43 protein-coding genes and 7 pseudogenes (1 of these 50 running past the window's edge) are annotated in these 57,671 nt (G+C 55.9%); 22 read left to right on the top strand and 28 right to left on the bottom strand.

Annotated elements, in window-relative coordinates; genetic code table 11:
• Together EQW76_RS25255 and EQW76_RS25250 are read right to left on the bottom strand one after the other, a co-directional pair.
• Positions 1-711, bottom strand: partial view of a sugar ABC transporter ATP-binding protein gene (locus EQW76_RS25255; protein WP_142832043.1) — the start only. The gene continues 783 nt to the left of window position 1, outside the view; 711 of the gene's 1,494 nt are visible here — the first part of the coding sequence; the start codon lies at positions 709-711; its stop codon lies off the left edge, out of view.
• A 92-nt stretch (positions 712-803) separates the two neighbouring features.
• On the bottom strand, positions 804-1,784 hold the full coding sequence (locus EQW76_RS25250; protein ID WP_244617019.1) for a substrate-binding domain-containing protein: 981 nt from the start codon (positions 1,782-1,784) through the stop codon (positions 804-806).
• A gap of 172 nt (positions 1,785-1,956) precedes the next feature.
• On the opposite strand from EQW76_RS25250, the pseudogene EQW76_RS25245 reads away from it, so the two are divergent.
• From EQW76_RS25245 to EQW76_RS29480, 3 genes and pseudogenes are all read left to right on the top strand, one after another.
• Positions 1,957-2,136, top strand: a pseudogene (locus EQW76_RS25245) (transposase); the annotation flags it as partial.
• Between the two features lie 839 nt (positions 2,137-2,975).
• A complete protein-coding gene (locus tag EQW76_RS25240) occupies positions 2,976-3,713 on the top strand; it encodes a LuxR family transcriptional regulator (protein ID WP_244615541.1) in 738 nt (245 codons plus the stop codon).
• Positions 3,714-3,756: 43 nt separating this feature from the next.
• Positions 3,757-3,893 (top strand): annotated as a pseudogene (locus tag EQW76_RS29480) (IS3 family transposase); the annotation flags it as partial.
• Between the two features lie 528 nt (positions 3,894-4,421).
• On the opposite strand, the gene EQW76_RS25230 reads toward EQW76_RS29480, so the two are convergent.
• The 3 genes from EQW76_RS25230 to EQW76_RS25220 form a co-directional block, all read right to left on the bottom strand.
• Complete coding sequence (locus EQW76_RS25230; protein ID WP_142832037.1) at positions 4,422-4,883, bottom strand: protein rhiC; 462 nt, start codon at positions 4,881-4,883, stop codon at positions 4,422-4,424.
• Positions 4,884-4,966: 83 nt separating this feature from the next.
• Complete coding sequence (locus tag EQW76_RS29960; RefSeq protein WP_244615539.1) at positions 4,967-5,371, bottom strand: phage tail protein; 405 nt, start codon at positions 5,369-5,371, stop codon at positions 4,967-4,969.
• Between the two features lie 325 nt (positions 5,372-5,696).
• Positions 5,697-6,392 carry a protein rhiA gene (locus EQW76_RS25220; protein ID WP_142832035.1) on the bottom strand — a complete coding sequence of 232 codons (696 nt, stop codon included), beginning with the start codon at positions 6,390-6,392 and terminating at the stop codon, positions 5,697-5,699.
• 329 nt (positions 6,393-6,721) lie between these two features.
• Between EQW76_RS25220 and EQW76_RS25215 the strand changes: the two genes are divergently transcribed.
• Positions 6,722-7,378, top strand: a complete 657-nt coding sequence (locus EQW76_RS25215) for an acyl-homoserine-lactone synthase (protein ID WP_348539985.1) — start codon at positions 6,722-6,724, stop codon at positions 7,376-7,378.
• Here the strand turns inward: EQW76_RS25215 and EQW76_RS25210 are convergent.
• Together EQW76_RS25210 and EQW76_RS25205 are read right to left on the bottom strand one after the other, a co-directional pair.
• Positions 7,351-7,848, bottom strand: a pseudogene (locus tag EQW76_RS25210) (IS630 family transposase); the annotation flags it as partial. The gene EQW76_RS25215 and the pseudogene EQW76_RS25210 sit on opposite strands and share 28 nt — an antisense overlap.
• A 271-nt stretch (positions 7,849-8,119) precedes the next feature.
• Positions 8,120-8,524 (bottom strand): annotated as a pseudogene (locus EQW76_RS25205) (transposase); the annotation flags it as partial.
• Positions 8,525-8,913: 389 nt separating this feature from the next.
• Here EQW76_RS25205 and EQW76_RS29955 point away from each other — a divergent pair.
• From EQW76_RS29955 to repC, 5 genes and pseudogenes are all read left to right on the top strand, one after another.
• A pseudogene (locus tag EQW76_RS29955) lies at positions 8,914-9,311 on the top strand (integrase); the annotation flags it as partial.
• Between the two features lie 1,160 nt (positions 9,312-10,471).
• On the top strand, positions 10,472-10,717 hold the full coding sequence (locus EQW76_RS25190) for a hypothetical protein (protein ID WP_142832030.1): 246 nt from the start codon (positions 10,472-10,474) through the stop codon (positions 10,715-10,717).
• Between the two features lie 2,002 nt (positions 10,718-12,719).
• Positions 12,720-13,934 (top strand): plasmid partitioning protein RepA, encoded by a 1,215-nt coding sequence (gene repA, locus EQW76_RS25180; protein WP_142832027.1) that lies wholly within the window; start codon positions 12,720-12,722, stop codon positions 13,932-13,934.
• Positions 13,931-14,935: a plasmid partitioning protein RepB gene (gene repB / locus EQW76_RS25175; protein WP_142832025.1), complete on the top strand. Its 1,005-nt coding sequence runs from the start codon at positions 13,931-13,933 to the stop codon at positions 14,933-14,935. Before repA ends, repB begins: the two co-directional genes overlap by 4 nt.
• A gap of 202 nt (positions 14,936-15,137) precedes the next feature.
• Entirely contained in the window at positions 15,138-16,460 is a 1,323-nt protein-coding gene (repC, locus tag EQW76_RS25170; RefSeq protein ID WP_143123338.1) for a plasmid replication protein RepC, read from the top strand.
• Positions 16,461-17,087: 627 nt separating this feature from the next.
• Here repC and EQW76_RS29950 read toward each other — a convergent pair.
• Positions 17,088-17,183, bottom strand: a pseudogene (locus EQW76_RS29950) (acyloxyacyl hydrolase); the annotation flags it as partial.
• A gap of 126 nt (positions 17,184-17,309) precedes the next feature.
• Between EQW76_RS29950 and EQW76_RS25160 the strand changes: the two are divergent.
• Entirely contained in the window at positions 17,310-18,446 is a 1,137-nt protein-coding gene (locus EQW76_RS25160; protein WP_307877652.1) for an ROK family transcriptional regulator, read from the top strand.
• A 79-nt stretch (positions 18,447-18,525) separates the two neighbouring features.
• Here EQW76_RS25160 and EQW76_RS29150 read toward each other — a convergent pair whose 3' ends face one another.
• Together EQW76_RS29150 and EQW76_RS25150 are read right to left on the bottom strand one after the other, a co-directional pair.
• Positions 18,526-21,252 (bottom strand): pectinesterase family protein, encoded by a 2,727-nt coding sequence (locus tag EQW76_RS29150; protein WP_143134258.1) that lies wholly within the window; start codon positions 21,250-21,252, stop codon positions 18,526-18,528.
• A 34-nt stretch (positions 21,253-21,286) separates the two neighbouring features.
• Positions 21,287-22,414 carry a glycerophosphodiester phosphodiesterase family protein gene (locus EQW76_RS25150; protein WP_142832020.1) on the bottom strand — a complete coding sequence of 376 codons (1,128 nt, stop codon included), beginning with the start codon at positions 22,412-22,414 and terminating at the stop codon, positions 21,287-21,289.
• Positions 22,415-22,880: 466 nt separating this feature from the next.
• Between EQW76_RS25150 and EQW76_RS25145 the strand changes: the two are divergent.
• Positions 22,881-23,252 (top strand): annotated as a pseudogene (locus tag EQW76_RS25145) (transposase); the annotation flags it as partial.
• A 336-nt stretch (positions 23,253-23,588) separates the two neighbouring features.
• Here the strand turns inward: EQW76_RS25145 and EQW76_RS25140 are convergent.
• Positions 23,589-24,866 (bottom strand): ROK family protein, encoded by a 1,278-nt coding sequence (locus EQW76_RS25140; protein ID WP_161991013.1) that lies wholly within the window; start codon positions 24,864-24,866, stop codon positions 23,589-23,591.
• Here EQW76_RS25140 and EQW76_RS25135 point away from each other — a divergent pair.
• From EQW76_RS25135 to EQW76_RS25110, 6 genes are all read left to right on the top strand, one after another.
• On the top strand, positions 24,856-25,863 hold the full coding sequence (locus tag EQW76_RS25135) for an extracellular solute-binding protein (protein WP_161991012.1): 1,008 nt from the start codon (positions 24,856-24,858) through the stop codon (positions 25,861-25,863). The genes EQW76_RS25140 and EQW76_RS25135 overlap by 11 nt on opposite strands.
• 58 nt (positions 25,864-25,921) lie before the next feature.
• Entirely contained in the window at positions 25,922-26,923 is a 1,002-nt protein-coding gene (locus EQW76_RS25130; RefSeq protein WP_161991011.1) for an ABC transporter ATP-binding protein, read from the top strand.
• On the top strand, positions 26,920-28,623 hold the full coding sequence (locus tag EQW76_RS25125; RefSeq protein ID WP_142832014.1) for an ABC transporter permease subunit: 1,704 nt from the start codon (positions 26,920-26,922) through the stop codon (positions 28,621-28,623). Before EQW76_RS25130 ends, EQW76_RS25125 begins: the two co-directional genes overlap by 4 nt.
• Positions 28,624-28,653: 30 nt before the next feature.
• Positions 28,654-29,574: a sugar phosphate isomerase/epimerase family protein gene (locus EQW76_RS25120; RefSeq protein ID WP_244617016.1), complete on the top strand. Its 921-nt coding sequence runs from the start codon at positions 28,654-28,656 to the stop codon at positions 29,572-29,574.
• On the top strand, positions 29,571-29,867 hold the full coding sequence (locus tag EQW76_RS25115) for an inositol monophosphatase family protein (protein ID WP_142832010.1): 297 nt from the start codon (positions 29,571-29,573) through the stop codon (positions 29,865-29,867). The genes EQW76_RS25120 and EQW76_RS25115 overlap by 4 nt, the downstream gene beginning before the upstream one ends.
• Before the next feature lie 609 nt (positions 29,868-30,476).
• Complete coding sequence (locus tag EQW76_RS25110; RefSeq protein ID WP_142832008.1) at positions 30,477-31,256, top strand: Sua5/YciO/YrdC/YwlC family protein; 780 nt, start codon at positions 30,477-30,479, stop codon at positions 31,254-31,256.
• 183 nt (positions 31,257-31,439) lie between these two features.
• Here the strand turns inward: EQW76_RS25110 and EQW76_RS25100 are convergent, their stop codons facing one another.
• The 7 genes from EQW76_RS25100 to EQW76_RS25070 are packed head-to-tail and all read right to left on the bottom strand — an operon-like array spanning position 31,440 to position 39,478.
• Positions 31,440-32,609: a M20 aminoacylase family protein gene (locus tag EQW76_RS25100; RefSeq protein ID WP_142832005.1), complete on the bottom strand. Its 1,170-nt coding sequence runs from the start codon at positions 32,607-32,609 to the stop codon at positions 31,440-31,442.
• 58 nt (positions 32,610-32,667) lie between these two features.
• Positions 32,668-34,047 (bottom strand): serine hydrolase domain-containing protein, encoded by a 1,380-nt coding sequence (locus EQW76_RS25095; protein WP_142832003.1) that lies wholly within the window; start codon positions 34,045-34,047, stop codon positions 32,668-32,670.
• Between the two features lie 29 nt (positions 34,048-34,076).
• Positions 34,077-35,054, bottom strand: a complete 978-nt coding sequence (locus EQW76_RS25090) for an ABC transporter ATP-binding protein (protein WP_143123336.1) — start codon at positions 35,052-35,054, stop codon at positions 34,077-34,079.
• Positions 35,051-36,088, bottom strand: coding sequence for an ABC transporter ATP-binding protein (locus EQW76_RS25085; protein WP_142831999.1), 1,038 nt, complete (start codon positions 36,086-36,088; stop codon positions 35,051-35,053). Before EQW76_RS25085 ends, EQW76_RS25090 begins: the two co-directional genes overlap by 4 nt.
• A gap of 4 nt (positions 36,089-36,092) precedes the next feature.
• On the bottom strand, positions 36,093-36,965 hold the full coding sequence (locus EQW76_RS25080) for an ABC transporter permease (protein WP_202617213.1): 873 nt from the start codon (positions 36,963-36,965) through the stop codon (positions 36,093-36,095).
• Positions 36,962-37,894, bottom strand: a complete 933-nt coding sequence (locus EQW76_RS25075; protein ID WP_142831997.1) for an ABC transporter permease — start codon at positions 37,892-37,894, stop codon at positions 36,962-36,964. Before EQW76_RS25075 ends, EQW76_RS25080 begins: the two co-directional genes overlap by 4 nt.
• A gap of 6 nt (positions 37,895-37,900) precedes the next feature.
• Positions 37,901-39,478 (bottom strand): ABC transporter substrate-binding protein, encoded by a 1,578-nt coding sequence (locus tag EQW76_RS25070; RefSeq protein ID WP_142831995.1) that lies wholly within the window; start codon positions 39,476-39,478, stop codon positions 37,901-37,903.
• A 176-nt stretch (positions 39,479-39,654) separates the two neighbouring features.
• Here EQW76_RS25070 and EQW76_RS25065 point away from each other — a divergent pair, with 176 nt between their 5' ends.
• Positions 39,655-40,290, top strand: coding sequence for a TetR/AcrR family transcriptional regulator (locus tag EQW76_RS25065; protein ID WP_142831993.1), 636 nt, complete (start codon positions 39,655-39,657; stop codon positions 40,288-40,290).
• Positions 40,291-40,770: 480 nt separating this feature from the next.
• On the opposite strand, the gene EQW76_RS29580 is transcribed toward EQW76_RS25065, so the two are convergent.
• Complete coding sequence (locus tag EQW76_RS29580; RefSeq protein ID WP_210245258.1) at positions 40,771-41,328, bottom strand: arginase family protein; 558 nt, start codon at positions 41,326-41,328, stop codon at positions 40,771-40,773.
• 756 nt (positions 41,329-42,084) lie between these two features.
• Between EQW76_RS29580 and EQW76_RS29265 the strand changes: the two genes are divergently transcribed.
• Both EQW76_RS29265 and EQW76_RS25050 read left to right on the top strand, forming a co-directional pair.
• Positions 42,085-42,414, top strand: a complete 330-nt coding sequence (locus EQW76_RS29265) for a hypothetical protein (protein ID WP_162556543.1) — start codon at positions 42,085-42,087, stop codon at positions 42,412-42,414.
• 138 nt (positions 42,415-42,552) lie between these two features.
• On the top strand, positions 42,553-44,325 hold the full coding sequence (locus EQW76_RS25050; protein ID WP_161991118.1) for an SWIM zinc finger family protein: 1,773 nt from the start codon (positions 42,553-42,555) through the stop codon (positions 44,323-44,325).
• 1,086 nt (positions 44,326-45,411) lie between these two features.
• Here the strand turns inward: EQW76_RS25050 and EQW76_RS25035 are convergent.
• The 3 genes from EQW76_RS25035 to EQW76_RS25025 all read right to left on the bottom strand — a co-directional run bounded on the left by EQW76_RS25035 (position 45,412) and on the right by EQW76_RS25025 (position 48,123).
• Complete coding sequence (locus EQW76_RS25035) at positions 45,412-45,882, bottom strand: hypothetical protein (RefSeq protein WP_142831986.1); 471 nt, start codon at positions 45,880-45,882, stop codon at positions 45,412-45,414.
• Between the two features lie 288 nt (positions 45,883-46,170).
• Positions 46,171-46,503, bottom strand: coding sequence for an AcvB/VirJ family lysyl-phosphatidylglycerol hydrolase (locus EQW76_RS25030; RefSeq protein ID WP_142831984.1), 333 nt, complete (start codon positions 46,501-46,503; stop codon positions 46,171-46,173).
• 540 nt (positions 46,504-47,043) lie between these two features.
• On the bottom strand, positions 47,044-48,123 hold the full coding sequence (locus EQW76_RS25025; RefSeq protein WP_111223089.1) for an IS630 family transposase: 1,080 nt from the start codon (positions 48,121-48,123) through the stop codon (positions 47,044-47,046).
• A gap of 770 nt (positions 48,124-48,893) precedes the next feature.
• Between EQW76_RS25025 and EQW76_RS25020 the strand changes: the two genes are divergently transcribed.
• On the top strand, positions 48,894-50,165 hold the full coding sequence (locus tag EQW76_RS25020) for a cytochrome P450 (protein WP_142832518.1): 1,272 nt from the start codon (positions 48,894-48,896) through the stop codon (positions 50,163-50,165).
• Between the two features lie 19 nt (positions 50,166-50,184).
• Here the strand turns inward: EQW76_RS25020 and EQW76_RS25015 are convergent, their stop codons facing one another.
• A complete protein-coding gene (locus EQW76_RS25015) occupies positions 50,185-51,255 on the bottom strand; it encodes an ATP-binding protein (protein WP_143123335.1) in 1,071 nt (356 codons plus the stop codon).
• A 180-nt stretch (positions 51,256-51,435) separates the two neighbouring features.
• On the opposite strand from EQW76_RS25015, the gene EQW76_RS25010 reads away from it, so the two are divergent.
• Positions 51,436-51,993 (top strand): hypothetical protein, encoded by a 558-nt coding sequence (locus tag EQW76_RS25010; RefSeq protein WP_143123334.1) that lies wholly within the window; start codon positions 51,436-51,438, stop codon positions 51,991-51,993.
• Between the two features lie 549 nt (positions 51,994-52,542).
• On the opposite strand, the gene EQW76_RS25005 is transcribed toward EQW76_RS25010, so the two are convergent.
• The 5 genes from EQW76_RS25005 to EQW76_RS29475 form a co-directional block, all read right to left on the bottom strand.
• Positions 52,543-53,424, bottom strand: coding sequence for a PIN-like domain-containing protein (locus EQW76_RS25005; protein WP_143123333.1), 882 nt, complete (start codon positions 53,422-53,424; stop codon positions 52,543-52,545).
• Positions 53,417-55,072 (bottom strand): DUF262 domain-containing protein, encoded by a 1,656-nt coding sequence (locus tag EQW76_RS25000; protein WP_142832523.1) that lies wholly within the window; start codon positions 55,070-55,072, stop codon positions 53,417-53,419. Before EQW76_RS25000 ends, EQW76_RS25005 begins: the two co-directional genes overlap by 8 nt.
• Positions 55,073-55,294: 222 nt before the next feature.
• Complete coding sequence (locus EQW76_RS24995; RefSeq protein WP_142832524.1) at positions 55,295-56,137, bottom strand: DpnII family type II restriction endonuclease; 843 nt, start codon at positions 56,135-56,137, stop codon at positions 55,295-55,297.
• Positions 56,137-57,288: a DNA adenine methylase gene (locus tag EQW76_RS24990; protein WP_244615594.1), complete on the bottom strand. Its 1,152-nt coding sequence runs from the start codon at positions 57,286-57,288 to the stop codon at positions 56,137-56,139. The genes EQW76_RS24995 and EQW76_RS24990 overlap by 1 nt, the downstream gene beginning before the upstream one ends.
• Positions 57,289-57,472: 184 nt before the next feature.
• On the bottom strand, positions 57,473-57,671 hold a 199-nt coding region (locus tag EQW76_RS29475; protein ID WP_203452801.1), incomplete at its 5' end, for a hypothetical protein.

The raw sequence follows: 57,671 nt of genomic DNA, 5'->3' as shown, positions 1-57,671 counted from the left end.
AACCACTGCTTCGCGGCTGGTTTCGGCAATTGCCCGTTCAGCGGTTGTTGCGCCATTGCGCATGACTGTGACCTGATCGCAGACGGCAAACACCTCGTCGAGCCGGTGCGAGATCATGATCGTCGAAACGCCCTCCGCCTTCTTTTCCTGGAGAATGTCGAAGAGACGCTGCGACTGCCGGCCATCTAGCGCTGCCGTCGCCTCGTCCATGATCATCAGGCGTGCGTCTTGGGCAAACACCTTGAGGATCTCGACGATCTGGCGCTGGTCTGGCGGCAGGTTTCCTACAATGGCGGCCGGGGTCAGGCCCTCGCCCACAACACCATCGAAAAGCGCGATGAGCGCATCGGCAAGGCGCTGCATTTCCTTGCCATCGACGAAGGGGCCGGCCTTTATCTCGCGACCGAGAAAGATGTTGTCGGTAACCGAAAGCTGCGGCACCAGACTGAGCTCCTGGTAGAACAGCGCGATGCCGGCTTTTTCCGCGTCCCGCGGATTTCTGAAACTGACGGACGCACCGCCAAACTCAAGCGAGCCGCCGCTCGGCGCGACGGCACCCGCTATGATCTTGCAAAGCGTGCTCTTACCGCAGCCGTTGGCGCCAAGAAGCGCATGGATCTCGCCCTCACCGACCGTCAGTCGGCCATCGGTGAGCGCCCGTACGGCGCCAAAATTCTTCTGTATGCCGTCCGCTTTCAAAGCGTTCGTCATTCCACTCGCTCCCATGTCGTGCAATCGTCGCGGGCGCCTAGGCGGCCCGTCGGAGAAACAGGGCCGGCGTCGGTTCGCCGGCCCCTGGCGCATTACTTGAAGAACTGCGCAGCTTGGTCTGGCGTGACCTCTGCGGTCACCGACCAATAGCCCGGCTTGCCGTCCGCGCTCTTGATATTGTCGCCCAGGTTGGCCGCATCGACAAACGGGATCGGGATGTAGATCGCATTGCCATAAGTGCCACCGAAAACGCCATCCTTGAATTCCTTGCCTTGCAGCTTTAGGACAGCCACATTCAGTGCACTGGCCATCACGCCGGGCGGGTTGGCGGACGCACCGGAATTGTATTTCTTGTCGGCCCAGCGCTCCATGAAGTCCTTGCGGACCTCACCGGTCGCCGCGATGGATGCCGCCTTGCCGGCACCCTCGATAGCACGCCATGCGCCATCCGCCATGCCGTCCTGCACCCAGACGCCATTGATGTCTGGATAGTTTGCAAGCAAATTCTGCATTGCCTGTTGGCCCTGCGCCTGGTCCCAGTTGGCATTCGCCTGATTCAGGAGCTTGATGTCCGGGTATTTGGCAAAGATTTCCTTGTAGCCTGCGACCCTGCTTTCGTTGGCAGGATTGCCGGCTATGCCGTTAATGGCAACGACATTGCCCTTACCCTTCAGCGCGTCTGCGAGCCATTGGGCCGACTTGCGAGCCCAGTCCTTCTGGTCGATGCCAACATAGATCGCATCCTTAGAGGAGGCCTCCGCATCGGTGGCGACCACCAGAATATTGCGCGCCTTGGCCTGCGCGAAGATAGGATTGAATGCAGTTGGGCTGCCGGGATCGATGATGATCGCATTGACGCCCTGGTTCATGAAGTTACGAACATGACCAATCTGTCCTTGCACGTCGACATTGCCGCTCTGGACAACGACCTCGACCTTCACGCCCTTTTGGGCCCAAGCCGCCGCGGCGGCCTTGGCTTCCTCAATCATCTGAGTTCGCCATTCGCTGCCGACGAACGCGTTCGAAATCCCGATTTTGTATGCGCCGTCCTGAGCAAAGGACACAGTTGAGATGCCGACAAGAGTTGCTGCGGCAAGAGCAAACAATTTAATCACAGAAACCTCCTCCAACCGAATGTTACCGGTTACATTCTGAAATGTAACCGGTAACACATTTCGGTCAAGCAATTTTTGAAACTATAATCAGTATTACCGGTGCGTTCGTGCCGATGCGGAGCAGGAGAGGATGAAAAGCCAACCCAACGCGATCGGCATCCTGCAGGCCGATTGCTATAATGGCTTCAATCCTCTCTTCGACCGAACCAAGAAACAAACCCCGGTGACGCCAGCCTTCTGGTTTGCCCATACGCGGCGAAAGTTCTTCGAGCTGGCCGATGTCTCGCGCAATGCCCGGTGGGGCAAGCGGGCGCGGATACTTTCCCTGCCCGACGGCGAAAGAGGGCGGGGCGCACCTGATGCAGGCGCAATCGTCGAAAGCCCTGTCTCCACCTTCGTATATCAGCTTTATCTACATGGCTTCATCACAACCGATGGAAGGAGCATAATGACGCCTAGACCACTTGAAAACGAACATAAGAGGGATTTGAGCAGCAAAATTATCGCCGATCGTTTGCGCTGGCGGCGCAATGACATTGTTTAGTCGATATTCCGGGGAATTGCGTTCTGTAGATCATCAGACAGCGGCTAAAGATTAGGTGAGATCGATTCGCCAGATTGTCGGGTCGTCTGCCAGGACCAGGACGAATTTCGAGACAGACGCTCTATGATTTCGGCCTCAATCTGCTAGAAATTACGAAGCAAATTTTTTCGAAAAACTGCAACTCGAGCGTTTGAATTGATGAGACGAAATCCTATGCTAGCGGAGTGCAATATCTGTTAGATCAAGAAACGCTTGTATATTAGGCAGTAACCTTTACCGTCATCGTTTGCAACATTGAGAGCCGATGTTGCTTCGACGCGAGCTTTGTTAATGATGTAATTTTCGGTTGCATAACCGATCGGATCAGGTTAGCGTCACCATTGATATTAATCGAACGATGAAAGTCGTTCAAGCACAGCATACTCGCCAAGCTTGCATTTTTCTACGGCTTCGGCCGCGTGAAATGTGCACAGCATGCCGGCTCTATAGCCTTCCTGTGTCACGGAGCATTCATTCCTAACTTATGCAAGATTGGCATGAAATAAATTACTGCCCAATATTCAAGAGGCCAATATCCGATCAACGTGACGGAGCTGACGGTGGACATGGAGTTCTCAGCAATATCGAACGTCATGTTGGATTTTATAACAGAGACATCCCGTGCTCAAGACAGGGATGAAGTGTTTTCATCGTTAGGCAAAGTATCCCGACATTTCGGCTTCAGCTGCTTTGTCGTTTCCGGAATACCATTACCAATCGAACGCCTTGAGCCCTATCTTATCTTAAGCGGCTGGCCGATAGAATGGTATAATCGCTATCTGGAAAACAATTACGTGCATACCGACCCTGTAATACTCTTGAGTAAAACCCGTGACAGAGAATTTATCTGGTCAGATTTGCTGAACGATCACAAGCTCGACCGGCAAAGCCGTCGCGTCATGAGCGAGGCGAGTGAATTCAAGATGCTCGATGGTCTGTGCGTTCCATTGCATGCCGCGACCGGGCTTCAGTCGATAATCAGCTTCGGAGCAGAAAAGGTCGATCTCTGCGTATCGGCTCGAAGAGCTCTGTATGTCCTATCGGCCTACGCGCTTAGCTTGCTGCGTGAGCAGAACGCGAAAGAAGCAAAGCAGACGACTAAGAATCTGCCAAACATAACACCGCGAGAACGCGAGATTATTCAGTGGTGCGCCGCTGGCAAGACAGCGACCGAGATCGCGGATATTCTAGGACGATCGCATCGGACAATTCAAAATGAAATATTCAATCTTCAGCGGAAACTCGATGTCGTAAATGCGCCTCAGATGGTTGCCGAAAGCTTTCGGCTTCGAATTTTACGTTGAGGTCGCTCGTGTAGATTTCAGTGACGGTTGATGTTTCTTCCCTATGGCCCGGAAAGCAGTGGCGTTGCGCGGGGTGAGCATTACACTCGCCTGCCGCACCTTCTAGGTCAGTGAGACCTGCTACCGTCCAGCGCCAAGCTGGACGACGAGAACGAGCAGATTGCCGATCTCCTGATCGGCCGAGGGAAATGAACCGCTTCGTGACGGTCAACGAACCCGAGCTAGCCCAGCGTAAAAATGCGATCAACCGGTGGCTTTCCATGGTCTTCACATGCACTGCGGAATATCAGCCGCTCGCCAGCATCTCGACGAGTGCCTGCGCATCCGCCTTGTCAGTCTTCTCTGGCCGCGCCTTCTTAGCATCTGAGGCACGCCGCGCATCCATGCAGATATAGGAAAGCCAAGATTCTTCAGCCCATGGTAAAGCCAGGGCGTAAGCGATCCTCTCTCAAGCCCGACCTTCACGAGATGATCTTTCCATCTCTTCAGTCGCTAGGCGATCTTTGACGGTTGCTATCCACAGTCCCACGCCACACTACCTTGCATTCCTGATCAATAATGCAAATGTGGGTGCACTTGAGACTGACGTCCAATACAACATATATTTGCATCGCTGCTCTCCGTAAGGTCTTCGACAAACCAAGGCGGATGTTCTCATCAGCCGAGGGTGGCAGCAACCTCATATATGGAATGTATTATCAGCTTTTCTCAGCGCCAGACAGCACCGCCGAATTGGGCGGTGGCGTCTTTCGGCGTGATGCCCGAAAGGTCACAATGATTGGGGTTGTCCGGAACCGGCGCTTGCAGCAATCGCGCGCTCTTGACCGGCGCCTTGATCACGCAATAAGCGTCGAAGCGTTGTGGCAGTCCCGGCAGCGTAGTGGCGAAATTTCCATTTGGCTTACAATTGACACTCGCTCCCTCCATACGACCGGATTGATTGACCGCCTCACCACTGAAGTCACACGTCTTCCCTGTTGAGGATCCCGGTTGGCCTTTAGGCCCAGTCAATGTTACCCCTCGTATGACCACGCCAGTCTCGACTGGCGTGACACCGGCAGTAGCGTTGTTTTTGACCTTCATGGTCTCCCCGGCTATGCCCGGCTCCACCATAGTGAACATCAGTGCGACAGCAAGGACGAATTTGAAAGCTCGTGTTGTCGTAATCATCACATTTCTCCTCCTCTAGATGAACCGATAAAAATTAGCTGCCAATTCCGCAGAACTCCTTTGACGAATGGACCGAGAAGTGTCTATGGCCTTTCATCGAAATCTGATGAGATAGTTGACAGCGACATTTCGTGGGCGAGTTTCGGTAGATCTGCGGGTTGGCTTTTTGGCGAACCCGTCTGTGTTCTCGAGATGGACGTTCCCGCAGCAGTAGCCTGCTGCGAAATGCCTGCGGGCTGCGTCACGTCATAGGAATGCGAGTGAACCTGAATGGCCTCATATTGAAGCGAGCGGACAACATTGGCAACGTTATTGCCGGTTGGATCTTGTCGCTGCATCGCATCTGGGTCCATCCCGGCACCAGCATCGAATCCGCGTAAAAATAGCCCGCGATAGTCTGGAATCCGAAATTCCGGACTGACACCGTAGTTTCGCTCGCCGTACAATCCTCCCAGAACGGCATAGAGCTCAGGGTAAGCGACGACCAAAATATACCGTCCATCGCAGAGCATCCCACTTTGGGCCTCGACGCGAGTACGAGGGAACTCAGCCGCGGTGCCGGCTACCGAGCTCGAACCAGCGCAAGCCGCATTTGCCCAGACCTTGTTGGGCGAGCCAGAGACAGGACCGACCTGGCCGGCAAAGGAGCATACTGCGCCAATGGGAGGTCCTGCGAACAATATCGGCTTCCTCCAATGAGATTGAATCCTAGGGCTGCGCGCGAAGCCCGGGTTCGAAGGTTTAGCGCGCCAGGCCGCTCCGTTGTATCGGCTCCGGCTACCAGCGCCGAAGCCAGTATAAGCCTTTGAGCTCTCAGGCAGGATTGATGACCCAGCTATTATCTTCCTGCAAAGTGCCGACGAGATTGTAGACGGCCGATGGGAATTTAGCCTCGCTGGTCTGCGTGATAGTGTCGATGCTGAGAACCGATCCAATTCTCATGTTCGCTCCTGCAGCGATCCAGTAGCTCGGCGTCGGGGTAAATGTGTGCGTCAGGTTCGTGCCTGCCTGGACGACATAGGTTCCCGTTCCGGACATCCCAATTCCAACTGAGAAACGGTTGTTTGGGACCGACGGGGCGTCCTTGATTACGAGTGAACCAGCTGGATCGCCCTTGACCGGAACACTTAAGCCAGGACCACCATCAAGAGAAAACGTGGTCGTATTGGCGCCGGCAGGGCTGCAATCTTGATCACCGGACGCAAGAAAGTCTACGCCGGGGATCAGTTGACCAGTGTCGCTCCAAACAAAATTATAGTCGATTTCCCAGGTAAACTTTATCTGGTTGCCGACCCGAATTTGATACGGTGAGCAGAACCAAGCCAGTGAAAAGACGTCTGCCACCGGCTGCGGCATCTTCTGATAGACATAAAACGTCCATGCCTGGGCTGACTGATTCTTGAGAAGCAGTGAGTATTGAGTTCCCTGTGTAAGCGCCTGGCTCGCAGGCTGCGAAGCACGTGCCTGATCGGTGATTTCCTTCTTCGCGTAGCTTATATGCAAAGTCATGGTAGTTCTCCCCTTAGTACATTTTGATCGTAGATTGACTCACGCAAATGCAGCCGCTTGACCCTCTTAGAGATCACTTGAATGGTGTGAAGAGTGGTTATCGCTAGCTGCGATCTACTCGTTATAGTTTTTGATGAAACCGGTAAATGAGTAGATTTACTCTGTCGGGATAAGCGGAAGTTACCTATAATCGACGTCATTTGCATATCGTCTCTCTCCATGCAGGCGTCACATTAGAGGAAGCTACGCCACTAGAAATTCGCTCAATCGTTCGAAATAAGTATTTCTACTCATTTTTTGCAAGAACAAGATCGTGCATAGTGATCCAAATGGGGGCTGGACCTATGATAAGGATTTTCGTCGGACATAAGAATGTAGACAGCGCTATCATGGAGAAAATCTGGCGCTTCCGACACCAGCAATTCGTGGAAGGTCGCGGCTGGGAGGCTATTCGCAAAAGTGATGGAAGGGAAAGTGATGAATTTGATCACGAGACCGCCATACATTTCGTTGTACTCAAGAGTGGGGCGATAGTTGGATATTCCCGACTGCTACCAACTACGCAGCCACATCTTCTTTCGCATGTATACCCACAAATCATGCAGGGTCATGAGTTGCGTCGATCGCACGACATTTTCGAGTGGACACGGTGTGCCGTCGGAAGACGTGACGAGGTGATCGGTGGCGTTCCCGTTTCGCGTGTTCTCATGGTCGGTGTTCTAGAATTTTGCCGTGCTGCTGGCATTAGCTCTCTAATTGTTCAGACGCATCCAAAGCTGATCAATTCATTGCTGTCCAATGGATGGGAAATATCGTTGCTCGCACAGGTAACTCTCTACGACGATCAACCGATCGTACCTCTTGAAGTTAGACCTTCTTCGCGACCTACCAATATTTTCGCCAGCTCAAGTTCCATAGTAGACGATGAGCGTGATCGCCTAATACGGATCTTCACTGATCAAAACCCATTCTCCCATCCTCTGTGACCGATGGACATGATCCGCCATGGCTGTCTTTCGAGCTTTCGCCAGGCATCACAGCAGTGATTGACAATGTCGTCGTATCATTTGAAGACTCGGTTCGAAAGGCAGTTTTCGCGCATGAAGTGCCAGAGGTTTTCGACCGGGTTTAGCTCCGGCGATTTCGGCGGGAGTGGTAGGATGGTAATGTTTTCAGGCACGACGAGATGATTGGAAGTGTGCCAGCCTGCCTGATCCATGATGAGGATGGCGTGCGCATCCTCATCAACATGGCGGGCGATTTCCGGCAGGTGCAGCGTCATCGCGTAGGTGTCACACCACGGCATGACGAGAGCTGCCGCTTTGCCAAGCTTCGGGCATATTGCACCGAAGATGTAGGTGGATCGAGTTCGCTTGTCGTGCGGCGCGGACGGCCTTGAGCCGCGCTTGGCCCAGCGGCGCGTGATCTTGTTCTTCTGACCGATCCGGGCCTCGTCTTACATGAGGGTTCATGTGCCAACGTCATCGTGCCATATTTTTCTCCTTTAAAATTCCAGACAATCATTGCGAGTTTGGGGCGGCGCTGTGCGGCAGCCTTGGCTGCGTAACCTTACATGCGGTCGGGTTCAACTTGGAACCCATAACCATAATGCCTCATGCACGAGGCAAGCCCCAATGAGCACGACCAACCTGGAACGCGGTTCTTGGTTGACCATTGACGAAGACGGTCGTGCTCCTCGCACAGCCAGAAAATGCTGGCTGTGATTTCTATGCTGCTCGGAGAACGGCTCCGGCCGGGATTTCGCCGTTTTCGGTATAGCGCCAGAGCGCGATCAGAAGCTTGCGTGCCATCGCGACGATCGCGATACGTCGTGCCCGCCCTTTCAAATCGCCAACCCTCTGGTAGAACCAGGCAGCGAGTTCGCTTTTCGGCTGATATCGTAGCCAAAGCCAAGCTGCCTGGACCAATGTCTTTCGCGCTCGAGCGTTGCCTGCTCGACCGATGCGCCGGTCTTTATCGACATTGCCACTTTGGTGCGGCATGGGCGCAAGGCCGACGTAACTCGCCAACTGTTTTCTATTACCAAAATGGCGGTAGAAGACCTCGCGTGTCAGCACCGCTGCGAAGTTGTCACCAATGCCGTAAATTTCGCTGAGTGCTGTCAATCCACGTCAGAATTCTGGACGGTTGCCGTCATGGGCACTGACGAGCACTTTGACCTCGCCGCCTTCGAGTCCCCTCCCCGCCGCTCGCAGACGTAAGCCGTCCGAATTTGTACGTGGCCGCCAGATCGGGCTCGCGCCAATTAGACCATTGATATTTAGGAGCTATATCGGGATAGGCGTAGTTAATCTGGCCCTTATTTCCGTAACCAAATATTAACCATAACGGCCCCCTATCACCTCTGGTAAGTATCCCTTATCGATGGAGGTGGCTGACTTGAATCGCAAAACAACGAATTAGATACGTGCACTATCGATCGGCGGTCAAGACCATTGATCTGCAGGTTTTATGACCATGCGGTCACCCTCAAATGCTGTCGTCGATCGCCGCGCCTACGAAACTGGACGAACTGTTGACCCACCAGGACATCGAAAAGCTGCGCCACTTGGTCAACGGAGCGTCGGGCATATCAGCTGCGCGCGCTTACCTCCGACCTTGCCTACGGGCCTAGTCGCTGGCCGCGACCGGCGCCTCCCTCCCCTAGTCCGCAACCGACCGAGGCGCTGCTGCTGAAATTCGTCGTCCACCATCTCTGGCTACCCGAACAGCGCGACATCGATCCTCACCTCGCGGTATGCCAGCCGATGACCAGCAAAACCCGCGCTACCAACGGTTCCTTCGATCGTCGGGTCCGACACGGTGCGCCGGCGGCTTGCCAGTTTGTTGACACTGACGAAATGGCGCGTCTTCTCTCCTCCGTCGCAGAAGGCCGCGATACGCCCTGCTGTCCAGGCGACGCCGTGACCAAGGAAACGCAGCCCGGCGTCTTATAGCCAAGCGGTGAAGGCGGCCGGGGGCGCCTTAGTATCGGGCATTGCGACGACTGACCCGGCTTCGGGCAAATTGTCGATTCTCGATCGGAACGAGAGTCACGTCTAGATGAGATCTCAGCCCGATTGCAGTCCGACCGCGCGTAGTGGGCCGCCACCGAAGAGGCGGCGCTGTGACGGTCAGATGCCCAAGCTGGCCGAGATCACCTGCAGGAAATCAGACGGCGTTTCGATATCATACGCCTCTCACGCGAGCGCTGACAGATCGGCTATTAAGATCTTCTTACATTGGCACATCTCGATACATGGCCTGTTCGTCGTCCCAGTGCCGGTGATGATACCAATACACAGGCCTGTTACAGGCGGGCCCGAATTGACGAATTTCTGAAGCCCGGAGAAATCGACGGAAAGGTTGTCGCCACACTTAAGGGGCGCGTGCTGCTAGAAATCTGACCCGCGCCGAGTTGGCCCATTTTTTGGGCTCCGCCCCAGCCGCGTATGGTCAGTGTGAAAATGGCAAAACGGAACTGACCGCAACGCCCATAATACAGATTTACGAAGTTCTTGGTATTTTGCCCGACTACCTACTTTTCAATGCCGCTTCGGACCTATGGCGCGACGATCCAGGCCAGATGCATAGGTGCCGTCACATGCGCAGCTGGCGCAGCCGTTGCCCCGCCTGAAAGCCTCGAGACCCGTCGCCACTGCGCTGGAGGTGTCAAGCGCGCTCTATGCCCGGTAGGCCTCGCGCGTTCCCGCTCTACGCGGTCGCGCCGCTCGCGAAGCTCAAGAAATAGGTCTCTAGCAGAATATTTGCCGCGTCCCTATTTCTCTGGTCATTTTGACGCTCAAGAGCCAGGAAGCGCTGATCGTAGCCAGAGAAAACGCGATCGAGCTCCGCACGCGTCACCTCGGCAGTTGGGTAGATAAGACCAAGCCGTCGGGCGCCTGCGGTTCTCATAGCTACGCTAGGTACGCCACTTAAGCGCCTGCTGGGGGACCATGGACGTGACGACCGTCGATAGGCTTTGCTTGGTATTGGATGCTTCAATGCAAGCGACTCCGCGAACAGGGGTTGGGTTGTCCTTGATCGGCTGCAGCGCGAGATAGGCTAGGACGTCAGGAATGGTGATTGCCACGGCGCTGAATCCGATGAGCAGCGGCCATTGCGTTCGAGAGCCGCCCCTGAAGTCATCGGTTGGGCCGCGCAGCTATGACGCGATGTCGATGAAACTTTCGCCGCATCTGCACATCGATACCGGCAATCGCCCTCGGGTGGTTATCAACCCGCTCCGAGATCTGGACATAACGAGCGTCTTCGTTCATTCCCGCCATCTGACTGCTTCCTGCCGATGTTTTAATTTCCGATGAATGAACTTCTGCTGTGCCAGTCTATTGCTAGACGTAGATATGAAACGAAAACCATGCTGCATAGTTGGCGACTAGGGATCAGATTTTTAGTGCGCCAGCGGATTTCTACGACATTTTACGAATACCGAGAGCTCAGCGCCTAAGGCATCATCTCCACGCGTCTATCACGGCTTCGGGGTCGCGGCGCAGGCTCAGGCCTCGGCCGGTGTAAGTTGGAAACAGCGCCGGCCGGAAACCCGTAGAACCTCACTCATAACTTGGTACGGATTGAAGTTTATTCGCCAGGCCATCAGCCACCAGTTCGATCGGATGTCGTTGGCGACTGTGAACCTAATCGACCTTCCGTGAGCATGCCGGCCGACTTGAGCAACGACTTACGCCGTCAGGCCGAACGGGCTTCTAGATAAGATTGCTTATCATTTGTCACTGGCGACTCACGTTTCGACTTACTCAACTGTCAGCGGAGTTTATTGCACCTTTCCTATCATTTGTATGGATGTGCGGCGGGCGACCGATGCCCCGAAGGCGCGGCCTGAGAAGTCCGACAAGGCGGACGCGCAAGCACTGGCCGAGATGCTGGCGAGCGGCGGGTATTCTGCAGTATATGGAAGACCATGGAAAGTCATCGGCTAAAGGCCTTGTTGGGCGCGCGAGCGACTCGTCAACGTCAAGCGCCAGCTTTATAGGCAAGTTCGTGGGCTGCTGCGACCGTTCGGCATCAAAAATTCGGCTTGAGCCGGAGGTAAGCAATTCGATGGGAGGTGCGATCTTCCTGCACCGACATGATGGTCTTTATATCGGGATTGCGGCACTTTTTGATACGCTCGCAGGGCTTCGGTGGAATTGGCCCGCCTGGATAAGAAGGTGCGGCAAATATCGGCCGCATCAAAGCGTGCTGGCATCTGATGTCGGCGCCTGGCGTCGGACCGCTGACCTCCCTACGCTTGGTGGCGCCGGCGGAAAATCCGCGGCGCTTTGGGAAAAGCCGATCCACGGTTCTTACGTTGGCGTGACACCCAAAAGGTACCAGTCGGGCGATCGAGATGTGACAGACTCGATCTCCAGCCGGGGACGATATCTTACGGTATTATCTCTATGAGGCAACAGGCTGCCTCCTAGCAGCGGTGACCGCGCCGTGCGCCTTGCGAAGCTGGGAGTTAAATTTGGCGAAATGATTGGGTCCAAAGCGGGCGCGATCGGCGGTGGTACGCAAATTGGCCGTCCTGCTGTTTGGGCTTTGGAAAAGTGAGGATCATCTCCAAGCCGTGCCGGGCGGCAAAGCCTTTTGCAACCGTTTTTTTTGAAGTTCACTCGCGGATATAGTTTTCAATGGCCATGAGGGACGTGACCGGACCGGGTCTGACGAATATGAGACAGTTGGATGCGGATCGAAGACCGCGTAAGTACACTGCATCGGCCCTGGATATGAGGCGAAAGGCCCCGGGTAGTGGTGGCGGAGATGCATAGACCGCACTACGAAGAGAACAATGGGACGCTTGTTATGCTTCAACCGGATTGGGGATAAGCGAAAGCACCCTGACTCAGCAACCAAATGTATATAACTGACTTTGACCAGATGCGAGAGATCAATCAATGCGGCGCTCATTTCCAAGACCTAGTTCGTTCTTTCTGCATTGCTTCGGTTCTTGGCGGAGGGCCCGGCGAGGTTCACTCAAGAAGTTGTCGCTTGAACTGGCCCTGGCGGAGATGCAGTAATGCGGAAGCATCCAGGGCATCTCTCATAGAGCGCGGGGCCATACCCGGCGCGCCTCTTTCCAAGCCGCATCCATTGGCTTAGGCTTAGGCGATGGGGTTCATCCGGCCCCTAACATCCCTTCTATGACGTATTGGCGGGTCCCCGAACTTTACAATTGTAAAGTCCTTGTGCGAGTTACGCTCGTTAATTTCTGCTTAGCGAAAAATCCCTTGAAGAATCGGACTCTCTCTGTCATCCGTGACGGTAATGATCTCGTTTAGTGATCGTAACCGTCAAGAGGACAGAATGCTTCAACCGGCTTCTCAGAACGTCAGAGATACGGCATCGAAAATCGGAGTTTACACTTCGAAGCTCTCTGCAGAACTCAACGACATGCGTGAAGCCGTCTATCCGCCTTCGGCGCAGAAGACATTCGCTCGGACATTTTCCACACTTGATCTTGTTCGGCTGTTAAATGTTCCTGAAAGCACTCTTCGACAAATGACAATCGAAGGGAAGGGGCCCGTGCCGGAAAGAGCGGACAACAACCGCCGCACCTATACCGTGAACCAGGTTAAGGAGCTGCGTTCGTTTCTCGCTAAACTCCGCCCTGACGATGCCGGTGAACTGTTGCCTCATCGCCGCATGGGCGAAAAGCTGCAGGTCATTGCCACAGCCAATTTCAAAGGCGGCAGTTCAAAGACGACGACGTCCATTCACCTGGCCCACTTTCTTGGCCTCCAAGGTTACCGTGTTCTTTGCCTTGACCTTGATCCACAGGCGTCAATGACAGCACTCTTTGGTATTCAGCCAGAATTCGATCTCGGCGAGAACGAAACTACATATGCGTCCATAAGATATGACAATGAGCGCCGGTCCCTAGTGGATATTATCAGACCGACCTATTTCCCGGGCGTTGATCTCGTGCCCGGAAATCTCGAGCTGATGGATTTCGAGTTTGACACTCCGTCTTATCTGACCTCGAAAAACAGGGATGATCTCGGCCTCTTTTTCGAGCGCCTGAGCAATGCTCTGGCTCGTGTCGATGATCGCTACGATATCGTAATCATCGATACACCCCCGTCGCTTGGATACTCGACGCTGGCAGCGCTCTACGCGGCAACATCTTTGATCATCACGGTTCATCCCGCAATGCTTGATGTTGCCTCGTGCAACCAGTTCCTCATCATGATCTCTGACCTCTCTGAGGTACTCGCGCAGTTCGGCGCGAAGTTCGAACATGATTTCTTTCGGTTCTTGCTGACACGTGTAAATCCAAACGATGGTCCGCAAAAATACATGTCCGGTGTCATGCGCCGGCTTTTTGGCGACGACGTGCTGGTTTCGGAAGCGCTTGAGTCTACTGCCATCGCCGGGGCAGCGGTTGCTAAGAAGACCCTTTACGAACTGGAAGCCGGGGAAGTTGGACGAGAGGCACTGAAACGGGCCATCGAAAGTGCCGATCGCGTCAACTTCGAGATTCTTGATCTGATCCACAAGGTTTGGGGACGTATCCCATGAAAAAGAGCATCCTTCAAAAAATGGCTGACGCCGAGAGCCGCGGCGGTTCCATCTCCAGTGCCGAAACGTCAGAAAAGTCCCTGCCGTCGCGGCGCCATTCGTCGCCCGTGATTTCGAATGTTGGCCGAGCACTGACCCAACTGAGCGAAGACAGCATCATCTCTCTCGATCCCAATAAATTGGAGCGTTCTCCATACAAGGATCGTTTCGACAGCGATGAAGAGGTGGAAAAGGAGCTGGACGCTCTCAAGATGTCGATAGTCACTGAAGGGCAGAAGATCCCTGTGCTAGTCCGGCCGCATCCCACCAAAAGCGATCACTATCAGCTTGCATATGGTTACCGTCGTTGGGCAGCGATCAAGGCGATAATGGCGGAAACTGAGCGGCCAGAGAGCATCAGGATCAAAGCCTACGTCCGCGAGTTGACGGACCGCCAGTTAGTTGAGGAACAGTCCCTCGAAAATGGTGTCAGGGAAAACCTTACCTGGATTGAGCAAGCTATGTGGGCCGTCCAGCTGAAAAGTGCCGGGCTGTCCCATCGCGCGATATGCCCAATCCTTGGTCTCTCAGAGGCAGCAGTGTCTCACCTCTTTCGTGTCACGGATGTGATCCCGGAAGACATCGTTTTCGCGATCGGGAGAGCCAAGGGCGTCGGACGGCCGAAATGGACGACCTTTGCGGACCTATTGAGAGATACAAGCAAAGTGGAGCCTGTTCGCAGGTTTATAGAAACGACCGCCTTTCAACAGGCGCACAGTTCAGAACGTGTCGCACTTGCAATTCGCGCTGCCAGCGGTGCGCCCGAAAAGTTAAGCGAGGCAAGCCAGGAAGAGATGCGCGATTTTGCCGTCGGCGATAGGCTGTTTGGCCGCATGAAACGCACATCGTCTGGAACCACCGTGACCATCCCTAAGGAGGAACACGCTTTCGCGCGCTGGCTAGCACAGCGAATGCCGGATTTGCTGCGCGAGTACAATCACCAGGACAGCTCCATTCACTGAACGGTGTGGCTGCCATAAGATCAACCGGTCGAGAAGGAGAGACCGTTACAAAAGAAAAAGGCCCCCTAAACGTTTCCGTCGTGGAAGCCTCTCTCAATTCCTTAAGCAAGATCGAGAATCGCATTTCCATGAATCCCAGTCAAGTGTCTTTGGCATCGTTTTGGTGAGCGGATTTCTTTTGCCTCAAGAAAGGTGAAGAAAAATGCAATGTGTAAGTGTGACGACGCCCTTTGGGCGGCGGCCGATGACGCTTAGCATGCTGGCAAGCCAGTACAAGGCCAACGACATCGCGCCGGAACAGTCCGTCGACAAGTGGAAGATCTTTCGTGCGCTCTGCGAAGCAAAGCCGCTGCTCGGCCTGTCCGACAGGGCGCTGGCGGTGCTGAACGCGCTGCTGAGCTTCTATCCGGGCAATGAGCTCAGCGCAAAGCACGGCCTCGTGGTCTTTCCCTCCAACGCCCAGCTGTCGATCCGCGCCCACGGCATTGCGCCGGCAACGCTGCGCCGCCATCTGGCTGCCCTGGTCGAGGCCGGATTGCTGGTTCGCAAGGATAGCCCGAACGGCAAGCGCTTTGCGCGCCGTGACGGGGAGGGGGAGGTCGACCAGGCGTATGGCTTCAATATCGCTCCGCTGATTGCTCGTGCCGATGAGATCCAGGCATTGGCAGCGCAGGTCACCGTCGACCGCGCCCTGTTCAGGGCGATGCGCGAGCGCCTGTCGCTCTGCCGGCGTGACATTGCCAAGCTGATCGAGACGGCTCTGGAAGAGGGTGTGCCGGGTGACTGGACGATGGTGCATGGCCATTTCCGCGATCTCGTGGCTCGGATCCCGCGCTCTCCCGACATCCATGACATCACGCCTATTGTCGAGGAGATGGAGATGCTGCGCGAGGAAGTCCTCAACCTGTTGGAAATTCGCATAAATGTTCAAAATATGCACGGCAATGAGTCCCAAGCTGAGCGCCACATACAGAATTCAAATCCCGACTCTAAATCTGATCTTGAACCAGCTTCGGACAAGAAGCAGGGCGAAACATCGGTAATCCAACCACAGGCGTCGGATATGCCGATGGGACACACCGCTGCAGCGGATGAGAGCAGCGAGCGCAAAAGCGTGACGGATGCCCGTTCGGTAAAACCGCGAAGGCTGGCTGTGGCCGGCGGAGATCAACCGGGCCTGAAGGCGTTTCCGCTCGGGCTTGTGTTGCAGGCCTGCCCGGAAATCCTGTCCTACGGCCCGGGCGGCAGTATCGGCAGCTGGCGAGACCTGATGGCGGCAGCCGTCGTCGTCCGCTCGATGCTGGGGGTCAGCCCCAGCGCCTACGAGGAGGCCTGCGCCATCATGGGGCCCGAGAATGCGGCGACGGTCATGGCTTGCGTGTTGGAACGAGCCGGCAGCATCACGTCGGCGGGCGGATATATGCGCGACCTCACCCGCAGGACGGAGCGCGGCGAGTTCGCCATCGGTCCGATGCTGATGTCGCTCGCAAGGGCCAATGGCGGCAGACGCCAGCGGACAGGGTGAGGTGACATTAGGGTGACGGAGAGCCCCGATTCGGTCGAGGGCGGACAGGCCAGCTATCACCAGGGTGTGAGAACGCCCCCGCAGATTTACTTTCGGTAGTTATGCATTTCGCCAGGTAGCCTATCAGACGTTTTGGGGCCGGCGGCGGATTGGCGGCGTGCCGTTTTGCCATGGTTTTCTCGCACAGTATTCCGATGCTTTGTACAAATAATGAATGCGTGAGAAAATGACCTGTTGCAAGCGTGTTTTATGGTTGAAATGCGGCCCCGCCAGACTCGTAGCGTCACCTCGCACAAGCAATGGGTAGTCCACAAGCCTAACGCGCTCTGGTGGCCATTCGTGGCGGAAATCCTGAAAGCCACGGAATTCGGAGGAGGGGAGGGGCGAGAGGGGGCGCCAGAGAAAAAGACTATGGAAAAATTCGCATTCGCTCGGCAAGTGTGGCGTTTAGCTCCCCGTCACGTTCTGGATGTGACGGCTCACCGATGGAAACCCATGAGGTCTACTCAGAGGCGAAGATACCCGGCGTGGCCAGCCATGCTCCAACCACACTTGGCTCGAGAGGAACGCTTGATTGCCCACGAGACAAGCCAACGGCTGGGCCAACTTGATGTGGATCACTTCAGATCAGAACTTGTAACCGACCAGCAACCCGGCGCGTGTAATCCTAGGATTTGGGCCGTCGCAGAGATTGCCGTGCGAGGAGTGATTGATCTGGGCCATCCCAAGCCTAATCACAGATACCCCCCTCGATTAAATCTGTGTTTTCCCGCTTCTCATGCCTAGACCTAAACCTTTACAACAATAAGTCTATTGAACTTAATCGTGCACTTGCCCTTGCATGCAGCGATGGTACGGTTGGCCATGCCTCAATTTTTACCCACCTTTTCGACACTATCTCCATCAGATCGACGGATCGTATCGCTGCTCCTTGACTCGGGACCAATGTCTCGGGCTGAATTAGCTGATCGAACCGGCGTGACTCGTCCTGCCGTCACCCAAATGGTAGCCAGCCTCGATCGCTTTGGCCTAGTGGAGGAAGGTCCGAGCCGCAGAGGACTACGTGGTCAACCAGCGCGCCCAATCAGTATCCGTGGTGCTGCGGGGTATTCGGGAGGCATCAGTTTTTCACAAACGTACCTCGATGCCGCAATCATAGACATGACCGGGCGTCCAATCGGTCAGAAGCGCTTGCCCCTTACATCGCCCGATCCCGAGACTGTCGCAAAAGTCGCTCAAACAGCCTTACTTGCTATCAAAGCCGAAGCGTCAGTCAAGAACATGAGCCTATTGGGGATCGGCTTCGCGATGCCTGGTGATTTCTGGATTGGGAAAGCGCTCTTGGCGGCCCACGTTTACTTTCCCGGCTTCGATAAGCTCGACGCACAGTCATTCTTCCAGGCACGGTTCGAAGAACGTATTTTCGTGGAGAATGATGGGCGGACATGCATCATGGGCGAGCGGCTCGCGGGGGTTGGCCGTGGGCATAGCGATTTCATGCTGGTTCATATTGGCCACGGCGTGGGTGGCGGCCTGTTCCTTGACAACCGTCTCTATAGAGGGGCCCATCTAAACGCCGGTCCGCTGTACACCTTTTTCCCGATCGATCAGCCTCGCCCCTCGGGTCAGGACTTGCTAGAGACCTTACGCAGGGCGGGCTTTTCGGCGAAGGATTTCGACACGCTCGAGGAAGCAGGATCGGACGAAGCCGCGGTAATCGCAGAATGGACCACGCGCGCTGGAACCCAGCTCGCTCCTTATTTACATCATGTCGCCAACGTTCTCGACCCGGAATTCATCATCGTTGGAGGGCGGCTGCCAGCGTCGATCCTTTCGGCGATCGTAGAAGCTACCGGTCTGCCATTGGAAGCGCTGGAGAATCAGATCGCGGGGTCCCCCCCAGTCGTTCGCGCTTCGTCGCTCGGCGCAGAAGCCGGCGCGATCGGCGCAGCGTCAGTCCCTATATTCGATCTATTGCATGCATGATCCGCCAATCATGCATGCAATGACGTTATCGAAGTCAATATATAAATTACATGCGGCATGGCGCTCAGTTGGTACTCTATTACGGATTTGTCTTGAAGGACTTGATAACAGTCGGGCTGTTGAAGCCGTTATAGACTCGGAGAGACATCCAGTAGGTAGTGTTGGGTCTGAGGTTGGTGAAATTCCAGGACTTGGCCGTGAACCCGTGGCTGGTGCCGGCGATAGCCTTGCCCTGATAGGCGTCGAGTTCGCTGGCATAGAGCGCCGTGTACGCTCCCGCATGCGGCACTGCACCGCCAAAGACAGGCTGGACACCTTCGTTGTCCACCGTGAAGCTCAGAGCGGCCGTCTTGGATGCCGGATTGATGACGATATCTGTTGGCACGCTGGGGTCATGGCTGGTGGGTGTCACATGAACCGCGTCCGAAGGTGCGCTCGACCCCTGAGCGTTGAACGCGCTGACTTGAACAGTTACCGGCTCGTCATTGCGAGCCACCTCGACATAGGCCGTGTAGGCATAGGCCGGAAAGTTGAAAGGACCGTAGTCCCGGCCGTGCTGACGCGCTGTCACCGAATAGCCCTGTTCTGCCGGCTGTGCTGGCTGCCCAGCCCATGTCACCTGGACGTTTCCATTTCCGCCGACGTCGGCGGTGATAACCGGCGCCTTAGGTGCACCGATCCCGGGCACTTCTACCGGCACGTTCTGCTCGTTGAGCTTCGAACCGTCGCTGACCAGCGTAGGTTGCCATCCATCGCTTCCCGCGAGATAAATTCCCGGTGCCAGTGCCGCCACCTCACTCGCCGTCAAGGGCACGTTGCTCTTGGGAGACGCGGATTCACGTTGGGAAATATCGAACGGCGAAGATCCCTGCCCATTCATATCACCGTATTTCGTGTTGTATTCGCGATAGGTAGAAGTGGGCAGATTGTTCGTCCCCGGCTGCCCATTCATAGGCGGTACAAACTCAATCCACCCATCATCGGTGATCTGTGGCCCCATTGTCGAGTTGAGGAAGTAGACCGTCGAACGACTACCCCATGGGCGACCCAGCCAAGCGTTGGTCATATATGGGCTGTCAAACAGAAACCGTGTATTATTGAAAACAAACCCGCTATCTTCGCTTTCGGTCTCACGCTTTTGAGCGGTAATGGTATTTTCACCGATAAGACTGCCGTGAAGCTTGGTCTTCAACGTGCAACCATCGAAAACCGCCTTTCCATTCCCAAAAATGTAGTCGACATATCCTTCGACGTAGCAGTTGCTGAAATAGGCCCTTTTCAGGCCAGATAGGTACAGGGTATCCTGGCCTCCAAGGACCCGAACGGCACGATAAACTGCCCGATCGCCATTCGAAAGAAGCGCTACCGCCTGCGCATTATTTTGATATCCAGGTCTTTCATAATCAGCGGTGTTCTGGATAGTCAGATTGCTGACATAGGCGTCATCACCATTAATCGCGACGGTATAACTGCCGGAAGTCCCGTAAGGTTGGCCAGTCGCTTGATTGGTCGCGCCCGCCGAATGATTACCGGTAATAACGACCTTGGTCGCGTCGGTCCCCGTTCCGATGAGCTTGACGTTCGGCTGCGTAATATTGATCGTTTCTGAGTAGACGCCCGGTGGAATCCGGATCGTTCCGCCTGTGGCAGGAAGTGCGTTGATTGCAGCTTGGATGGTCGAGAAACTACCTCCATTACCATCTTCGCCCTGCAAAATGACGCCGTTCGGATCGACGTTGGCAGTAAACCCCGTCCGTGCCGCGGTTGCGACGTCAGAAGGCGGATTTCCTGGACTTGCTGTGCCACATGGTGTCTTTATCGTGCTGTCGAGAAATTTCCCGGAATTGCATGGCTGCATGTCGACATCGAGGAAATAGCTCCCCTTCAACGTGTTCTGATATGCCACGACTTCACGCGGCGACAGCGGCGAGGAGAAGATCGTCGCGGTCTCGTAACCGGGCAGGGCCTTAATGGGGTTAATCGTCGGCGATCCCTGCCCTGGTGCGCTTGCGGCTCCGAGGACCCACGGCCCCACGCCACCGAACGTCAAAGGGTTGGGCCTTCCGGTTGGCGTTCCGGTGGGGAACGGGACATGCGGGAAGCCCGAATCTAAAAGCGCCTGATCCCATTGATAGGCAGTGAAGGCGAGGAAGTATGTGTATGGGGCAAACCGGTCGACACGGACTTTGCCGTCTGGCGTGAACGTGTAATAAACCCATTCAACACCCCAGAATGTGCCGGTGGGTCCCAGCAAATCCATATCCCAGGACTGCTGCCAAAATGCGGTGGTAGGCTTTCCGGTCTGAAGCATGCTCTTCCCGAAGGCCCACTTTTGACCTGAAGCTGCGGGCTGGGCGCCTAGCATGAACGACAAATAGCCATCGTTGCCGGATGAACTCAGGAGTGACAGCGTTGATCCACCCGTCGGCGCAGTGTTGTCGCGGGTTTTCTGGACGAGCATCACGGTAAAGCCCGTATTCGGATCAACCTGTGCAAGGGTAGTCGTTTCGAGTGACGAGTTCGCAGGAAAATTGAAACCGGTTCGCCCTGTCGATGCATCATAGAACGTCTCCGTATCCTTCGGCGCAGGATAATCGACGTTTGCAAGGGAGTCATGGATAAAAAATTTTGGATAGTCGCCGAATACAGGCGCAAGCTTGGGGGTAAGGGCTTGCGATACCTTATCGGTCGCCTTTTTTGTGCAATCCGCTTGATCCGTGCATGATTGGGCGTGGGCAGGGGCCGAGACAGCGATCAAAATGGCCAGCGTCGAGCACCGTGCGACTAATGATTTCCACATCTTCATCACAATTTCCTATTGATCCGAGTTATGTTGATTTCTAGTTTCCGAGCTTGCTTGTGTTACGACGCCCGATCTGCTTCAACATATCGCCCACGACATCGGGATAGTCGGTGGTGATAAGGTTCGTACGGTTGATGATGGCCATCTCTGGATCACCGCGGTAATCCGGGATGATGCCATCAGCGGACGAAGACCTCGGGTCCGTTATGTGCTGATGGCAGCATTTGCTTGAGCCAATAGGCACGCCTTCTGGAAAGGTGTTGCTTTCATGGTACGTGGAGAATGATTGCTTCTGATCAACATAGTCAAAATATTTCTGAAGGCCATCGCCCCGGTAATATTGGTTCATCTCAAACTGAACCGGAAATGGCGCTGTGTTCCACTGAGTGTACGCCACGTCTTGGTGCGGGTCGTAGCTCGAGTCTTTCACGTTTACATCGTCGGGATTTGTCGTCAGCACGAGACCTCCAAGTGACGTGGGATCGTAGGTCGTGCGATTCAAAAAGGTAGCAAGATCGACGGCGTCTCTGGCCTTCGTTTTGATCACCACCGCTTTCGATAGTTTTGGGTTGTTCTTTGCGGAGAGAATATCGAGACACCGCTGGATCAATTCGATCGCGTCGGTCGAACCTGTACCCGTCGCACGGCTTTTGACGTCCACGATCATCACATAACCATACCCGTCAGTGCTGATATACTGGGCCAAGAGATCCAGTGCGTCGGAAAAGGTCAGAAATTTGGCATTTTTTCCGCTCGGATCCTTGAACACTCTACCGTGTCGATCGCGAAGGTTCGTATTCTTCAACTGGGTATACGTCTGATCGTATATTGCGCCGCTTCCCGTTGATTCACGCTCGATCGTGAAGTCATGAGAAAGCACAACCTCTTTATCCGAGGTAAATCTGACATCGATCTCGACGCTTTCTATTCCGGCGTTCCACGCCTCCTGAAGGGCGTACGCGGAATTTTCGGGATAGGTTTCCCAGAGTCCACGATGCGCCGAGAGAAGAACTAGATCCGATGCTGGATCAGGGGGGCCGAACATCGCTCCTGTAATCGAACTAACCAGATAGGGCGATATTTTCACTGGCAGGACGGTTTGGCTCTGCGCGACCATGGGCGCCGTCAGAGCGGTGATCGAGATCAATATACCGATAATGCGCATCAGACTTCCTCCTTCACAAGATTTCCTCTTGCTAGGGCGCAGGTAAGCAAGAGTCTAAAGTAAATGCAACTTAATTTAATTGGGTCAGTCGGCCGGAAGCTCCGATTTTTGCCTAATCAAAGAACAGACGGTGAACCCGTGATCACACAGCATTTGACTGCGAGCCTTGCCCCTCCACGGCTCGGTAGACAGTCATTCTGGAAACATACAGATCACGGGCGGCTGCGGCTTTCGTTGCGCCAACAGCGATCCGCCTGCGGATTTCCGCGTTATCGAGATTTTCGCGCGCTTAAATCGTTGTTGCATAGCTGATCCTCCGATTGAACCAGCAGAAGCGTCGTCCGTAACAGCAGCAAATATGAGTCAGAGCCCAGAAATGACTCTATCAATTCGAGAAATGACGAGGGTTTATCATGCGTATCGGCATCATGACCCCCTCGCCGATTTACACCTTTAATGATGGGGTGGTGTGGGGCCGATAACAGCGACGGCATTGATAGCTTTGGCTCCCGCGGCATCGACATCCAAGAGAGGACAGGATTTTGCCGCCTGGCTTGGCCCGACGCCACTTTAACGGGCAACGGGCGGAAAGCAGAAGCTTGGTGCGACATCCAAAATGGGCGAGCGAACACTGCGACGGCTGCTCATTCTCGAAGCTAGCTCCGTGGTCCGGCAAGCCGCTCATCGTGGTGTGCCAGAGGGCTCGTGGCTCAGACGTATGCTGGCGCGGAAGCCACGTATGTTGGTGATCGTTGCCCTTGCCAACAAGCTCGCCCGCATCGTTTGGGCGCTGTTGGCGAAAGGCGGAGTCTACGGGATTCCAGCCGCGGCCAAGTAATCTGGTCGCGAAGGGGCGTCGAAGGTGTAGGAGGGTCGAAAGGACGGTATGGCGCACGGTCGATAGAGACGGGATTGGAAAACGAGGCGTGAACGGAGTGCCTCAAAGCACGCTTCAATGATTTGGCACCGATCTGCGAACTGCCATGCGGGCCCGCGCGACATCTTGAAGGTCGCATCAGAGGCCGGACAGATGTCAGCACCAGACTACGCGCAAAGTACCTGCCTGAAAAATTCTCTTGCACTTATGGGGGTGTCCACAGATGTTAAGGGGCCGCATAATGCTGCTCTTTAAGACACGCAGGCGGCAGCCAATTCGGGCTGATAACGTCGGTCCTTACCGATTCACTCGCCAGCCGTTTTTATAGTTACTGAACGTGTCGTTGACTGCTCCCGCAAAATATCTGGCGAAAAGCGGAAGGCTTGCGGCCCCCACGGAGCCAGAGGATTGGCCGAGTTTGCTTGCAATAAGACCGATCGTTTTAAGGCCACGAGACGGCCCGGGATTTTGGGTGATGAACTCTCCCGCGCGACCAGCGAGTGCCTCATTGATCCATGTGGGCAGGCGACCGCCAACTAGGATCGCGGCTGGATCGAATAAGCCTGATATGATCTGGGCGGATCGGCCAAGTTGTTCACCTGCGCGAGTGATCCAATCATCAATCAGCGGGGTTGTCACAGCGTCTTCAAGAGTATCGTCGGTTAGTTCGAGATCCGAAAAACCATTCCTGGCTAGGTGATCGAGTAGATCTTGGCCAGATGGGCGGGGACTTCCTACCGGGTATATCGCGCCCGGCAGGCAGGCATTACCATTCGCTCCTCTGAAGAGCCTGCCTTCGGCGATGCCGCCGCCGCCCAAACCGTGGCCGACATGAAGCAGGAATACGTGACTTATACCGCGCCCTGCACCGAACATATATTCGCCAAGCACCGCGCAGGCACCGTCGTTTTCGAAGAACACTGGCGCTTCGAAAAGAGCCGCGAGATCGTCGCCAAAGCTTAACCCTTCAATTTGAGGGAAAAGTTCGTGTGCACGGAAATCTCGTGAGTTTCGTCCAAAATTTCCGGGAACAGAAACGCCGAAGCCGACAAGATCGGCTCGGGTCAGTGCATTCTGGTCCAAGAGTTTTGCCAGCCCGCGTTTTGTCGCGGAGACTATTTGCTTTGCCTCGGGTTCTGCGATTGGGGAATTCTCAACTCCGATGACGTGGCCCGCAAGATCAATGAGCGCGACCTGAACCTGTTTTCGCGAGAAGTTCACTCCTGCGCTAAGGCGTTGGCCAGCAACGATGGACAGAATGCGGCGCGGCTGTCCCTGTTGCCCCGTCTTTTCAGCTTTTTCCTCCACGATCCCTTCGTCCATAAGGCGCGAAACGATACGAGTTATCGAGGCGCCTGTAAGACTGAGTGTATAGGCCATCTCGACGCGAGATGCCACGGTTCCAAGGAAAACTAATTCGAGCACTTGCCGCTCGTTGAGTGAGAGATTCATATCCGTCTCCGCTTTGCAGAAAACTAATCTTTCTATTAAATTACGCAATGTAATATAACCGTCGCGAACTAACGCTACTGGGATGGTCATCAATTCAACACGGAGCATATTAATGTCGATCAAGTCTGTGGTTGCTGCTCTCATACTCACAGCCATTCCATTTGCTTTGAATGCCAAATCTCTTACGATCTACTCCCCACAGGGGGGCGATGAGCGCGGCACGTTCATCTCCCAGAAGGCCAAGGAAGCCGGTCTGGACATCCGGTTCCTAGGCGGCGGCGGCGGCGAGCTTTTTGACCGACTCATAGCCGAGAAAAGTAACCCGCAGGCAGATATCGTGCTTGGCCTTGTGCAGCCTTCGATGTACAATCTTAAAACGCAGGGCATGTTCGAAAAGTTCGTCCCGACATGGGCTGCTGCGCTCGGCCCTGACTTCAAGGACGCCGACGGCAGTTTCCATATGTTCTGGCAGACGCCAATTGTTCTTGCTTACAAGACCGATGGTCTTGCAGGAATGGAGGCTCCGAAATCCTGGTTGGATCTTGGCAAACCGGAATACAAGGACAAATTCACAGTCGGGGCGATAACTGGCCAGACCACGCGGATGATCCTTGCCGGACTTCTGTGGCGCTTCGCCGACCCGAAAACGGGCGAAGTCTCAAGTGAAGGCTGGGACCTTCTCAGGCGGATCTATTCGAACTCGCGCGTTCTTCCCGAAGGAGCGGACTACTGGCAGGCGGTCGCCAGCGGTCAAATCCCAATCGTACTGTCGTGGTTCGGTGGCGTCGTCAACAATGCCGCGAAAAACAATGTTTCTGTGACCTTCGTTGATACGGAAGGCGGGACGCCGATGGTTGCTGAGTCCATTGGCATAATCAAGGGCACCGACGATCTGAAGCAGGCCAAAAAATTCGTCGAATGGTTTGGATCGCCGAAGTTCATGGCGGAGTATGGCGCCAGGTTCAATCAGGCCCCGGCCCATCCGGAAGCTCTGGCAAACTCGCCCGAAGCGATCCGTGCCGGAGTTTCACAGTTCCATCCGCAGCCCATCAACTGGGCGGTTGCGGCTGGCAAGCTCAACGGCTGGTTGGAAAACATTCAACTAAACATCATGCCCTGAGGCTCGGGTGGCGGTTGGGTGGACGTTCCGCTCTGCGGCCTTCCGTTGGAGACCTATGATGATCCGCTTTGAACAAGTCGATATCGCGTATGACGGCAAGCTGGTCGTCCCGAACTTAAATCTCTCGATCAAAGAGGGGGAGTTCTTCACCCTTCTTGGGCCTTCCGGCTGCGGTAAATCCACCATCCTGCGATGCCTCGCCGGCTTCGTACCGATTACGAAAGGTCGCATCATGCTCGGCGACAGTGATATCTCCCGGATTGAAGCCGAGAGGCGCGGGGTCGGAATAGTTTTTCAAAACTATGCCCTGTTTCCCCATCTCACCATAGCCGAGAACGTTGCATTCGGTCTGCGGGCAAGCGGCGCTTCCAAGGCTGATGTGGCTGGCAAGGTCGCCCACATGCTGGAACGCACCGGGATTTCCGAGCTCGCGAAAGAGCGGCCTGCGGAATTGTCTGGTGGCCAGCAGCAGCGTGTCGCCATTTCCCGATCATTGGTCATGGGGCCGAAGATTTTGTTGATGGACGAGCCTTTGTCCAATCTTGATGTCAAGCTGCGAGTCTCAATGCGCGACGAGATCAAGCGCCTGCAGCAGCATATAGGCTTTACCACGATCTATGTGACACACGACCAGGAAGAGGCCCTTTCGCTTTCGGACCGTATCGCAGTCCTCAACAGTGGTAGCGTCGAACAGATAGGCTCGCCGGAAGCTATCTACAATAAGCCGGAGACTGAGTTTGTCTGCCATTTCATCGGCGAAGCCAATCGTATGACACCAGCGATGCTGGCCGAAATCCGTGCAGACGGCGGCGATGCCCCCGCTTTCGTCCGGCCTGAGGATATGTCGATCGGCAGTGAAAACCCCAACAATTATCGCATCATTGCAACCGTCGCAAACTCGGTGTTCCTTGGTGCTCTTGTACGCTACCGAATGCAGGCTGCCGATGGTCATTTCGACCTTGTCATGTCTGGCACGGAGGAAAGGCTCCCGGTCGGTAGTCAGCACGCGGTCTCCTTCCAGCAAAACGCACTGCTGCGTCCTGCCCGGAGGGCGTCGTGATAATCGCGTCAAAAGCCTCCGTCGGGAAAATTGCCGACGCGATTGGTCTGTTAGCCATCGCATGGATGGTCGTTACGTTTCTCTTCTACCCAGTGATCTACGTCCTAGTTGAGGCTTTCTTTCCCGGCGGACAGTTCTCGTCGGATGCGGTCGAGCGTCTCGCCGGGTCTGCCCGCGTGACACGCAGCATCTGGAGCACCGTCCTGGTCACGGTCGTGACAGTCATCACCGTCAACATCGTCGGCATCTTCCAGGTGGCGGTGCTCGAGTTCTTCAAGGTGAGACTAGCCCCATTTCTGCTCGTGGCATTCTCGACGCCGCTGGTCTTCTCAAGCGTCGCGGCTGTGTCCGGATACAACTTCGTCTACTCGTCGCATGGCTTCATCACGAAGGTCCTGCTGACGATTTTCCCGAATATCAACCCGAACTGGTTCACCGGTGCCTTCGCGGTCATCTTCGTCCACACCTTCACTATGACAGGCTATCATATTCTGTTCGTGCGTGCCGCCTTGCGACGCATCGACTTCTCCACTGTGGAGGCGGCTCAAAGTCTCGGAGTTTCGCCCGCTCGCGCCTTCGTCAAAATCGTCCTGCCGATGCTTGCGCCGGTTCTGCTCGCAACCAGCCTGCTCGTCCTACTGGGCTCGCTCAATTCCTTTGCCGCTCCCGCCATGCTGGGCGGACGCGACTTCTACATGATTAGTTCGATGATCCAGTCTTTGGTCAGTCTCGGCCGTACGGACATGGCTGCCCTCTTGTCCCTGCTCCTGGGCGCGATTTCGCTAGTGATCTTCCTCTGGATGAAGCGTGTGGAACGGCGCGGCGGCAAGATATCAACGTCAAAAACCCAGTCGCCCTTGCGAAAGACTGAAATTCGCAATGGTTACGTGAACGTCGCGGTCCATGCCATCGCCTATCTTTTGTTCGTGATTTACATGGCCCCCATTCTGATCACCGTCGCATTTTCCTTCGCCCCAACGGAGAGCATCCTAAAAGACCCATTTCCATCGAGCTTCACGCTCCAGCATTATGTAACTGTATTTTCTGATCCGCGCGCTTTCGGTCCTCTGGGCAACAGCCTCGTTTTGTCCTTCATGGCTGTTGGTGCGGCTCTGGCGATCAGCGTCTTCGCGGCCGTTCGGATCCGATCCTCAAAAGGCATTGTGAGCGACGGTCTGGAGTTCTCACTTTTTATTCCCTGGGTTCTGCCGGGAATGATCCTGGCTATGGGGCTGATCGCGGCATACAGCAAGCCGTCCATGCTGATTTTTGGCGGATCTCTTGTCGGTAGCTACTGGCTCCTGCCGATTGGCTATGTGATCGTCATCATTCCGATGATGGTTCGCATGCTCGGCGCGGCACTGGCCGGGATCGATCCGAACATAGACGACGCGGGCCGTTCGCTTGGGGCTTCGGGCCTATATCGCTTCACCCGCCTGACGGCACCGCTCCTCGCGCCGGTCATCGCCCTTGTCGCTGCCATGTCCTTCAATGAATCGTTGTCGGAATACACGCTTTCCGTGTTTTTATATAATATCAACAACACGCCGCTCGGCGTGGCGCTCCAGAATGCGGCACGCGCGGATGGACCGGACCAGATCGCCATCTCGATGGTCTACGTGGTCCTGCTCCTTACCTTTTCCCTCACTATCATCCTCGCAGCCGACCGCCTTGGCTCGGAACGCGTGAGCCGAGCCTGAACCTTAAGCCTGATTTCAAGGAGAATAGATATGTATTGCATGACCGTGTGGCATCCCGATCACGGCGACCGCTGGTATGACGAGGGCGTTCGCAACAGCCTCCGTCTGATCAAGGATGCCGGTTTCACTCATATCAACTGGAACCCGGACTCCGGATCATCTTATGTCTATGCACCGTCCGAAATCCGCTTTATCACCGAAATCGTTGCGAATGCAGGCCTGAAGACGCACACCATTCACGCTTCGAACGGGCACAACAAAGGAACCGAATGGGGTTACGCCGCGGCGCTGGAAACACGCAAGGACATCGCGTCTGCGCACAAATGGCAGCGTGAAGCCGGTATCGATCTGCTAATCAACCGCGTCGATCTTGCTGCCGCCATGAACGCGCCGAACATGGTCCTTCATGTTGACATCGATGCGTTTGATCCTAGCGGACGCGGGGCGAACGAGGAGTTTTACGGCTATTTTTTCGAATCCCTCGACACTGTTCGGCCATACTGCCTGGAAAAGAACGTTGCGATTGCTGTAGAAAATATCTTCGGCGGTGGCATTAACCAGTTCGTTGACCTCTTTGAGAACCTGTTTTCGCGATATGAACCTGATTTCGTGGGCCTTTGTTATGACTCTGGACATTCCCGCGTTATCGATCCCGACGGTTTCACGTTGCTCGAACGTTTTCGGTCTCGCTTAATCGCCACGCATTTGCACGACAACCGAGGTGCGAAAGATGACCATCTGCTACCGTTCGACGGAGTGATCGATTGGCAGAAGACGATGAGTTTGATTGCGGATTCCCCTTACGAGCTGCCGCTGAACTTCGAGACGCCATTCGATCGCTACAGCCTCAAGGAGTACCCCTTCTACGAAAAGGCGATGAAAGCCGCGGTGCAGTTGCATGACATGGTTCTCGATGCCCGCGGCTCGAATTCGCGGATGGTAGCGGAATGAGTGACCTTGAACGACGGCTACTGGATGCAGAGAGAATCTTCGCAACCTGCGCGGAGGTGGCCCTTGGCTATTTCCGCGCACGGAAGGACTTGGCGGTGGACTTTAAAGGGCTTAGGGACTTTGTGTCAGAGGCGGATCATCAGGTCGAAACTTTGGCAATCAAATTGTTGGCGGAGTACTACCCCGGAGAGCCGTTAATCGGCGAAGAGTTTTGTGGGGATGCGACAGGAAATCACAGGATCATCGGCCCTATTGATGGCACGACCAATTTCCTGAACGGCCGTCCTTTATGAGGCGTCTCGCTGGCTTCTATCGAAAAAGTTGAGCCCATAATCGGTGTCATTTCGCTGCCGGCGCTGGGGCATGTCATATCGGCAGCCAAAAACTTGGGATTGCGGTCGAACAACGGTACGTTGAAAGGCTTGAACACCGACGATTGCTGCCTCGTCGGTGTTGGCAAGGAACGGGACATGGCACCGCTCTTCTGGAGCGGATGGAAGAGCTCGCAAGAATCGAGGAGCTTCTGGTCCACGCACTTCCCGCCGCATCAGGATTTATCTGAAGTTAGGGTACGCGCCTGTCACCTTCGATGGTGACGGTCATGAGAGTATCCAGCTTCGCAAGATGATCACTTAAATGACGGTTTTTGGCGCAAAGCTGCCGAGCGCCTGGCCCAATTAATTAATACTCTAACGGGAAGAGCGCTCATTGCCGGCTAAACCTAAGACGCCGCAGGCGCCTGAATTAAGGCAGTCCAATTTTTTCAGCCGAGGTCCTGCAACATTTCTTAACAAAACGAGACCCAACCCAACACGCAGATCTGACATGTCTGTGCCTGCACCGTCGCAAACGCGTCTCACCTACGCCTGCAAATCAGGTTCCTTAGACGAAAGAGATACTCTATGGCCGACAAGACCATTGCCTGGAATGGCGCAATTCAAGACGAAGCTGTCAAACTCCTAGCTGTCGGAGGCGGCATGATCGTGAGTCCGACAAAGGTAGGCTACATCCTGATGACGAGCGACGGTCAGGGTCTGAAACGAAAGTTTTCCGCAAAACAGCGCAGCTTGAACAAGCCTGGTGTCGTCCTGTGCAGTTCAATCGAACAACTTCGAAATCTGGCCGCGATGACGGATGAAATCGATGCGTTCTATTGCCGTCATTGGGATGACAATATCCTTCTTGGCTGCATCCTCCCTTGGAAAAAGGACGCGACGAGATATCTCCCTGACGAGGAGACAGCGAATTTGGCCATGGACACCCGACAAACAAGCTGCTTCGTCATAAAGTTTGGCACTCCGTCTGAACTCATTGCCCAGGCGCTATGGGAAAGACATGGCAAGCTGACCTTTGCAAGCTCGGCAAATCCGTCCGGCCAGGGCAACAGAGGGCTTGTTGAAGGGATAGGCGAGCGGATTTATAATGAGGCCGATCTTATAATTTCCGCCAATGATTATGTCGCCTCGATCCAACCTGAAAAAGCACCCGGCACACGCTATGAACAAGGCGTTATGATATCCATGGTCGATCCGGACGGAAAGCTTGTCCCTGAACAGCGGGGACAACGCTCTGTGCAGCCTGCTCCCACACTGATCCGCAAGGGCTTGGATGTTGATCGGATCATGTCTAACCTCGCATCGCAGTTCGAAAGCTGGAACTATCGTCACGGCGAATATTACTGAGCGAATTAGGCTTGCCGGATGTCATTCTCGCTCTTCTGTATCCCGTTGTCGTCGTTTTGACGCGGCGTGGCGACAATCAACTTGTGGACGGCGTAGCGCATCGGGAACGATGCGCGGGAATTCCGCTAGATCGTGTCCCAGGGAGTGGGCGGACCGCGGCCTTTGTGCCTTCTAAAAGTCCGTTCAGGCGTCTGCTGATCGCAGCCGCCGCTCGACGATGCGTGCCAGCAGGCTTGCACCGACCGGCAGGATGCCGTCGTCCAGGATGAACGCCGGATTGTGAACCGGCACCGTGCCGGCATGCCCGATGGTGCAGTACACCCCAGGGCAGACATGCAGCATATCTGCGAAGTCCTCGCTCCCCATCACAGGGGCCGTTTTCAGATAGACCTGGTCGTCGCCGACGATGTCGCGTGCCGCTGCCATAAATCCTTCGACCAGATCTTCGGTATTCATCAGAACATCGAAGACATTGCGGATGTCCACATCGATTTCGACGCCGAAGGACAGAGCAATGCCGGTCGAAATCTCTCGTATGCGCTTGCGCATGAGATCGTTAACGTCACGGTCCAGAAAGCGCACTGTCCCCGAGATCACGGCATCCTCCGGCACCACGTTATAGGCACTGCCCGAGTGAACCTGAGTGACGGAAAGAACCGCCTGCTTTAGGGGGCTCACATTACGGCTGACAATCGATTGCAGCGCTTGGACGAGTGCAGTTGCGACAATGATGGGGTCGCGCGAGGATTCAGGGTGGGCGCCGTGGCTTCCCCGCCCGCGCACGCGGATGTCGAAGAAATCGGCACCGGCCATCGCCGGGCCGGGCTTGATTCCGATGCGGTAGGGATCGTCCTGCGGAGAATTGTGAAGAGCGTAGATCTCAGCGCATGGGAAGCGTCTGAATAGTCCGTCTGCAAGCATGGCGCGCGCGCCGCCGCAGCCCTCTTCGCCTGGCTGAAAGATCAGCACCGCCGTGCCGGCGAAAGCGCGGGTCTCTGCGAGGTAGCGGGCAGCCCCCAGGAGCATGGTGGTATGGCCGTCATGGCCGCAGCCATGGAAGCGACCGGGGTTCCTGGAGGCATAGGCGAGGTTGGTACGCTCCTCCATGGGCAGCGCATCCATGTCGGCACGTAAACCGATCGTCCTGCCTTCGCCCTTGAGCCCCCTGACAATCCCCACCACCCCGGTTTTGCCGATGCCCCGATGGACCTCAATACCGTAGCTTTCGAGCTTTTCCGCAACGATCCCCGACGTTCGGATCTCTTCGAAGCCAATTTCTGGGTGCTGGTGAAGATCGCGTCGGATGGCGGTGAGTTCGTCGGCGCTCGCCGCAATACTTTCCATGACAGGCATATCGGATGACTCTTTCGAAGAGGGATGATGGCAATGGCAGAGTGAGGTGACGGCACGTCTATCTTGGGGAAGGTGCTTGCCTTGGCGGCTGCCGTTTAATCGCCAAATCGGCGGGTTCCTTGACCAGTTCGCTACTGCCAAGATACAGGCGTTGAACGCTTCCGTCGGCTGCCAAGGTGCGCCTGATGCCTTCGCCGTGGCTTGCGAAACCGCTTGCTTCTACAATCCGTCCGCTGTCCGGCGTATCGATGGCAAGCATGGTCGCATCGTTGAACGGCTGCAAAGCAGCGGGATCTGCAAGGAGGACACTGTCGCCCACCGGCACAAGGTCGACTGCCCCCCAGAGGGTCCACCAGCGTCCTGCCCAGCCGGTATTTGTCGGATCCGGCGCCCCATAACTTGCAAAGGTATCGAAGATAGAGACGATCCCTTCCACCCACGCATTTGCCGGCCCGTCGATCGCATTGGTAACGATGGACAGGCTCAGACCCCATTCCGGCACCACCGAGGTCCGGCTGATGAAGCCGGGAAAGGCGCCGGCATGGCCGAACAACGCATGGCCCTTGATGTCCATGGAGATTGTGCCGAGACCGTAATGGCGGGCATCCGCCTGTTGCGGGACACGCCAGTGACGCCGTGTCATTTCGCGCCGGCTGGCCACCGAAAGCACGCTTGTCTCGGCCTCCGGATCGAGGCTGGCAAAGAACCGGGAGAGATCGCCAGCAGTGCTGACAAAGCCGGTGGCCGCCGCCAGAGCGAACGTCGGATTGTCGCCCCGGATGCTGCCGCGTCCGAACGGCACGCGGCCGCTGTGACCGCTCGAAACGGGAACGCCCTCTGCCAGCGGCATGTCCGGCACGGTCTGCTCAAGACCGCTCGGCACGACGATCTCACGGGCGATCCAGTCTATATAAGTCTCCCCGGTGATCGCCTCGATCACCGATCCGAGGAGCCCGAAGCCCAGGTTGGAATATTTGAACCGCGTATTGGCGTCGATTGCGAGGGGATGCGCCAGCTGGATGCCGAGTTCTTCCGCATCGAAGAACGGCTGGCGAACCTGCCAGTGCGGAGCCTCTGTTCCGTCCCGCATCAGGCCCGAAGCATGGCTGAGAAGCTGGCCAATAGTGACGTCCGCGACGCTTTGGTGCAGGCCCGGCACATAGGTGCCGACCAGATCGTCGAGATGCAGCCGACGTTCCTCATGCAGTTTCATGATGCCAGCGGCGGTAAAAGTCTTCGAATGGGACGCGACGCGGAACCGGTGCGACGTTGTAAGCGGCGTACCGGTTGCAAGGTTTGCGACGCCGAAGGCCCGCTCGAGCACCAGCACGCCATCCTTGGCCACTGCAAGCTGGCATCCCGGAAGCTCGGTTGCCGTCATCTGATACTCCATCCAGCGCTCGACATAGGCGAGTGCGGCATTCAACCATGGGGTCATGGCTCGTCCTCCAGTCTTATCGGGATCGTTCATCGGTGCACCACGGCATGACACGCAACCGAATGGCCGGAGCTCACCTCGATGTCTTCCGGATCGATCGCGGCGCATGTCTCGAAGGCGAGCGGACACCGGGTGCGGAAACGGCAGCCACTCGGCAATTGCGCCGGATCGGGCGGATCACCGAGCTTCGGCATGGGCTCGTCGCGGCGGGAAATATCGGGTGAAGGCACGGCGGAAAGCAGTGCGCGGGTATAGGGGTGCTGCGGATTACTGAACAGGTCCCGGGTTCGCGCTGTCTCGACGATCCGGCCGTAGTACATGACGGCGACGCGGTCGGCGATGTATTCGACAACCGCAAGATTGTGGGAGACGAACAGCAGGGCGAGATCGAGTTCGGTCTTGAGGTCACGCAGCAGGTTGAGTATCTGCGCCTGTACGGAAACATCGAGCGCCGAGACTGGCTCGTCGCAGACGATCAGGTGGGGCTGCAGGATCAGCGCCCGTGCAATCCCGATGCGCTGGAGCTGACCGCCCGAGAGCTCGTGCGGGTAGCGCGACCGGTGTTCCGGGCGAAGGCCGACCTTCGCGAACATGTCCGCCACAGCTGCGTCACGGTCCGCAGGGTCAAGCAATTGCTGGACGTCGAGCGCCATGCGCACCGACGCGCCGACAGTGCGGCGCGGATCGAAGCAGGAGCGCGGGTTCTGGAAGACGATCTGGGCAAAACGGCGCTGTTGTTTCAGTTCACCCGGTGTCAGCGCGAACAGATCCTGATTACGAAACAGCACCGTGCCGGCCGTGGGTGTCTGAAGCGCTATGAGTGCCCGGCCAAGCGTGCTCTTGCCACACCCGGACTCGCCCACCAAACCCAGCGTCTCGCCGCGGTCGAGCGTGAGGCTGACCTTATCGACCGCATGGATGTGGCTGACCACCCGGCCGAATGGCCCCTTGCGCACGGGGTAGCGCACCTCCAGACCATCGACCTTGAGAAGCGGTGGGACATTCATGGTCTGGTCTCCAGGCCATGGAGAGGATCGACGTGATTTAACGTCGTCCGTGGCGCCCAGCATCGGGCATGATGCGCAGCGTCCAGCTGAGCCGAAGGTGGCGCCTCGCTAAGACAGCGCGTGAGCGCGAGTTCCAGCCGCCTTTCACAGCGTGGCGCAAATGCACAGCCCGAAATCGGGCGACTGAGATCGGGTATGCCGCCTGGAATATCCCTCAGCCGGCCGATCTGTCCGAGCCGTGGCGCGGCATCGATCAGACCGCTCGCATAGGGATGGCCAGCAGCGGTCAACATTGGCAGGACCGGCCCTTCCTCGACAATGCGGCCGGCGTACATGACCGCGACACGGTCAGCAAGCCGGGCGACGACCCCGAGATCATGGGTGACGAGCAGCAGCGATGTACCGAGCATGCGGCAGCTGTCGCGCAGAAGGTCGAGGATCTGGGCTTGAATGGTGACGTCGAGGGCCGTGGTTGGTTCGTCGGCAATGAGCAGCCGGGGTTTCAGCGCCAGCGCGATGGCAATCATGACCCGCTGCGCCTGCCCGCCGGACAGCTGGTGCGGATAGGCCATTGCCTTTTCCGCCGGCGCCGGGATACCGACGGAGCGCAGCAGATCGATCGCTGCCGACCAGGCCGCCCTTCGGCTGATCTTTTCCTGGAGTAGAAACGGTTCCGCCACCTGCCAGCCGACGCGGCGCACTGGGTTCAGGCAGCTGTGCGGCTGCTGGAAGATCATGCCGACATCGCGCCCGCGCCACCGGGACAGATCCTTGCGCGACATCTGCATGACATCTCGGCCGTCGAAGCGTATATCGCCGCCGGTGATGATGCCGGGCGACTGGACAAGCCGCATGATCGACTGGGCCAGCACGGACTTACCTGAGCCGGATTCGCCCACAAGGCCGACGATCTCTCCCGGCGCTATAGTCAAATCGACTCCTTGGACGGCGGCAACAGTACCGCGACCAGTGCGGAATTCCGTCCGCAGGTCTCGGATCGCGAGCAGGGGTGGTGGAAGAAAGATCGCGCTCATCCTGTCAGCTCCTCGGATCCAGCACGTCACGCAAACCGTTGCCCAGAATATTCAGGCCAAAGATCGACACGAACAGGGCCATTCCCGGCGCCGCGACCGCCCACCAGGCGGAAAAAAGGTAGGTGCGCGAATTGACCAGCATGGCGCCCCACTCGGGTGCAGGCGGCTGGGTACCGAGGCCGACGAATGACAGTGAGGACGTGAGAAGCGCTGCAAGCGGCATGGAAAAAGACAGGTAGACGATGAGCGGAGACAGCACATTGGGAAGCACAGTGCCGAACAGAATGTCGGCTTCGCCGGCGCCGAGCGCGCGGGCGCTGACCACGTAGTCTTCACGTCGGACGGTGAGCACTGCGCTGCGTACCAGCCGCGCATAGCCGGGAATGCCCGCAATGCCGATCGATACCATGCCGGTCCAGAGGCTCGGCCCCAGAACGGCAACGACGACCAGCACCATGAGGATGTACGGGAAAGCGAGCAGGACATCGATAAAGCGCATGATGATACTGTCCGTCAGGCTGGAGCCTGCACCTGCCACAAGCCCCAGCAGCGTTCCGATGGAGGCGGAGATCGAAGCGGTGACGACACAGATCAGCACGAAGTAGCGTGTGCCGAACAGGATCCGGCTGAACAGGTCACGGCCTACCTCGTCTGTGCCCATCCAGTTATGCACGCTCGGTGGTTTCAGCCGCTGGATCGGATTAACCTTCAGCGGATCAAACGGCGCGACCAGGGGTGCGAGAACAGCGGTAAGCAACAGCAGCAAAACAATCCCTCCACCGATCATCGCCGAGCGGTTGCGCACCAGCTTGCAGCAAAATTGGCGCCATCGCGGGGTCGCAACGAACATCGGCTCATCGACGGCAACAAGGCTCATGACGTCAACTCCACGCGGGGATCCAGCCAGGCATAGAGAATGTCGGCCGCTAGGTTTATGACGAGATAGGTGGCGGCACTGACGAGGATGACGGCCTGCGTCAGGGTGAAATCGCGCCATTGGATTGCGTTGACGGCTAGTTCGCCGATGCCATGCCAACCGAAGATGGTTTCGATGATGAAGGCGCCGCCGAGCAGATTTCCGATCTGCAGCCCGACCAGTGTCAGAACCACGATCAGCGCGTTGGGAAGCGCGTGACGGAAGATCAGCCCCATCTCACTAGCCCCGCGGGCTCGTGCGGCCTGTATATAGTCACGGCCCAACACATCGATCATGCTGGTACGGGCGACCTGCGACAGCGGAGCCGCTTCTATCAGGCCAAGCGCCAGCGCCGGCAGGAGCAGCGCCATCGGGCCGCGCGGCACGACCGGCAGCCAGCGAAGCCAGACCGAGAAGAACAGGATGAGCAGAAGGCCGAAAAAGAAGGCCGGCATCGAGATCCCGAACAGGCCGACCGTGGTCGCCGTGACATCCAGCCAGCTATTACGTTTGACGGCGGCCAGAACGCCCGCCGTCAAACCCACCACCAGCGCGATCGCCAGCGACGCGCCGGTAAGGATGATCGTGTTGACATAGCGATAGCCGATCTCGTCGATCACCGGCTTGCGCAACCGGATGGATTCCCCGAGATTGCCTCCCAGGAGATCCCGTACGTAGACATAGAATTGCTGGTACCAGGGAAGGTCCAGATGATATTTTGCACGCATCACGGCGATGGCCTCGGCGGCATCCTTCTCCGAAAGCTGCCCGGAATACATGGCTGTCACTGCATCCGTCGGGATCAGCGCCTTCATCAGGAACGTGATCATGAGGATACCGGCGATCACGGGGACGAGCAGTAGCAGCCGTCGCACAATATACTGGAGCATCCGAGGTCAACCGACCATTTTCAGATCGGCAGCATAAAGATTGCCGAGGTAGTCCACGCGGTACCCCTCCAGGGCAGTCCGCACGACGGTAATCGGCCAGTCGGTCAGAATCGGCAGGATCAGCCTGTCCTCGAGGAGGGCTTTCTGGGCATCGCTCACAAACTGCAGGCGCTTGACGGGATCAAGCGCGGTATCGGCCCCGTCCAGTGCCTGGTCGATCGCGGCATTGGCCGGTAGCAACTGGCGATGCCCGGGCGAACGGAACAGCTGCGACAACACGCTGGGGTCCGACCACGTCCAACGGTTGAGATCCATATCCCAGTCAGGCTTCAGGAGACCCGGATAGAACGTGCCCCAATCCGCCGTGCTGACTTCCACGGCGATCCCGACATCGGCCAGATTGGCTTGAATGACGGCAAGGGCACTCTCTGTATTGCTCGAGGCATAACTGCGGATGGTGAATTTGGCCGGCATGCCAGCCTTTGAGCGGGTAGATCCCGACAGAACCCAACCGGCCGCGTCCAGCAATTGTTTTGCTTTTTCAGCATTGTAAGGCGTTCCATGGGCCTGCGCAACGGCATCGTCGTAGCCCGGAATGCCGCGCGAAAGGGGCCCAAGCGCAATCTTGCCATTGCCGCCGAAGGCTGCTGCCAGAACCGATTCCCGGTCGATGGCGTAACTCAGCGCTTCGCGGAATGCCCGATCACCAAATGGCTGCTTCTTGTAGTTGAATTCCATGAACATCAGGTTCTTGGCGTTCTGGTCGCTGATGACTTTGTAAAGCGGATCGCTGGCAAAAGGCTTTGTGGCATCGGCTGTCAGAAGAGCCGCGTCCAGCTCTTCCGTCTGCAATGCGGAGCTGACAACGCCTTCTTCCGGCATGACGTTCAGGATTACCCGGTCCAAATGGGGCAATCCCTGGTTCGCTGCATCCGGGCGGAACTGCTTGAAATTGGGGTTTCTGACAAGTTCGATACTGGAGCCAGGGCGCCAGGTATCGAACATGAAGGGCCCCGTGCCGACCGGATGGCGCGCATAGGCAGCGCCTGCTGCCTTGACCGCGGCCGGTGAATTGAAGCCGAAAAAAGATTGGCCGAGCAAGTTTATGAACGGCGCAAATGGCTTTGCGAAGGTGAAGACAACCGTCATGCTGTCTGGCGTCTCGACTTTCGAGAGCGGCCCGATGATGCCGTTGCTGGGTGACGCGTTTGCAGGGTCCAGGATGGTGTCGAAGAGAAACTTCACGGCCTGCGCATCGAAGGGCGTGCCGTCGTGAAAAGTCTTGCCGCCCTTCAGCTTGAATGTGACGACCTTTCCGTCGTCGCTCGCCTGCCAGCTTTCGGCAAGCCAAGGCTGAGGCTTTCCCGTTTCATCCATGTAGATCAGCGTTTCCAAGAGGTAGTTTCCGAGAACACTACTGACGACGAGCGATATGCTTTGCACATTATATAGGCCTTCCGGATCGATCGGGAGGCGAAAACGTGCCACTTGAGGCACTGCTGCCCAGGTCTTGGGCGACGCGCCAAGCATCAGCGCTCCGGTGGACAAGGCAGTAAACAACGAAAATTGGCGGCGGCTAAGCATGGAAGTTCCCCTTTTTTGAGAGGGAATTCTATCCGTGACACCCAATAAGGTGCGAGAGGGTGTCACGCCCTCTAATCCGGATGATTACTCGGATTAGAGGGCGATGCAAGAGGCATATTTTCAGTCTTGCAATTTTCTGGCCAGAATGGTGGGTGTCGTCACCAAGGGAGACACATATGGCTGAGGACGAGTTGCAGGCGGTCAAGAGAAAGCCGGTTCAGGCACGATCGAGGAAAATCAAGGCAGCCATCATGGATGCGGCCCACGAAGTCATGCGCACGCATGGCATACGTGCGATCACCACCAATGCAGTGGCCGAGCGTGCTGGTGTAAAGGTCGGATCGATCTACGACTATTTTCCCAACAAGGAAGCCATCATCGCTGAAATCTACGAAGAGAAACTCGGGCAAGTGCGGGCTTTTCTGGAACGAGGCTCGGAGGCGATTAGCCCCGACGATTGGCAAGACCAACTCGCGGAACTGATCCGTGCGACTTGGGCCTACCAGCTTTCAATCGGACTGGACCGAACGATCGTTGACGCTTCCTACTATTACGAGGACCTGCTGCGCATCGCGCGCTCCCACTCGATGCTATTTGCCTCGAACTATGTGAGACTATTGCAAAGGCTGGGCTCATCGTGGCCGGAGGACCATCTTTTCGACTTGGGGATCAGCATATACACTCTCGTAAATGCGACATGGAGTTATTGGCGCCTGACCGAGAGCGAAGACCCGGTGGCGATTGAACGACAGATCATGGCAACCCTGACCCTTATCGAACCCGCCTTCGCCCACCGCACAAATGCAGATTGAAATTTATCAGCCATCCATACTCTGCAAGGAGGCTAGCAGTTCGTCGGACTGCGGAAAGCGGGCCATATAGTCCAGCGCTTCCGCAATAGGGTCGACGATGCCAAACAAGACTGATCGTAATGACGCGCGTGCTTTGCGGGATCTTGGCTTGAGCCAGCTGTTCACTTCCTGATCTGTTAAGGAGCATAACAGCGGAACATCTCTGAACCGGCTCAAACAAACCGGTCTAGGACCGGGCAAACGATCTCCATAAGGGTCATAATTGCTGCTGAACATTCAGCCTCGTTGTCTGGCGCTTCAAATTCGGCAAGTTCTATACCCACAATCTGGGTGTGCGGGATCCACATCAGCACATCCCGAAGCTGTTGCGGCATCAAGCCGTCGCTAACCTCATAGGCGGCAGGTACGTGGCGCGGCTCCAGAGCGTCCCAATTGATATGGATCCAGAGCTTCGAGCTGCCAATGAAGTCGGCGACTGCTTCAAGGCTCGACCTCGGAAGGCGCTAGTAGGCGGACACCAGCGCTCCGTAAGTTAGCCGCTTCTTCCTCGTCACTATCCCGGATACCGGCGATGAGGACGTTCTCCGGCGCAACGCCTGCGCCGTGCCCGCTGTCCCAGAGACCGCATGCTGCCGCGAGGACCATGCCGCCGAGATAGCCTGTGTCCGTTGTGAACGGCGTGTTGAAATCACCATGCGCATCAACCCATAAGATTTCGATATCCGGTAGCCGGGAGGCGACAGCTGGAAGTGTCGCAAGGCTGGCAGAGCAGGTGTTGGCAATTAGGAGCGGTACACGATTGGCGCTCAGCGTATCCCTGACGGCCGCGTTAAGTGCGGCAAGCGTTGTGCTGGCTTGGCGAAGGCTGAGCGCCCAGCCGTCGATCTCATGCGATTGCGGCGTTCCGACTACGGTTTGGAGAAATCCATATCGCTCGGCAAGAGCAGACGCCGTCAGGCGAGCGCCTCGCATGGCGTTGCGGCTGCGGTCGGCTATTCTGCCTTGGGAGACAATCAGGTCGAAATTGTGCAAACGCACGCGGCACTCTGGAGTCCTCAAACCAGAAGCCTAAAGATATCATCTCGTCAGCTGCGATAAAGTTGGCAGGAACTAACCATTTTGGATTGTCCGCGAGTGCTGCATTTTGCAACCCGCTGTCGCGTCCCTAACGACGGCTTTATTGAATGGACGGCCTCCAACCCAGCATCTGAGAGACCCACGGCAACATATAAGCCATCTTGTTGCCGCTGTCCCGAAAACCCGACGACAAATATGCGGGGCTGGGTGCCGGCAAGAGGGGGCGAGCTCGGTCAGCGAGCACGATCTACAATAGTGGAACGTGGGAGTGACCGATCCCCGCTTGATATTTTGAGAGTCAAGACCGGTTCACCTCATGGGATGATGTCGATGCCGCGTGGCCATACCGTCTAGCCTTGGCTAGCGTTTGGTCGCCCAACGTCCATCAACATTCTGGGATAGACAGTTCCAGCTCGGCAGGTGGTGGGTGGCTGGTTTTCAGCATGAAAGCACGCAAGCTTGTCCAACCAGCTGGCAACGTCTTCTGGGATCCGTATCTCCCCGCTTTCCAGTCCTTCGATCCAGGCCAGGTCGCACTGCAGAGCGTTGACGATGTCGACAGAAGTCCAGCGGATTGAGCGTAGGCATTCTCGGAAGCGGGCAGGGGTCATTTCAGATCCTTCAGGCTATCGGGCCAATCAAAGGATCGGCCGACTGTTCAGAAAGGGATGCTATTTATGATTAGAGCCCTTTGCTTGACCGAATCTGGAGAGATGTGTGGCGGCACTGCCGCATTTCGCATTATCTTGTGGCCGTCCATGCTCAACCACCACATCCGAGGGAGGTATTTCAAATCAATGTCGAAACCGGTTCTACTGCTGCGAGTATTCGGCACCAGCCGCTGCGTTCTCGGCACTCGACCGGCACGAAATCGCGGCTGCGATGTCATCGCACCGCTTCGCGGGGCAGCTTCCTTTTTTCAGGGACACGCAGTCCAACGCCGGTGCGCCGTATATGTATGTGACGACCCCTGACTTCCTTTCCGCGTTTGGCACGGTGACGCTGCGCGACCTGCCAAATGTCGAGGCACTTGAGTGGGCTAATTAGCAGGAAAAAAGCTGCGGGCGGCCGATGGTTTAAAGGAACAGGTGAATAGCGAGCACGCAGGTGAGGAAGCCGGCGGCCGCGGTTTCGGTTTGAGAAGGAGGACGATCCATGAAGGATGCAATATTCGACGAGAGCGACGTGCGCGCGCTGGCGACTGTCGAATCCTTTACGCGTGGCCAAGAGTATTTTCGTCGCGGTGCGGTTTCCAGCTTGGAGCGTCGTGGTGAGCGGATAATTGCCGAGGTCGAAGGTAGCGAGCTCTCACCCTATGCCGTCACAATAGAACTTTATGACGGCGGTTTGGCCGCTACGCGTTGCTCCTGCTCGTATGACTGGGGCGGTGCCTGCAAACACATCGTCGCGGTGCTCCTCAAGTATAACGAGGCGCCTAGTGCGGTTCACCAGCGTCCCTCTCTTGCTGACATGATTGGCGACCTTGATCGACAGGCTCTGGTGGCCCTGTTGGTCAAGAGGGCTGGACATGATCCTGGGCTGGAACCCTGGCTCGAGGCAGAACTGGAAACCGCAACACCGGGCGTGAAGGGTAAGCTTGCAAGTTCTGTCAATTCGGAGGTCGTCATGCGGCAGGCGGAGCGGCTGTTGTCGGGAGGTTATTCGCGCCGACGTCGCTGGGGCGATGACGTCGGTGCTGTCGATGAGGAGGCCTTCGCGACGCTGATCGACAATGCAAAGCCGCTCCTCGACATCGGCAAGGGAGGCGACGCTCTAAAAATCCTGGTGCCGTTGATGGAAGCGCTGGTTCCTGCCTGGAGCGAGCAGGCGGATTTCGATGAGACATTACACGAGTTTTTCGCCCCGCTTGGACAGTTCATCGCCGAGGCAGTGCTGATGAGTGACCTCGCTGCGGAAGAATGCGATGATCTGATGGATCGGCTCGATGCCTGGCAAGGTATGCTCAACGACTATGGGCTGGATGACTACCTGCAGGTTGCAGTCGATGCCCTCGATCAAGGGTGGGATGAGATCGGCCTTGAGGATGCCTTGGCTGGGAGAAGCCGGTCCTGGCCGCCTTCGGGACGAAGCGATTGGACGACCGAGCGGTTGACGCGAGCGCGGCTGCGTGTCCTCGACATCAGCGGACGGATCGACGCGTTCCTTAACCTCGCAAATGCAGCAGGCCTCCATGGCGAGTATGCGGCCATGTTGGTGCGGCTGGGACGCATCAATGAAGCGGGGGACTATGCACGCAGATGGTTCCGCTCTGACGAGGAGACGCTCCAGCTTGCGCGCCTGCTCAAGGACGCCGGGCACGGTGATGCGGCGCTAGACCTTGCCGAGTGGGGCGTAAGCCTGGCGTCTGAGGGCGACGGTTTCGCGGGGGCGGCCAGCTTGGCCCGTTGGCTGAGAGATAATGCCGGTTTGGTGGGACGAAAGAAGCTGGCGATGGTGGCGGCGCGGCGTGCCTTTGAGGAGAGCCTGTCGCTTGAGGATTTTGAAGTCGCAGCGACGTTGGCTGGACCAGAGTGGATCGAATTACGTAGCGCTCTGTTGAGCAGCCTCGCGGCTGCGCGTCACGCCTGGGACAGAACCAGGATCTACCTCAGCGAAGACATGATTGAGGAGGCTATACGGTCCGTCGATCTTGATACCTTGCCGGGAAATCCGTCCGACACGGTTTTGATGCGGCTTGCGGACGTCGCGCACGCCACTCATCCGGACTGGGTGATCGAAATCGCCGAACGCATGGCTGGCAGCATCATGGAGGCTGGGCACTCGGGGCAATACGTGTTAGCGGCCCAATGGCTTGAAAAGGCAGCACTCGCCTACGACGCTGCCGGTCGCTTTGCGGACTGGATCGAGAGGATCGATTTCCTGATCGAAAAACATCGGCGCAAGCACAAGCTCAGACCGCTGCTCGTGGCTTTGCGGTCGCCGTCTGGAACACTTTGAGGATGAAAAAGTCGAGTAATACTATAGCTCAATTTGAGAGGCCGAAATTCAGTCATTTCCCTTACGCACGAGCAGGCAACGCGTTCGCCAAGTGTTCCATCTGCGGTGCAACATTCTAATATGGCTCAACCAAAGGGTGAACGAACCGGGGCCGCGTTTTGACCCTCTTTGTGGTGATGTCCCGATGCTGAATGTCAAAATTCACGTTCCTTCTGCGCAACCGTTTTACAGACGAACAGATCATCGGCATCTTGAAGGAGCATGAGGCAGGCACAGATCGGCTGAATTCTCATCGGTTACTTTTCAAGTTTATCGCACACTTGCGTTCGTCAAGCCCTCGCTTGCTTCGCCTGCGGCCTGACGGCTTGGGGCTAGACCTCCGCGCGCTTTCGCGATTGTGGAATAGGGATTCGGGACGGAGAGAAATGTTCTCTCGCCTCCGGCGGGATCGAACAAAGGAATGGATATCGGCTCGCCAGAAATTTCGGCTATTCGACCTCATCGATAAGCTCGGACGATTGCGTGCCGTAGGAAATCAAGATTGAAGGTGCTTCCGTCAGGGCGACCGATCTTACACCGTTGGTCGGTCTCACAGTGGCTCGTTTCGCGGGGTAGATGATAAGTCGAACCTCATCTTGGAAGCCGTGTTCCAGACCGCTTCCTCCACTTTCACTGAATTTCCAAATTGGTGTACGTTGAATGGAAATTAGAAATAGCTAAATCGGGCATGGAATTCCGATATGAAAGAGCGATCATTCTTTCTCGGTTAGGACCTGGTCGAGCCTATCGGAGAAATCGATGAGTTCAAAGGCCGTTGGAATGCCCTGAAGGCTTTATCGCCCGGATCGTCTCAATGCCTTGCGCAAAGTCGCGACAGTCGAAAGCATCGGCTCGTCTACGTGCATAGAAGGCGCGAAATTGACAGATGCTCAGGTTGGAACGTTGCTCTCGAACATCAGGATGCAGTTGCAACCAGCTTGCTGACAGCGAAATCTACCTTGGAAATTTCAGGGACGATCGCCCAACACGACACCTGCGCCAAGTGTTGCAACGCGCCACTCTAGCTCACAAAACATACGCTGATTGTCATTCCCCGGCGCAGCACTCGTCATTTGGAGTTATAGAGTTTTCACAGCGTTCTTCAACTTGTGAAAAATCACAGCCCTGACCGGGAGGCTCCCCATTGCCAGCGGCTTCCCCCGCACCGGCTTTCTCACCATCTCCATCAGCGCTGGAACCATCACCCGGCCTATCGTCAACTTCGCCGGTAGTCTCTTCTTTTCTGCTTTTGCTGTCTTGATTTCCGTGGTCACCTTGGCGACCATAAACAAGTTTTAAACCAATTCTCTCCGGGACTTTAATCGTCTCTGCTTCGTCGTGATGGCCTGTACCACCAGCCAAAAAAGACGCGTCAGAAAATTCGTTAGAGATTGGAGGCGCGGCGTCCTTATCGCCATAAGTCGTGCTGGTAGACGTCGATGGTAATAATACAGGGGTTATCGAAAACCAAATGCCAGAAAGTGCTATGAACGACAAAATACATGTGCGCCAGGACATGCGGCCTCCATCACGGTGCGGTTTCATTTGATGCCGGGCGGCGCGGACTTAACGTGCCAAATTGCAATTGAGGTCGAAAGTGAAGTTATCTATGAACCCCAGAGCTTTGGCTGTTCGCAGCGGCTTTGCCAAGTCTGGTATTTTTCCAGAGTTCGAAGTGTCCGGCGGCAATCATGTTCGTTACCTCAAAGTTTATATTTCCTGAACAACGGCAGCGGAGAAATTGCGTGCAATTTATATGCCCGCACGGCTAATGTGGCCGGCTAGGCTGGACGGATTGCAGGAAGTTCACTTGTTCATGCGTGCTTTCATGCTTGCGATAATATGTTGAGGAAGCCTTTCGTAATCTCCGCCAAAATGGTGTCCTCTGGGCATGCTGATTACCGTTATTCCGGTGCCCCGCAAAGCCGGACAGGCATTATCGTGGCTGTCATCCTGGCCATAGATGCATTGGACCATCTCCGGGTTGATCGACTTAAGATCATTGATCGGACTGCCGCCCTTGCCTTCGGTTTGAAATCCAAGCCACCCTGCAAGCGAGACCTGATAGTCGACCTTGTGAGACAGGGAAAACGTCGCCAAAGCCGCAGTACTGTTTTCAAGTGCAATTGCATCCCCCAATGCCGATGTTTAAGTGTCCAGCCGCCGCAAGTGCCCCGAACGAAAATTCGATAGACCCATAAGGACGAGGTACAGCAGCTTGCTGCGGTTGAGCGTCTGTGCGGAGCCTCACAACGGAAACGTTTACATCACCACCTACCAAAGATAGAAGGGCCCTTAGGACAGCCTACATCTGGTTCCTATTCATTATATGCAGCGTGGGGTAGGGTTACGCAAACACGAACCAGTCAGCGTCCTAAGGTCCCCTATATAACGTATCCTCTACGCCGTAGAATACTACGCACCGAGCGTTGTAATTAGCTGTAGGTCTTCTCAACCGGGCAACTTGACCAATAACGCACCGCGTACCGCTCTGCGTAGCAATGCTCCTTACCAAGCACATATCTTTCGCAATCTGCCGCGCCAGACGAAATTTTCGCCCGGGGCTGGGGACCTGTCTCACAATGTGTAGGGTATCGAGGGTTGCGTAAAGTTAACCTCGCGCAAAGCCTCATGCGTAGGAGACGGGCTTTGAAAGTTATTATCACATATTGCCCTGTGCTAGTGGATCGAATCTAACGCCTGGTGCCCGCGTTTGACAGCGGCGATGATTTTGTCGGGATCGGCGGTCCAAGTGAAGGGCTTTGGCTTTTTGTTGTGCTCAACGAGGAAACGGTTGATGGCGGCCTGGAGATCGACGACGGAATGGAAAACGCCGCGTTTCAGACGCCGCTTCGACAGCCTGGCGAAGAAACCCTCCACCGCGTTGAGCCATGAGCTTGAAGTCGGAGTGAAGTGGAAGGTGAAACGCTCGTGACGGTCGAGCCAGGCTCTCACCTTGGGATGCTTGTGGGCAGCATAGTTGTCGAGGATGACGTGGACGGCCTTGTCGTCCGGCACCTGGGCGTTAATGGCGTTGAGGAAGCGGATGAACTCCTGATGACGATGACGCTGCATGTTGCGGCCGATGACGGTGCCGTCGAGCACGTTGAGGGCGGCAAACAGCGTGGTTGTGCCGTGCCGCTTGTAGTCGTGGGTCATGGTGCCGAGCCGACCCTTCTTCATCGGCAGGCCCGGCTGGGTGCGGTCGAGCGCCTGGATTTGGCTTTTCTCATCGACCGACAACACGACGGCGTGGGCTGGCGGATCAACATAGAGGCCGACAACGTCTCGCAGCTTGTCGACGAATTTCGGGTCGTTGGACAATTTGAACTGCCGCCACCGATGAGGTGCGAGGCCATGCGCTTTCCAGATACGCCTGACTGCGCTGGCGCTGATGCCGGCGGCCGTCGCCATCATGTCGGCCGTCCAGTGCGTCGTCTCGCCTGGCGGATCAGCCAGCGTCAGGGCCACCACACGCTCGGCGACATCGGGTCCGAGCCGCACAATACGCGACGGCCGCGTCTTGTCGCGCAGGAGACCCTCGACGCCTTCTGTGGCGAAGCGCTCTTGCCAGCGCCATACACAGGTCTTCGATTTGCCGGTCTGGCGCATAATCTCGACAGTTCCGACGCCATCGGCACTCAGCAGGATGATCTCGGCCCGCCAGACGTGCTTTTGGGGGGCATTGCGATCCCTGGTCAAGGCCATCAGGCGTTGGTGATCGGTTGGCGAAACGGTGAACGATATTCCTGTGCGCATGCGCCAGACTCGCATGCCAACCCAGCAAAGGGAATCCCATACCGGACTCTTATGTCAGGCGTTAACCACTTGATATAGCCCAAAGAGCACGGGCGAAAAGATTGAATTTATGCCCGTCCTCACCTCTCGATCACACCAGTTCGCCAATTGCTGCAGCGCGCGTCACGTCAGGCATGCCGAAGCACAAACGTTGCGGCTTTCATGGGACGGATTCGTCTGATCGTCGCCCATCACCAAAAATGCGGATCTCGCTATCAGTCGCAGCAATTACGGCAAGAATACGGCGAGAATTTTTGCATGCTGCCACGACTCAAAAAAAGTATGCCTAAATATCAATGACATGATCCGTCATGAAACTATCATTTGTCACATCACGGGTTTGTGATCACGTTCTCGGCTGAGGTTGAAACAACGAGACGCAGAAGAAGATGCGGCAAAGCGCGCGCTTCACCGCCCGGATTTTAAGTTGGCTTCGAGGAAGCTTTAGGATCCCGGTTGTAAAGAAATGTAAGTGCTTAAAGCGAGACCCTAAGTGTATCCCGCAGAGTGAATGCAAGATTTGGGTCTTACCGATGGGCGGACACCTAAGCACGATAGTGACGATAAGATGACTGGCGCGTCTGAGGTGCGCCACCCTGAAGTCGGCAAGTTCGCCGTTTTCAAGCCCCTATGGCTGAAGGGCGAGAGCAATCAGCCTAAGCCTCACTGCACCGCATTAATAGGCGCTATTCTTTAAGCGTAGCCTTTCATATCAACATGGCAGGAATTCGATGACCAGTTTCAAATCATCCAGTGGATCCGATGCCAGCGACGTCCCGACGCTTTCGATGGAGACCCTCGCCAGCAATCCACACGAGGTTTATCGCCACTTTCGAGGCGAACTGCCGTTCATCCGGTCCGAAGCCGGCGTCTATCTGGTCCTGCGCGCCGATGATGTTCTCAACCTCTACAGCGATGCCAAGACGCGCCAGGTCGAAACAGAGTTGATCAATCTGCGAGGCGTCAGGGACGGGCCGATCTGGGATTTCATGACAAACGGCATGCTGACCTCGAATGGCGATGCTCACACGCGGCGGCGGTCGCCGATGGCAAAGACATTCGCATTCAGGATGATTGCCGCGCTGCGCCCGCATATCAGGCAGACAATCGCCGAGATTGCCGATGCCGTGACGCCCGACGGCTGCATGGACATGCTCGACGATTTCGCGACCGTTATTCCGGCAAGGGTGATTGCGTCGATCCTCGGCCTGCCGCAAGACGATGTGGGCAGATTTTCAGAGATCGTCTACCGTTTCAGCCCGCTCCTCGGCGGCTCCTGGCTTGCGCAGGACGTGCCCGAATTGCAGCAGGCAGCGGCCGATCTTCGGCGCTATGTCGGGGAGATCGTGACCAGGCGCAGCCTTGAAAAGGCGGATGATTTCGTCAGCGAGTTTATGTCCAACGTCGAAGAAGAGGGATCGCTGACGGCCGAGGAAGCCATCACCCAGATCATGACCCTGATTGTCGGCGGCAGCGACACGACCCGCTCCGCGATGGTCATTCAGCTCTCCCTGCTCCTCCAGCATCCGGATCAGTGGAACGCCGTCGTCGAAAATCGCGATCTGGTGCCGAACGCGGTCCTGGAATGCCTTCGCTACGAACCGGCAATCGGCTCGGTGCCCCGCGTCACCACGATGGATATCGAACTCGACGGGCACGTTCTTCCGGCTCACAAAGCGTGTTCCCTGGTCACCATGTCCGCCCTCAGGGATGAAAAGCTATATCCGGAGCCGGAACGCTTCGACATCACCCGCGAGCAGCTGAAATGGCATCCGGTTTTCGGTGGAGGCGCGCATCGTTGTCTCGGTGAAGCGCTGGCGAGGGCGGAGCTGGAGGAAGCCCTCACGGTGCTCGCCGAGCGCTTTCCCGGCGTCAAAGCCGCCGGTGAGTTTCCGAAGGTCAGGGGCTTCTCGGGCATTCGCCAGGTTCAGAACTTCGCCGTCAATTTAAATGGTAATCATCGCTACGAACATCTCAGGTCGACAGCAAACCCAAAATACTGAGCGCTCACTGCCGAAAGCCTTAACTCGGTTCCTCCCCACATCTATCAATCTCACGGAACGTCTTGCCCGCGCAGAGTGCCGTCAGCGGGCCGATCTGCTCCAGTGCCGAGAAACAATTTGCAAGGCCATCGGCGAGCGGCATCGTGCCCCATTCGTCGCCCGTCAGGATCAGGTGGTCGCGTTTCAGGGCATCCCTTGCGTCATTTATGCCTTTCTGCGCGTGGGCTTGGGCTTGTGTATGGGCCTGCGCGCCGAAGTGGTTGTTGAACGCCCGCGTATTTGCCAGTGCCGCAAGGGCTTGGCGCATCCTGCTATAATCTGAGAGCCCCAGCAGACCCGCGAACGTGCGGCCCCGCGCCTGGGGTTTGGCCGCGATGAAATTTTGGAAGGTCGGCCCGTCGAGCAGCACGAACTCACGATTGAGAGACTGGAGGATGGCGTTGCCATCCCAAGTGCCGGATGCGGATACCGTTCGAGTTCCCGAGCTATCCCGCTTGACCTCGATTTCACAGGGCTGGTTCGTCACCATTTCGCGGAGCGAGAGCTTGATAGTCGCCGTCTGGGCAGGATGGAAACGGTTGAGGTAGTACTCACCGTCAAGATCGCCCGGAGGGAGTTCTTCCAACCACGGCAGCCGCCCGGATATCGCATACCGGATGGCATCATATACGGATGTTTTGCCCACGCCGTTTACGGCGGAGACGCTATTGACCTTGTCGGACTTGAACTTCAATTCAAGCGGCTTGCCCTCATTGTTTATGCCACGGAAGCCCTCAATGCTCAGACCTTCCAAAAACCAGCCAGTGGGACCGGCAACGGGCGGAACTGCCGCAGCTGCGGTTGCGCCAGTTGCCGCAGGCGTGGGCGCAGTTGTTTGCTGTGCGGCGGCGGCTTCCGCATCAAGGATCGCTTGGACCATAGCATTCCAAACGGTCGAGGACGTATAGGTTTCATCGCGGAGGACCGGGTAGAAGGTCGTGAGCTGTGCGCTCAGGGCCGCGTCATGCAACCCGAGATGCGTATTGAACTTGGTGAGGTTGCTCTCCAGGTCAGCGTTTTCATCGAAGCCAAAGGCTGCCGTAACGGCCACGCTTCCCTCCCCCGTTGTTTTACTGAGTAATTAGCGGGTAAAGTGCATCTTGTGCAACAGCAACCTTAAATAAATCAGCGAAGCTCAAAGGTATTTGGGTAACACTTTGCCGCTCGCAGCAGCACCGCCGCTGCCACTTGGTGGTAGGCGAGGTTGGAATGTGCGACATATTCAGGAGCGTTGAGAGGGGCAAGAGAAATGGCGATTGCGTGCCTAGGTTGGGGATCGTTGATCTGGGATCCACGCGAGCTTCCTATCCGCCGAGAGTGGTTTGACGATGGGCCGCTGCTGAGGGTGGAATTCACGCGCCAGTCGAACAACGGGCGCATAACTCTGGTGCTGGAGCCGACAGCACCCGAGGTGCGATCGTTCTGGGCCATTATGGACACGGACGATTTGGCGCTCGGGAAACGGCAGCTGATGGTGCGCGAGGGGACGAAGAACGGCGACTGGGTGGCGACCTGGTCGCAGGGCGGAGCCGCGCCGGAGGCGCTGCCGGGCCTACCGGGCTGGGCCTTGGCGCATGGCGTGGAAGGCGTCGTGTGGACGGCACTGCCCCCGCAGTTCGACGGACAATCGGTGGCCCCGACCATTGAGCAGGTCGTCTCCTACTTACAGGGGCTCGAAGGTGCAAAGAAAGACGAGGCCGAACGCTATATCCGCCATGCGCCCCGGCAGATCAACACCCCGTACAGGCGGAGGATCGAAGCCGACCTTGGGTGGACGGCCCTGCCATAGGGCACTGCATGCGCCATCATGTCCCCATCTTGCGCAACGGGGAAGTGATGAAGCGGGATGACTGCTTCCGGGCGAAGGCAACGAGCGTCGGTATGGCCGCAGTGACGGCGCGTAGCCGCCTGGCAGCTATCGGTCCCCAATATCGGCTTAGGGCCAAAAGCTGACTTCGCTTGTTAGAGTGTCATTTCGCCCTCAGCCTGAACCGACCCCTTACTGGAGGCGGGTGCAGTTGACGAATGCGGCTTAGTGCAGCTTGCGACTAGAACTGTCGGCGCGCCCTTCGTCGGTCTTGTGACTGCGTGCTTGGTCGTTGCTGAACTGGCGCGACGCGCGAGAAATTATGTCCGTCCCATCTGGGAATGAAAGCCGACCCTGGAGCTATGGCTTTGCTAAACTGCGTGAGTCATATCTCAAACCATAGCCAACAAAGGCTGTTCATTGAGAAGCAAAGCATGCTCTGCTGGAAGGGAGCTTCCAAAGTCATCCTTCGGCTACGCAACGCTCAAATCCTCGGTGGTGAAGATCCTGTCGCTCGGATGGTGAACTTAATCAATCAGCAGTAGCTGCGACTAGGGGTGCCACTCCTATCTCGGTGGAAGCCACTGGATCAATCTCTTGAGGAGCAACTTCGTCTAACAACAGCCTCTTCAGCTTTTCTAAATTCCACGTTTCAAATGTAGCCCCTGTCAAGGCTTTGATCTCAGCTGAAAGTATTGGGTGCGCCGTGCCACCTCTACTCCAGTCGATTTTCTGATCCATCGTTACCATCACGACCCGGCCGAAATCGGCCCCGCCGCTTTGTGCTCTTTTTAAGCCAACCAAAAGGTCTGCCCATACAAAGAAGTCCCCGTCACCCGGGTCTTTAAATCCCGGAGGCGTTTTGGTCAATTTGCGTGAGCTAGCAGTTCTTGAAAAACGCTCACGGGGTGCGAATGGGACCAGCGCTTTGTCTTTCAAAACGTCCAAGAACGCAAAAATTCGCCCGGAAGTCTTGTCGTCGTAGATATATCCAAAATCACCGGCGAATTCATCAAGCAAGGAGTTGAAACGCTCGGCAAAGCCGCCGAATGTTTCATCAACCCCGTCGACATCGGTCTTAAGTTGTTCGAATTTCTTTTTAACGCTCTCAGCTTTTGAATCGATCGCTTGGAACTGATTGTTCCAAAATTCCTGAATTACCTGACCCGGTACGATGAGCGGGCCAAGCGTCTGAGCCCTAAGGGCGTCGCTAAGGTCGTCACTCCAGGAGTATTTCCCGATCTTTAGCAAAACGTTTGCATCAAACGCCAACGCTGTTCTGGCTAACGTAACGTTGTCAGGCTCGGGTCTCATTGCGGACATTAATGCATCAATAGCATCGATTTCCGTTTCTCTTTCAAGGATTGCAAAAACGATGTCCACATCAGTGGCCGGGATATTCATTTCACTCATCGTACCAAACCGCCCCCGCTGCGCGCGCCAACTCACGCCCTAACAGTTCAACGCTGGAGGCATCCCATTCCTCGATAGCATTCAGACGCTCTGTCCATTCACCCTCGACGCCGGTCGGCAGCATCTCCAGCTTGAGACTGGGCCAATCGGTCACAACGGCGGGACGGCGTTCCAATAAGGACAGAAAAGTATTGCCAATAGTAGATGCCCAAAAAGAACCTTCATCTTCGCCCATCTCAGGGAAGAAGTTCTGTCGGGTCCAGACGAAGTGTAGATAACCTTCCGACTTAGGCGTTATCGTTTGCTGGACAACTGACCTTCGCACGAAGTGTAGCAGTTGTTTGTTGAATGAGCGCTTTCGCAACTGCTCTTCAAATTCGTCTCTGGTTGGGTTGAGATCTCTAAGATCGCGGATGATTGATTGCCAATCACCGCGTTCGTAGACGTTCCGTGCTGCTTCACCGAACCTTCTTTCAACGTTACCGGTGCCAAGGTTGCCCACCACGATGCGCCGCACTACCAGCCGTAGAACCGCTTTCATTCCGGTGATTGAGTCGGGGACATTTGCTGCAGCAAGCAAAATCGGTCTGACAGCAATAACACCCAAGCTATTCAGAGCGGAGAACACTCTCAGAGCCTCCGGCTCTGCCGGACCTGCCAATGAAGGATCGATCATTTGTAAATACAGTGGGAGGTTATCGGTTAGCATCTCCATAAGTTGCTCAGGCGGCGGAGGTTGGCGCCCCGAGAAAATGATGCGACCGGCGAGGAAGCCGAAGAGATCTTTCGGGAGAACGTGCCCATTCCGAACAGTTACAACGTGACGTATATATTGCACAAAGTTGTTTGCCCCTTCGACAGAAAACTGCCTAGAGATGGACTGCCACTGCTCGTATCTTGCGGGTCGATGCCTCGGCGCGGTTTGACTTAGTACATAATTTTTCAGTAGGTCGGCGGTCGTTAGGTCCTTACCTCTGGTATTGATAACTTCGAAAACTTGATAGGCTGACGTAGCGTCAGGGTGCAAGAAAACCGCGAAATACAATCTATTAGTGAGGAAATCAGTCCAGCGACCAAGGCGTTTAAAAGGATCTGAGCTGAGATCATTCTGCAGATTTCGAACAAGAAACTCATACGACTCAACAAGCTTCTTCGATACAGAGTCGTCTGGGAGGCCGATCGGCGCGCGACCGGTTTCTAATATAGCTTGAAACGTCGCGTTATCGAATTGGTCAGACAGTCGTACCCGCGCGGCAGTCTCGTCAGATTCGTAATCAATTGATCTAAGAAATCCGGCTTGGATCCGATCAGCGAGAGCTTTGCGGTCCCGCGCAATAGCCTCATGGTATATTGCAATCGCTAGAAGACTTAAGGTGATAATACGCTGTTGCCCGTCAACAACATCCTTCCTCTGGCTGTCGTCATCCTTAGACGAATTGCCGTCACGACTAGGCTGGTTTGTAAGGATGATCAGGCCAAGAAAGTACGTCGGTGCTTCAATATTGTGCTGTAGATCTCCCCAGAAGTCGCTAACCTCATCGTGGCCCCACGAATACTCCCGCTGAAATTGGGGTATTTCGAAAGTAGTCGTGGAGAACAGCGCGCCAGCGTTGCTAGCTGAAGCATTCAAAGGGGTTTGCAAATCCATTTCTCCTAAAAATCGGAGGCTTCATCAAAGGAAGCCACAACTATCGTAGCCGCCAAGAATGCGCAATTACCATAAGCGACCGCATCGATCGTTGTTGAATAAGCTGAATAGCCTAGCCTACCCGGCAGCACGGATAAGCGGTTCGAAACCGTTCAGCGCCTTCATCAAACTTATAAGAGGCTTACACCCACGCGTCGATCTTATGTAGTTCCAGCTAAAGTCTTAGATGATCCCGAGCTCTGCTTTTAGCGTGTGTAGATCCGCCAAAAATTGCTCGCGCATTTTGGTCGTGTAAATACGCGTAATTTTCCCTTGGTTTTGACGTTGCACGATCTTTCGCAAATCGGACATTCGCGCTTTCCAGGTAAGGCCGTCGGTCAAGAATAGGAGCGGGGTGTCGTGGCGTTTTGCCGCAATAATCGCGTCTAGATCACCGATGATATCGGTCATTTTTGAACCAGTCGCGGCATAGGCTTTTGACTCAATGACGATCCTCGGTCTGCTCTTATCCGGAACAGCAACATCACATTTCGCGGTTGTTCCGTCAGCACCCGTAAACGTACAGCGCGTCTCGTAGCCACCTTCTCCGAATACTTCTCGAACAAGGGCTTCTGCGAAATCCTCCAAGCCGCGTCCACGGCGCTGCCCTTGGATTGCAGAGCCTCGACCAGAGCGAAGACGTTCGACAAGAATGTCGCTCCAAACAGGCTGATAATTGATTGTCGCGGACATTGCCTCGGGCAAGCCCAGGCTTTCGAGTGTTGCTAAAAATGCAATTGGATCAGTCTTATAACGCGTAGAACCTATCCCTCCAGAACCAAGGGCGCTACGAAGTTCTGTCTCCATGCTGTCTTTCGAGAGGGCAAGAAAGAGGCGTGCGCACAGCAGCCCCTCGCTGAAATCGGAATCGAGCAATTCTTGTATGTCTTGGCGATCGTACTGCGTCTTTTTTGGCAATGCTGACAGTCGAGCAATTGCAGAGGCGGCAACATCATCCATCCACTCAACGGATAGAGGACTTAAACTTGCAACAACATCGTCGATATTTTGCTCAACGACCTGCATCAGCGACCTACAATGAGATATTCGGTAACGGAGGACCGCTCTACACCAGCATGCGTGCCGAAATGATACCGATGAGGTTTCTCAAATACCCGAACACTAGACTTGTGCTTTTTCATAAGTTCTTCAAGTACATTTAAATCCGGATATCCGTTAGAGCTATATGATAAAACTATTGTGCTCTTTCTGAAACGGGAAAACATTCTATCAAATGCTTCAACCGCTGTCCGCCGATAGCTGAATGGCGTGTATTTCTTGGCTATCTTCTTAACTTTTGTGGATTCGTCTATGGGAAGTCCCTGCCAGTAGCAAGACAGACCCTCAAGGAAATGATAGCGCTTTATGTAACAATTGTCGTCTGACCGCGGCACGTATGGAGGATCGAGATAAACGAGATCCACTTTCTTCGCGGCGAGCTCGAAAACATCTCCTCTAAAGGACTGATTTCGTCGGCCGTTGTCAAAGACCGCATTGTTGTAAATCTCAATCTGCTCGAGGAAATGCTCTTCAAGCGAAAGGCGCAGATCGCGCCTCCCGTCGTCATACCTGTCGAGGTTTCCAGATATGGTGAAAACGCCCCGAGGTTGACGTTTCAGGCATGAGCGGAACAACGCGGCGAACGCCAAAGCCTGATCGTACTGCCCTTCAAGTTGGCGTATATTGCCCGACACACGATCTAGGAATTTGAGATCCTCTGGCGTGTAAAATACGTCTCGGAAAGTCTGCTCTATGAAGTGGTGGGGACCTGGCTCCGGATCGATTAGGCGTTTTATGCTCTTACCGTCGAGCCGAACACTGCTGTTTTCGATTGTAGCGCGTGCGACCAAGCTGGAAAAATTCAGAAAGTCAGAGGCTACGACACGCCGGCCCATCGACTTCATCAAATAACCAACACTCCCCGTACCCGAAAATGGGTCCATCGCACTCTCGAAATCGATGTCATCGAGGACTTGGTAGATCCAAGGCAAAAGGCGTTTTTTGGAACCCATGTAGCGCAACTCTGGGTATTTTGCGGCTTGCGCCGGCAACTCAAGCGCTTTGCGCTTCGCTACAAGCGGAACAACGCGGGTATCGGGCACGGATCTGGCTGTCGAATCTCTCATTGCAAATTCATAGCCGATGGCGAAGCCAAGCGGCAAAGGAATAAAACACATCCCCCGGTTTAATCCACGGAACTGGCAAGCGGTTACGAAATCGGCACGATTTCGCCGGCGTGTTTGATCGAACCGACCCTGGCAACGTCAAAAAACACTTGGCGCTAACCTTGTCGCGGGGCTGCAACTTTCCCGCACCATTATTTGGCAGTCAATCCAGTCTGGTCGAGGGACGAGGCAACGATCATGGCGCGGAACTCATCCAGAAACTCCCGACGATTGGAACGACTTTCTCGACAGTTTCGTCGATGACAAAGAACCCCTTGCTCGCATCAAAGTAAAATCTCCACGGTAGCATTCGTGCGGTTACGATCGAGAATAAATCAGGTAGGGATTGGCCCAACCATCCCAGTTGACGATGCGGGCAACAAAGCGCAAAGTGG

The organism is Rhizobium sp. rho-13.1 (assembly GCF_007000305.1).
Lineage (GTDB): Bacteria > Pseudomonadota > Alphaproteobacteria > Rhizobiales > Rhizobiaceae > Rhizobium > Rhizobium rhododendri.
Note: the sequence above shows the minus strand (reverse complement) of the source record. Positions and strands in the feature narration are given on the sequence as shown.

What these genes read in the sequence shown, in the direction of transcription:
- EQW76_RS25110 (WP_142832008.1), top strand. Translation starts at nt 30,477, where the DNA reads ATGGCCGACAAGACCATTGCCTGGAATGGCGCAATTCAAGACGAAGCT.
- EQW76_RS25075 (WP_142831997.1), bottom strand. Translation starts at nt 37,894, where the DNA reads ATGCTCCAGTATATTGTGCGACGGCTGCTACTGCTCGTCCCCGTGATC.
- EQW76_RS24990 (WP_244615594.1), bottom strand. Translation starts at nt 57,288, where the DNA reads ATGTGTTTTATTCCTTTGCCGCTTGGCTTCGCCATCGGCTATGAATTT.
- EQW76_RS25065 (WP_142831993.1), top strand. Translation starts at nt 39,655, where the DNA reads ATGGCTGAGGACGAGTTGCAGGCGGTCAAGAGAAAGCCGGTTCAGGCA.
- EQW76_RS25160 (WP_307877652.1), top strand. Translation starts at nt 17,310, where the DNA reads ATGGTACGGTTGGCCATGCCTCAATTTTTACCCACCTTTTCGACACTA.
- EQW76_RS25120 (WP_244617016.1), top strand. Translation starts at nt 28,654, where the DNA reads ATGTATTGCATGACCGTGTGGCATCCCGATCACGGCGACCGCTGGTAT.
- EQW76_RS25230 (WP_142832037.1), bottom strand. Translation starts at nt 4,883, where the DNA reads ATGATTACGACAACACGAGCTTTCAAATTCGTCCTTGCTGTCGCACTG.
- EQW76_RS25100 (WP_142832005.1), bottom strand. Translation starts at nt 32,609, where the DNA reads ATGCCTGTCATGGAAAGTATTGCGGCGAGCGCCGACGAACTCACCGCC.
- repA (WP_142832027.1), top strand. Translation starts at nt 12,720, where the DNA reads ATGCTTCAACCGGCTTCTCAGAACGTCAGAGATACGGCATCGAAAATC.
- EQW76_RS25020 (WP_142832518.1), top strand. Translation starts at nt 48,894, where the DNA reads ATGACCAGTTTCAAATCATCCAGTGGATCCGATGCCAGCGACGTCCCG.
- EQW76_RS25115 (WP_142832010.1), top strand. Translation starts at nt 29,571, where the DNA reads ATGAGTGACCTTGAACGACGGCTACTGGATGCAGAGAGAATCTTCGCA.
- EQW76_RS25025 (WP_111223089.1), bottom strand. Translation starts at nt 48,123, where the DNA reads ATGCGCACAGGAATATCGTTCACCGTTTCGCCAACCGATCACCAACGC.
- repB (WP_142832025.1), top strand. Translation starts at nt 13,931, where the DNA reads ATGAAAAAGAGCATCCTTCAAAAAATGGCTGACGCCGAGAGCCGCGGC.
- EQW76_RS25095 (WP_142832003.1), bottom strand. Translation starts at nt 34,047, where the DNA reads ATGACCCCATGGTTGAATGCCGCACTCGCCTATGTCGAGCGCTGGATG.
- EQW76_RS25240 (WP_244615541.1), top strand. Translation starts at nt 2,976, where the DNA reads ATGGAGTTCTCAGCAATATCGAACGTCATGTTGGATTTTATAACAGAG.
- EQW76_RS25190 (WP_142832030.1), top strand. Translation starts at nt 10,472, where the DNA reads ATGGTGATTGCCACGGCGCTGAATCCGATGAGCAGCGGCCATTGCGTT.
- EQW76_RS25215 (WP_348539985.1), top strand. Translation starts at nt 6,722, where the DNA reads ATGGGGGCTGGACCTATGATAAGGATTTTCGTCGGACATAAGAATGTA.
- EQW76_RS25035 (WP_142831986.1), bottom strand. Translation starts at nt 45,882, where the DNA reads ATGTCCTGGCGCACATGTATTTTGTCGTTCATAGCACTTTCTGGCATT.
- EQW76_RS25000 (WP_142832523.1), bottom strand. Translation starts at nt 55,072, where the DNA reads ATGGATTTGCAAACCCCTTTGAATGCTTCAGCTAGCAACGCTGGCGCG.
- EQW76_RS24995 (WP_142832524.1), bottom strand. Translation starts at nt 56,137, where the DNA reads ATGCAGGTCGTTGAGCAAAATATCGACGATGTTGTTGCAAGTTTAAGT.
- EQW76_RS29150 (WP_143134258.1), bottom strand. Translation starts at nt 21,252, where the DNA reads ATGAAGATGTGGAAATCATTAGTCGCACGGTGCTCGACGCTGGCCATT.
- repC (WP_143123338.1), top strand. Translation starts at nt 15,138, where the DNA reads ATGCAATGTGTAAGTGTGACGACGCCCTTTGGGCGGCGGCCGATGACG.
- EQW76_RS25135 (WP_161991012.1), top strand. Translation starts at nt 24,856, where the DNA reads ATGTCGATCAAGTCTGTGGTTGCTGCTCTCATACTCACAGCCATTCCA.
- EQW76_RS25090 (WP_143123336.1), bottom strand. Translation starts at nt 35,054, where the DNA reads ATGAATGTCCCACCGCTTCTCAAGGTCGATGGTCTGGAGGTGCGCTAC.
- EQW76_RS25220 (WP_142832035.1), bottom strand. Translation starts at nt 6,392, where the DNA reads ATGACTTTGCATATAAGCTACGCGAAGAAGGAAATCACCGATCAGGCA.
- EQW76_RS25080 (WP_202617213.1), bottom strand. Translation starts at nt 36,965, where the DNA reads ATGAGCCTTGTTGCCGTCGATGAGCCGATGTTCGTTGCGACCCCGCGA.
- EQW76_RS25130 (WP_161991011.1), top strand. Translation starts at nt 25,922, where the DNA reads ATGATCCGCTTTGAACAAGTCGATATCGCGTATGACGGCAAGCTGGTC.
- EQW76_RS25070 (WP_142831995.1), bottom strand. Translation starts at nt 39,478, where the DNA reads ATGCTTAGCCGCCGCCAATTTTCGTTGTTTACTGCCTTGTCCACCGGA.
- EQW76_RS25085 (WP_142831999.1), bottom strand. Translation starts at nt 36,088, where the DNA reads ATGAGCGCGATCTTTCTTCCACCACCCCTGCTCGCGATCCGAGACCTG.
- EQW76_RS25150 (WP_142832020.1), bottom strand. Translation starts at nt 22,414, where the DNA reads ATGCGCATTATCGGTATATTGATCTCGATCACCGCTCTGACGGCGCCC.
- EQW76_RS25005 (WP_143123333.1), bottom strand. Translation starts at nt 53,424, where the DNA reads ATGAGTGAAATGAATATCCCGGCCACTGATGTGGACATCGTTTTTGCA.